At 68.6% G+C, this 57,671-nt stretch carries 46 protein-coding genes and 1 pseudogene (1 of these 47 running past the window's edge); 44 read left to right on the top strand and 3 right to left on the bottom strand.

What is annotated here, in order from left to right; all coding sequences use genetic code 11:
- From ACFY2B_RS30855 to nusB, 6 genes are all read left to right on the top strand, one after another.
- Positions 1–366: shikimate kinase (locus ACFY2B_RS30855; RefSeq protein ID WP_390766355.1), on the top strand; the 366-nt coding region annotated here is incomplete at its 5' end.
- Entirely contained in the window at positions 363–1,454 is a 1,092-nt protein-coding gene (gene aroB, locus ACFY2B_RS30860; RefSeq protein ID WP_390766356.1) for a 3-dehydroquinate synthase, read from the top strand. The genes ACFY2B_RS30855 and aroB, both read left to right, overlap by 4 nt.
- 185 nt (positions 1,455–1,639) lie before the next feature.
- The gene (locus ACFY2B_RS30865; protein WP_390766357.1) at positions 1,640–2,497 is read left to right on the top strand and encodes a Pro-rich N-terminal domain-containing protein; all 858 of its coding nucleotides are present in this window, start codon (positions 1,640–1,642) and stop codon (positions 2,495–2,497) included.
- Between the two features lie 362 nt (positions 2,498–2,859).
- Complete coding sequence (locus ACFY2B_RS30870; protein WP_390766358.1) at positions 2,860–3,966, top strand: aminopeptidase P family protein; 1,107 nt, start codon at positions 2,860–2,862, stop codon at positions 3,964–3,966.
- 90 nt (positions 3,967–4,056) lie between these two features.
- Positions 4,057–4,623 (top strand): elongation factor P, encoded by a 567-nt coding sequence (efp, locus tag ACFY2B_RS30875; protein ID WP_376525052.1) that lies wholly within the window; start codon positions 4,057–4,059, stop codon positions 4,621–4,623.
- Positions 4,624–4,625: 2 nt separating this feature from the next.
- On the top strand, positions 4,626–5,054 hold the full coding sequence (gene nusB / locus ACFY2B_RS30880) for a transcription antitermination factor NusB (protein ID WP_390766359.1): 429 nt from the start codon (positions 4,626–4,628) through the stop codon (positions 5,052–5,054).
- A 212-nt stretch (positions 5,055–5,266) separates the two neighbouring features.
- On the opposite strand, the gene bldD is transcribed toward nusB, so the two are convergent.
- Complete coding sequence (gene bldD, locus ACFY2B_RS30885) at positions 5,267–5,770, bottom strand: transcriptional regulator BldD (protein WP_376536443.1); 504 nt, start codon at positions 5,768–5,770, stop codon at positions 5,267–5,269.
- A 253-nt stretch (positions 5,771–6,023) separates the two neighbouring features.
- On the opposite strand from bldD, the gene pyrR reads away from it, so the two are divergent.
- The 14 genes from pyrR (at position 6,024) to ACFY2B_RS30955 (ending at position 22,926) form a co-directional block, all read left to right on the top strand.
- The gene (gene pyrR / locus ACFY2B_RS30890; RefSeq protein WP_376536441.1) at positions 6,024–6,593 is read left to right on the top strand and encodes a bifunctional pyr operon transcriptional regulator/uracil phosphoribosyltransferase PyrR; all 570 of its coding nucleotides are present in this window, start codon (positions 6,024–6,026) and stop codon (positions 6,591–6,593) included.
- Between the two features lie 95 nt (positions 6,594–6,688).
- Positions 6,689–7,753, top strand: coding sequence for an aspartate carbamoyltransferase catalytic subunit (locus tag ACFY2B_RS30895; RefSeq protein WP_390766360.1), 1,065 nt, complete (start codon positions 6,689–6,691; stop codon positions 7,751–7,753).
- A gap of 5 nt (positions 7,754–7,758) precedes the next feature.
- Positions 7,759–9,045, top strand: a complete 1,287-nt coding sequence (locus ACFY2B_RS30900; protein ID WP_390766361.1) for a dihydroorotase — start codon at positions 7,759–7,761, stop codon at positions 9,043–9,045.
- Positions 9,042–9,635, top strand: coding sequence for a hypothetical protein (locus tag ACFY2B_RS30905; protein ID WP_390766362.1), 594 nt, complete (start codon positions 9,042–9,044; stop codon positions 9,633–9,635). Before ACFY2B_RS30900 ends, ACFY2B_RS30905 begins: the two co-directional genes overlap by 4 nt.
- Positions 9,632–10,789 carry a glutamine-hydrolyzing carbamoyl-phosphate synthase small subunit gene (gene carA / locus ACFY2B_RS30910; protein WP_390766363.1) on the top strand — a complete coding sequence of 386 codons (1,158 nt, stop codon included), beginning with the start codon at positions 9,632–9,634 and terminating at the stop codon, positions 10,787–10,789. Before ACFY2B_RS30905 ends, carA begins: the two co-directional genes overlap by 4 nt.
- A complete protein-coding gene (gene carB, locus ACFY2B_RS30915; RefSeq protein WP_390766364.1) occupies positions 10,782–14,099 on the top strand; it encodes a carbamoyl-phosphate synthase large subunit in 3,318 nt (1,105 codons plus the stop codon). The genes carA and carB overlap by 8 nt, the downstream gene beginning before the upstream one ends.
- Positions 14,100–14,165: 66 nt before the next feature.
- Positions 14,166–15,281: a quinone-dependent dihydroorotate dehydrogenase gene (locus tag ACFY2B_RS30920; protein ID WP_390766365.1), complete on the top strand. Its 1,116-nt coding sequence runs from the start codon at positions 14,166–14,168 to the stop codon at positions 15,279–15,281.
- The gene (pyrF, locus tag ACFY2B_RS30925; protein ID WP_390766366.1) at positions 15,278–16,165 is read left to right on the top strand and encodes an orotidine-5'-phosphate decarboxylase; all 888 of its coding nucleotides are present in this window, start codon (positions 15,278–15,280) and stop codon (positions 16,163–16,165) included. Before ACFY2B_RS30920 ends, pyrF begins: the two co-directional genes overlap by 4 nt.
- A 301-nt stretch (positions 16,166–16,466) precedes the next feature.
- Entirely contained in the window at positions 16,467–16,790 is a 324-nt protein-coding gene (locus tag ACFY2B_RS30930; RefSeq protein ID WP_030810589.1) for an integration host factor, read from the top strand.
- Between the two features lie 59 nt (positions 16,791–16,849).
- Positions 16,850–17,407, top strand: a complete 558-nt coding sequence (gmk, locus tag ACFY2B_RS30935; RefSeq protein ID WP_376536424.1) for a guanylate kinase — start codon at positions 16,850–16,852, stop codon at positions 17,405–17,407.
- A 38-nt stretch (positions 17,408–17,445) separates the two neighbouring features.
- Positions 17,446–17,718, top strand: coding sequence for a DNA-directed RNA polymerase subunit omega (gene rpoZ / locus ACFY2B_RS30940; protein ID WP_005319902.1), 273 nt, complete (start codon positions 17,446–17,448; stop codon positions 17,716–17,718).
- A gap of 186 nt (positions 17,719–17,904) precedes the next feature.
- Positions 17,905–19,107 (top strand): bifunctional phosphopantothenoylcysteine decarboxylase/phosphopantothenate--cysteine ligase CoaBC, encoded by a 1,203-nt coding sequence (gene coaBC, locus ACFY2B_RS30945; RefSeq protein ID WP_390766367.1) that lies wholly within the window; start codon positions 17,905–17,907, stop codon positions 19,105–19,107.
- A gap of 240 nt (positions 19,108–19,347) precedes the next feature.
- Positions 19,348–20,571, top strand: a complete 1,224-nt coding sequence (metK, locus tag ACFY2B_RS30950; RefSeq protein ID WP_390766368.1) for a methionine adenosyltransferase — start codon at positions 19,348–19,350, stop codon at positions 20,569–20,571.
- Between the two features lie 207 nt (positions 20,572–20,778).
- Positions 20,779–22,926: a primosomal protein N' gene (locus ACFY2B_RS30955; protein WP_390766369.1), complete on the top strand. Its 2,148-nt coding sequence runs from the start codon at positions 20,779–20,781 to the stop codon at positions 22,924–22,926.
- A 319-nt stretch (positions 22,927–23,245) separates the two neighbouring features.
- On the opposite strand, the gene ACFY2B_RS30960 is transcribed toward ACFY2B_RS30955, so the two are convergent.
- Positions 23,246–23,788, bottom strand: coding sequence for a hypothetical protein (locus tag ACFY2B_RS30960; RefSeq protein WP_390766370.1), 543 nt, complete (start codon positions 23,786–23,788; stop codon positions 23,246–23,248).
- 460 nt (positions 23,789–24,248) lie between these two features.
- Here ACFY2B_RS30960 and fmt point away from each other — a divergent pair, with 460 nt between their 5' ends.
- The 6 genes and pseudogenes from fmt (at position 24,249) to ACFY2B_RS30990 (ending at position 33,417) form a co-directional block, all read left to right on the top strand.
- On the top strand, positions 24,249–25,181 hold the full coding sequence (gene fmt / locus ACFY2B_RS30965; RefSeq protein ID WP_390766371.1) for a methionyl-tRNA formyltransferase: 933 nt from the start codon (positions 24,249–24,251) through the stop codon (positions 25,179–25,181).
- 78 nt (positions 25,182–25,259) lie between these two features.
- Positions 25,260–26,678, top strand: coding sequence for an RsmB/NOP family class I SAM-dependent RNA methyltransferase (locus ACFY2B_RS30970; RefSeq protein ID WP_390766372.1), 1,419 nt, complete (start codon positions 25,260–25,262; stop codon positions 26,676–26,678).
- Between the two features lie 321 nt (positions 26,679–26,999).
- A complete protein-coding gene (locus ACFY2B_RS30975) occupies positions 27,000–29,960 on the top strand; it encodes a TnsA-like heteromeric transposase endonuclease subunit (RefSeq protein ID WP_390766373.1) in 2,961 nt (986 codons plus the stop codon).
- Entirely contained in the window at positions 29,957–31,105 is a 1,149-nt protein-coding gene (locus tag ACFY2B_RS30980) for a TniB family NTP-binding protein (protein ID WP_390766374.1), read from the top strand. Before ACFY2B_RS30975 ends, ACFY2B_RS30980 begins: the two co-directional genes overlap by 4 nt.
- 2 nt (positions 31,106–31,107) lie before the next feature.
- A pseudogene (locus ACFY2B_RS30985) lies at positions 31,108–31,530 on the top strand (TniQ family protein); the annotation flags it as partial.
- 147 nt (positions 31,531–31,677) lie between these two features.
- Complete coding sequence (locus ACFY2B_RS30990) at positions 31,678–33,417, top strand: hypothetical protein (RefSeq protein WP_390766464.1); 1,740 nt, start codon at positions 31,678–31,680, stop codon at positions 33,415–33,417.
- A gap of 7 nt (positions 33,418–33,424) precedes the next feature.
- Here ACFY2B_RS30990 and ACFY2B_RS30995 read toward each other — a convergent pair whose 3' ends face one another.
- Entirely contained in the window at positions 33,425–34,168 is a 744-nt protein-coding gene (locus tag ACFY2B_RS30995) for a hypothetical protein (protein WP_390766375.1), read from the bottom strand.
- A gap of 458 nt (positions 34,169–34,626) precedes the next feature.
- Between ACFY2B_RS30995 and ACFY2B_RS31000 the strand changes: the two genes are divergently transcribed.
- The 18 genes from ACFY2B_RS31000 to ACFY2B_RS31085 all read left to right on the top strand — a co-directional run.
- Positions 34,627–34,890: a helix-turn-helix transcriptional regulator gene (locus ACFY2B_RS31000; RefSeq protein ID WP_390766376.1), complete on the top strand. Its 264-nt coding sequence runs from the start codon at positions 34,627–34,629 to the stop codon at positions 34,888–34,890.
- Between the two features lie 160 nt (positions 34,891–35,050).
- The gene (locus ACFY2B_RS31005; RefSeq protein ID WP_390766377.1) at positions 35,051–35,938 is read left to right on the top strand and encodes a DUF6083 domain-containing protein; all 888 of its coding nucleotides are present in this window, start codon (positions 35,051–35,053) and stop codon (positions 35,936–35,938) included.
- Positions 35,939–36,487: 549 nt separating this feature from the next.
- On the top strand, positions 36,488–37,957 hold the full coding sequence (locus ACFY2B_RS31010) for a UvrD-helicase domain-containing protein (protein WP_390766460.1): 1,470 nt from the start codon (positions 36,488–36,490) through the stop codon (positions 37,955–37,957).
- Positions 37,958–38,315: 358 nt separating this feature from the next.
- Positions 38,316–39,602, top strand: a complete 1,287-nt coding sequence (locus ACFY2B_RS31015; RefSeq protein ID WP_390766378.1) for an N-6 DNA methylase — start codon at positions 38,316–38,318, stop codon at positions 39,600–39,602.
- Complete coding sequence (locus ACFY2B_RS31020; RefSeq protein WP_390766379.1) at positions 39,593–40,942, top strand: hypothetical protein; 1,350 nt, start codon at positions 39,593–39,595, stop codon at positions 40,940–40,942. Before ACFY2B_RS31015 ends, ACFY2B_RS31020 begins: the two co-directional genes overlap by 10 nt.
- A gap of 116 nt (positions 40,943–41,058) precedes the next feature.
- Positions 41,059–41,496, top strand: coding sequence for a hypothetical protein (locus ACFY2B_RS31025; RefSeq protein ID WP_390766380.1), 438 nt, complete (start codon positions 41,059–41,061; stop codon positions 41,494–41,496).
- Positions 41,493–41,870 carry a hypothetical protein gene (locus tag ACFY2B_RS31030; RefSeq protein WP_365558179.1) on the top strand — a complete coding sequence of 126 codons (378 nt, stop codon included), beginning with the start codon at positions 41,493–41,495 and terminating at the stop codon, positions 41,868–41,870. The genes ACFY2B_RS31025 and ACFY2B_RS31030 overlap by 4 nt, the downstream gene beginning before the upstream one ends.
- An 11-nt stretch (positions 41,871–41,881) precedes the next feature.
- Positions 41,882–43,870: a class I SAM-dependent DNA methyltransferase gene (locus tag ACFY2B_RS31035; RefSeq protein ID WP_390766381.1), complete on the top strand. Its 1,989-nt coding sequence runs from the start codon at positions 41,882–41,884 to the stop codon at positions 43,868–43,870.
- On the top strand, positions 43,860–45,296 hold the full coding sequence (locus ACFY2B_RS31040) for a restriction endonuclease subunit S (RefSeq protein WP_390766461.1): 1,437 nt from the start codon (positions 43,860–43,862) through the stop codon (positions 45,294–45,296). Before ACFY2B_RS31035 ends, ACFY2B_RS31040 begins: the two co-directional genes overlap by 11 nt.
- Positions 45,293–45,751, top strand: coding sequence for a hypothetical protein (locus ACFY2B_RS31045; RefSeq protein ID WP_390766382.1), 459 nt, complete (start codon positions 45,293–45,295; stop codon positions 45,749–45,751). The genes ACFY2B_RS31040 and ACFY2B_RS31045 overlap by 4 nt, the downstream gene beginning before the upstream one ends.
- Complete coding sequence (locus ACFY2B_RS31050) at positions 45,748–46,884, top strand: serine/threonine-protein kinase (RefSeq protein WP_390766383.1); 1,137 nt, start codon at positions 45,748–45,750, stop codon at positions 46,882–46,884. Before ACFY2B_RS31045 ends, ACFY2B_RS31050 begins: the two co-directional genes overlap by 4 nt.
- A complete protein-coding gene (locus ACFY2B_RS31055) occupies positions 46,881–48,104 on the top strand; it encodes a hypothetical protein (RefSeq protein WP_390766384.1) in 1,224 nt (407 codons plus the stop codon). The genes ACFY2B_RS31050 and ACFY2B_RS31055 overlap by 4 nt, the downstream gene beginning before the upstream one ends.
- Positions 48,101–50,365, top strand: coding sequence for an EVE domain-containing protein (locus ACFY2B_RS31060; RefSeq protein ID WP_390766385.1), 2,265 nt, complete (start codon positions 48,101–48,103; stop codon positions 50,363–50,365). Before ACFY2B_RS31055 ends, ACFY2B_RS31060 begins: the two co-directional genes overlap by 4 nt.
- Positions 50,362–51,537 (top strand): hypothetical protein, encoded by a 1,176-nt coding sequence (locus ACFY2B_RS31065; RefSeq protein WP_390766386.1) that lies wholly within the window; start codon positions 50,362–50,364, stop codon positions 51,535–51,537. The genes ACFY2B_RS31060 and ACFY2B_RS31065 overlap by 4 nt, the downstream gene beginning before the upstream one ends.
- Positions 51,534–55,613 (top strand): hypothetical protein, encoded by a 4,080-nt coding sequence (locus ACFY2B_RS31070; protein WP_390766387.1) that lies wholly within the window; start codon positions 51,534–51,536, stop codon positions 55,611–55,613. The genes ACFY2B_RS31065 and ACFY2B_RS31070 overlap by 4 nt, the downstream gene beginning before the upstream one ends.
- Positions 55,610–56,518 (top strand): hypothetical protein, encoded by a 909-nt coding sequence (locus ACFY2B_RS31075; RefSeq protein ID WP_390766388.1) that lies wholly within the window; start codon positions 55,610–55,612, stop codon positions 56,516–56,518. Before ACFY2B_RS31070 ends, ACFY2B_RS31075 begins: the two co-directional genes overlap by 4 nt.
- The gene (locus ACFY2B_RS31080; protein WP_390766389.1) at positions 56,515–57,654 is read left to right on the top strand and encodes a hypothetical protein; all 1,140 of its coding nucleotides are present in this window, start codon (positions 56,515–56,517) and stop codon (positions 57,652–57,654) included. Before ACFY2B_RS31075 ends, ACFY2B_RS31080 begins: the two co-directional genes overlap by 4 nt.
- A gap of 2 nt (positions 57,655–57,656) precedes the next feature.
- Positions 57,657–57,671, top strand: partial view of a helicase HerA-like domain-containing protein gene (locus tag ACFY2B_RS31085; RefSeq protein ID WP_390766390.1) — the 5' portion only. The gene runs 1,680 nt beyond the window's last position; the window shows 15 of its 1,695 coding nt (coding positions 1–15); its start codon is at positions 57,657–57,659; its stop codon lies beyond the right edge, outside the window.

Below are 57,671 nucleotides of genomic sequence, written 5' to 3' on the forward strand. Positions count from 1 at the left end.
GTCGATGAGGGGGAGGCCGCTTTCCGGGCGATGGAGAAGCGTGCGGTGCGTACCGCGCTCGCCGGGTACGAGGGTGTACTCGCGTTGGGCGGTGGTGCGGTTCTCGACGCGGACACCCGTGCCCTGCTCTCGGGCCACCGGGTGGTCTATCTGTCGATGGACGTGGAGGAGGCGGTCAGGCGGACGGGTCTGAACGTGGCCCGGCCGCTGCTGGCGGTCAATCCGCGTCGGCAGTGGCGTGAGTTGATGGAGGCGCGGCGGCACCTGTACGAGGAGGTCGCCGTGGCGGTGGTGGCGACGGACGGTCGCACACCCGAAGAAGTCACCCAAGCGGTCCTGGACGCACTGGAGTTGAAGGAAGCATGAGTGAGACCCTGACGCGGATCCAGGTCGGTGGCACGGCGGGCAGCGAGCCCTACGAAGTCCTGGTCGGCCGCCGGCTTCTGGGTGAACTGCCCGGGCTGCTGGGGCGGCGGGCCGACCGGGTGGCGGTGATCCACCCCGAGGCGCTGGACCAGACCGGTGAGGCGGTCCGCGCCGACCTGGCCGAACAGGGCTACGAGACGGTCGCCATCCAGGTGCCGAACGCCGAAGAGGCCAAGACCGCCGAGGTCGCCGCCTACTGCTGGAAGGCGCTCGGCCAGTCCGGCTTCACCCGGACCGACGCCATCGTCGGCGTGGGCGGCGGCGCGACCACGGACCTGGCCGGGTTCGTGGCCGCGACCTGGCTGCGCGGAGTGCGCTGGGTCGCCGTCCCGACGACGGTGCTGGGCATGGTGGACGCGGCCGTCGGCGGCAAGACCGGCCTCAACACGGCCGAGGGCAAGAACCTGGTCGGCGCCTTCCACCCACCCGTCGGCGTCCTGTGCGACCTCGCCGCGCTGGACTCGCTCCCGGTCAACGACTACGTCTCCGGCCTCGCCGAGGTCATCAAGGCCGGCTTCATCGCCGACCCGGTGATCCTGGACCTCATCGAGTCCGACCCCGAAGGCGCGCGCACACCGGCGGGCCCGCACACCGCGGAACTCATCGAGCGGTCGATCCGGGTGAAGGCCGAGGTGGTCTCCGCCGACCTGAGGGAGTCGGGCCTGCGGGAGATCCTGAACTACGGCCACACCCTCGGCCACGCCATCGAACAGAACGAACGCTACAAGTGGCGGCATGGCGCCGCCGTCTCGGTCGGCATGCACTTCGCCGCTGAACTCGGCCGTCTGGCAGGCCGGTTGGACGACGCGACGGCCGACCGCCATCGCACGGTGCTGGAGTCGGTGGGGCTGCCGCTGCACTACCGCCACGACCAGTGGCCCAGGCTGCTGGAGACGATGAGGGTCGACAAGAAGTCCCGCGGCGACCTGCTGCGCTTCATCGTCCTGGACGGGCTCGCCAAACCGACCGTCCTGGAAGGCCCGGACCCGGCCGTGCTGCTCGCCGCCTACGGCGAAGTGGGCCAGTAGGTCCGCCCACGCGGCATCCGTCCGATTCGCCTGGCGGGCCGGGCACTTCGGACCGTCCCCGGCCGTTTCACCAAACGACGGCCGGGGACGGTACCGTTCGGTAGCGAGCGGGGCTCGCACTCCGCTGTCGGCGCCGAAGGCCAGCGGCGGACGAGCCCGAGAAGAACGAGACGGAGTGGCACCGGATGCAGCACGCAGTGGGTTCTCCGCTGCCGCCGCCCCACCAGCCGGGGCAGGGACCGACCGCCGGAGGGCCGCCGGCCGCGAACGGACCGGGAGCCCACCAGGGTCCCGCACCCGTGCCCCCGCCGCCACCGGTGTCCGGCTTCCCCGGAGCCGGAACCCCCACCGGCCCGGTGCCGCCCGCACCCCCGCAGCACACCCCGTTCGTGCCGGACGGCACCGGCCATGTACCGCTGCCACCCGGCGGGCCCGTCGCCATGCCCAGCCCGTCGCACGCCGCCACCGCCGCGCCCGACCCGACCACCACCATCCTGGCCGTGCTGCTGATCGGCCCGGCGGGCGCGGGCAAGACGAGCGTCGCCAAGTACTGGGCGGACCACCGGCGGGTCCCCACCGCGCACATCAGCCTCGACGACGTCCGCGAATGGGTCCGCTCCGGCTTCGCCGACCCCCAGACCGGCTGGAACGAGCACTCCGAGGCGCAGTACCGCCTGGCGCGCCGCACCTGCGGCTTCGCCGCCCGGAACTTCCTGGCCAACGGCATCTCCTGCATCCTCGACGACGCCGTGTTCCCGGACCGCCCGGTGGTGGGCCTGGGCGGCTGGAAACGCCACGTCGGCCCCGGGCTGCTCCCGGTCGTCCTGCTGCCCGGCCTCGACATCGTCCTGGAGCGCAACGCCGAGCGCCGCGGCAACCGCCGGCTGACCGACGAGGAGGTCGCCCGCATCCACGGCCGCATGGCCGGGTGGTACGGCTCCGGCCTGCCGATCATCGACAATTCCCATCTGGACGTGCCGGGCACGGCCCGCGTCCTGAACGACGTCCTGACCAGGGCGATAGCGAGCCCCCCGAACTGGTGACCGCGGACGGGCCACCGCCGCCCGCGCGCCGCGGCCCGCACCGACGACCAGCACCTGCCGGACCCACCGGGAAGGCCCGGACACCCGGCATCCCGTGCGGCCGGCCTCCGCCCGGCCGCCCGTACCTGGTCCCGTCCGGTCCCTCCTGGCCTCTTCTGGCCTCATCGGGTCCCGTCAAGTCATTCGCACCTCGTGCGGCCGGGTTCCGCCCGGTCGGCCGTACCCCGTACGGCCGACGGTTCCGCCCGAACCGCCCGCACCCCGTCCGACCCGGTCCCCGCACCCCCGACCGTGCCCCGTCGGTCCCTCGAACGGCACCTCCCCGACCGGCACAATCCGGCCACCGCTTCTACGCTCGACTCATGTCAGAGGTGTACGCGACCCGCCGATCCCGGCTGAGGGAGTGCTGCAACGCGACCGGCACCGCGGCGGCGCTCATCTCCCGCCCCGCCAACGTGCGCTACCTGGCGGGTGCCGCCCCCCAGGACGCGGTCATGCTCCTCGGCAGCAGCGAGGACCTGCTGGTGTGCGCCGTCCCGCCCGACGACCGCCCCACCGAGGGACGGCCGGACGAGAACCTGCGGGTGCACGTCCTGCCCGCGTCCGGCGGCGACCCCGCCGTGGCCGCCGCCCGCCTCGCCGACGGCCAGGGCGCCGACGCCCTCGCGGTCGAGGAGCACCACCTCACCATGGCCCGCTACCGAGCCGTCGACGCCGTCGCCCCCCGGCTGCGGCTCGCCGCCCTCGGCGCCGCCGTCGAACAGCTGCGGGTCGTCAAGGACGAGGAGGAGATCTCCTGCCTGCGGATCGGCGCGGAGATCGCCGACCAGGCCCTCGGTGAGCTGCTGGAGTCCATCCTGGTGGGCCGCACCGAGCGGCACCTCGCCCTGGAACTGGAGCGGCGCCTGGTCGACCACGGGGCGGACGGCCCCGCGTTCCCGACCTCCGTCGCCACCGGACCGCACTCCGGCCACCGCGGGCACCGCCCGACGGACCGCCGGGTCGAGGAGGGTGACTTCCTCTCCGTCTGCCTGGGCGCCGCCTACCGCGGCTACCGCTGCGAGATCGGCCGCACCTTCGTCATCGGCACGTCCCCCGCCGACTGGCAGATCGAGCTGTACGACCTGGTCTTCGCCGCCCAGCGGGCCGGGCGGGAGGCCCTGGTGCCCGGCGTCGCGTTCCGCGACGTGGACCGTGCGGCCCGCCAGGTGCTGGATTCGGCGGGCTACGGCGAGAGCCTGCAGCCCCTCACCGGGCACGGCGTCGGACTCGAAATCGACGAGGACCCTCAGTTGGCCCCCGCTGTCATGGGTAAACTGGACGCTTGCGTGCCGGTCACCGTCGAACCGGGAGTCCACCTCCCGGGACGGGGCGGTGTCCGGATCGATGACACGCTCGTCGTACGCCCCGAGGCGGACGGCGGACCCGAGCTACTCACCATCACGACCAAGGAGCTGCTCGCGCTGTAGCGACCGCAGGGAAGTGCAGGCACGTCCCCGGCGCCGCTCGGTTCGTGCCCCCCCGGGGTCGTCCACGTCAGTCCAGGAGATTCCGCAACCGTGGCTTCCACGAACGACCTCAAGAACGGCCTGGTGCTCAAGCTCGACGGCGGCCAGCTGTGGTCCGTCGTCGAGTTCCAGCACGTCAAGCCTGGCAAGGGCCCGGCCTTCGTGCGCACCAAGCTCAAGAACGTGCTCTCCGGCAAGGTCGTCGACAAGACCTTCAACGCCGGCGTCAAGGTCGAGACGGCCACTGTCGACAAGCGCGACATGCAGTTCTCGTACATGGACGGCGACTACTTCGTCTTCATGGACATGGAGACCTACGACCAGCTGCACATCGACCGCAAGGCCGTCGGCGACGCCGCCAACTTCCTCATCGAGGGCTTCGAGGCGACCGTCGCCCAGCACGAGGGCGAGGTGCTCTTCGTCGAGCTGTCGGCCGCGGTCGAGCTGACCGTCGCCGAGACCGAGCCGGGTGTCCAGGGCGACCGCTCCACGGGCGGCACCAAGCCCGCCACCCTGGAGACCGGGCACCAGATCCAGGTTCCGCTGTTCATCACCACCGGCGAGAAGATCAAGGTCGACACCCGCACCAGCGACTACCTCGGCCGGGTGAACAGCTAACCGTGGCTGCCCGCAACACGGCCCGCAAGCGTGCCTTCCAGATCCTCTTCGAGGCGGACCAGCGCGGTGCCGATGTCCTGACGGTCCTCGCGGACTGGATCCGGCTCTCGCGGACCGACACCCGGCAGCCGCCGGTGAGCGAGTACACGATGCTGCTGGTCGAGGGCTACGCGGAGCACGCACGGCGGATCGACGAGCTGATCGCCCAGTACTCGGTGGGCTGGACGCTCGACCGGATGCCGGTCGTGGACCGCAACATCCTGCGGCTGGGGGCGTACGAGCTGATCTGGGCCGACGAGACCCCGGACGCCGTCGTCCTCGACGAGATGGTGCAGCTGGCGAAGGAGTTCTCCACGGACGAGTCGCCCGCGTTCGTCAACGGGCTGCTCGGCCGGCTGAAGGAGCTGAAACCGTCGCTGCGCCGTGAGTAGCTCCGCCGGCGCTGAAGGGTGCGGGGAAGCCGTGGGAAGGCGGCAGAGGGGCGTCTGCGGGCCGTCAGCGGCCCTTCGTGACGTCCCCCGCCTGCCCACAGCTCCTCCGCGCCCCTGAGAAGGCCGCACGGCAGGAAAAAACCGCCGGGGTGGCCGGAACCGTGAAGTTCCGGCCACCCCGGCGGCACGTTTCTGCTGAGACGTCGGGCGACTCAGGCTTCTTCGTGGGTGGCCACGGCACGGCGCGCGTCCGCGTCCAGGACGCCCCAGCTGATCAGCTGCTCGGTGAGGACCGAGGGCGACTGGTCGTAGATGACGGCGAGTGTGCGCAGATCGTCCTGGCGGATCGACAGCACCTTGCCGTTGTAGTCGCCGCGCTGCGACTGGATCGTCGCCGCGTAGCGCTGCAGCGGACCTGCCTTCTCGACCGGCACCGTGGCCAGTCGCTCCAGGTCCAGGACCAGCTTCGGCGGCGGCTCGGCGGCGCCGCCCGGAGTGGTGCCGGGCAGCAGTTCCTGCACCGGAACGCCGTAGAAGTCCGCCAGCTCCGCCAGGCGCTGCACGGTCACGGCACGGTCGCCGCGCTCGTACGAACCGACCACGACGGCCTTCCAGCGGCCCTGGGACTTCTCCTCGACACCGTGGAGGGAAAGGCCCTGCTGGGTGCGGATGGCCCGGAGCTTGGCCCCGAGCTGTTTGGCGTATTCGCTGGACATATAGCTCCCCGGACACTGTGTCGACGCGGCCGGCTGCGATTCCCGCCGCGCGGCTGGTAACTCACTGTGAGGTTACGCAGCGTGACACTTCTGCGTCAAGCCGAATGGTCCACACCGACTCATCCGTGGTAGACGCGACGCATTGGGCCAACCGGGTGATCGGAGGGGTCCAAACCACCTGCTACGGTAGATGGCGCAATTCCGGCGTCCTTTAAGGTCCGTCCCGTGAGGCGGAGAAGGAGGTCCGTTTCATATGGACACGCAAGCGTCCGATGCCCGGCCCGTGCTCGAAGGGCCCGACATCGCGCGGGTGTTGACCCGCATCGCCCACGAGATCGTCGAGCGCGCCAAGGGCGCCGACGACGTGGTGCTCCTCGGCATTCCGACCCGGGGCGTCTTCCTCGCCCAGCGGCTCGCCGCCAAACTCGAGCAGATCACCGACCGCCCGATGCCCACCGGGTCGCTCGACATCACGATGTACCGTGACGACCTGCGCATGCAGCCACCGCGCGCGCTGGCCCGCACGGACATCCCCGGCCAGGGTGTGGACGGGCGTCTCGTCGTCCTCGTCGACGACGTGCTGTTCTCCGGCCGCACCATCCGGGCCGCCCTCGACGCGCTGAACGACATCGGGCGCCCCCGCGCGGTCCAGCTCGCGGTCCTCGTCGACCGCGGCCACCGCGAGCTGCCCATCCGCGCCGACTACGTCGGCAAGAACCTCCCCACCTCGTTGCGGGAGACGGTCAAGGTCCAGCTCGCCGAGGAGGACGGCCGCGACACCGTCCTGCTCGGCGTCAAGCAGGCCACCCCCGGCGATCGCTAGCACGCCGGCGCGCGGCCCGTGCCGTGCGTCGCGTCGCCGTGCCCATGCCTGCCCGGATTCTCCCGATACCTGAACTGCCTTACGGAGCCTGACAGATGCAGCGTCATCTCATCTCGGCCGCCGATCTCACCCGCGACGACGCCATCCTGATCCTCGACACCGCCGAGGAGATGGCCCGGGTCGCCGACCGGCCGATCAAGAAGCTGCCGACCCTGCGCGGCCGCACGGTCGTCAACCTCTTCTTCGAGGACTCCACCCGCACCCGGATCTCCTTCGAGGCCGCCGAGAAGCGGTTGTCCGCCGATGTCATCAACTTCACCGCCAAGGGGTCGAGCGTCTCCAAGGGCGAGTCCCTGAAGGACACCGCCCAGACCCTGGAGGCGATGGGCGTCGACGCCGTCGTCATCCGGCACGGCGCCTCCGGCGCGCCCTACCGGCTCGCCAACTCCGGCTGGATCGACGCCGCCGTGATCAACGCCGGTGACGGCACCCACCAGCACCCCACCCAGGCGCTGCTCGACGCGTTCACCATGCGCCGCCGCCTGACCGGCCGGGACACCGGCCTCGGCCGCGACCTCGCCGGCCGGCACATCACCCTGGTCGGCGACGTCCTGCACAGCCGGGTCGCCCGCTCCAACGTCGACCTGCTGCACACCCTGGGTGCGGAAGTCACCCTGGTCGCCCCGCCGACCCTGCTGCCGGTCGGCGTCGGGGCATGGCCCTGCGAGGTGTCGTACGACCTCGACGCGACGCTGCCCAAGTCCGACGCCGTGATGATGCTGCGGGTGCAGCGGGAGCGAATGAACGCCGCCTTCTTCCCGACCGAGCGCGAGTACGCGCGGCGCTACGGCCTGGACGCCGACCGCATGGCGCGGATGCCCGAGCACGCCATCGTCATGCACCCCGGCCCGATGGTCCGCGGCATGGAGATCACCGCCGAGGTCGCCGACTCCGACCGCTGCACCGCCGTCGAGCAGGTCGCCAACGGGGTGTCGATCCGGATGGCCGTCCTGTACCTGCTGCTCGGCGGCAACGAGCCCGCCGGCACCCGGCACCACCCGTCCGACGAGCGCTCCGCGCACCCCCCTGCCGGATCCGCCGCCCACCACCCGTCCGACGTGCGCTCCGCACACCCGCTCACCGCGGCCGAGGAGAAGTGAGAACGATGAGCAAAATCCTGATCCGGGGTGCCGACGTGCTCGGCGGCGGACCGCAGGACGTCCTGATCGACGGCGGGACCGTCGCCGCCGTGGGCGCCGGGCTGGACGCGGACGGCGCCGAGGTCGTGGAGGCCGCCGGGAAAGTCCTGCTCCCGGGCCTGGTCGACCTGCACACCCACCTGCGGGAACCCGGCCGCGAGGACTCCGAGACCGTGCTGACCGGCACCCGCGCCGCCGCGTCCGGCGGCTACACCGCCGTGTTCGCCATGGCCAACACCTTCCCGGTCGCCGACACCGCGGGCGTCGTCGAGCAGGTCTACCGGCTCGGCCGGGAGCACGGCTACTGCGACGTGCAGCCGATCGGCGCCGTCACCGTCGGCCTGGAGGGCAAGCAGCTCGCCGAGCTGGGCGCCATGCACGAGTCCGCCGCGGGCGTCACCGTCTTCTCCGACGACGGCAAGTGCGTCGACGACGCCGTGATCATGCGGCGTGCGCTGGAGTACGTGAAGGCGTTCGGCGGGGTCGTTGCGCAGCACGCGCAGGAGCCGCGGCTGACCGAGGGCGCCCAGATGAACGAAGGCGTCGTCTCCGCCGAGCTGGGCCTGGGCGGCTGGCCCGCGGTCGCCGAGGAGTCGGTCATCGCCCGGGACGTCCTGCTCGCCGAGCACGTCGGCTCCCGCGTCCACATCTGCCACCTGTCGACCGCCGGATCCGTGGAGATCGTCCGCTGGGCCAAGTCCCGCGGCATCGCCGTCACCGCCGAGGTCACCCCGCACCACCTGCTGCTCACCGACGAACTGGTGCGTTCGTACAACCCGGTCTACAAGGTGAACCCGCCGCTGCGCACCGAGCGCGACGTGCTGGCCCTGCGCCAGGCGCTCGCCGACGGGACGATCGACATCGTCGCCACCGACCACGCCCCGCACCCGCACGAGGACAAGGACTGCGAGTGGGCCGCGGCCGCCATGGGCATGGTCGGCCTGGAGACCGCGTTGTCCGTGGTCCAGGAGACGATGGTGGAGACCGGCCTGCTGGACTGGGCGGGCGTCGCCGAGCGCATGTCGTTCGCCCCGGCCCGGATCGGCCGGTCCGACGGCCACGGCCGTCCTGTCTCGGCAGGCGAGCCCGCCAACCTCACCCTCGTCGACACGGCATACCGTGGCCGGGTGGACCCCGCGGGCTTCGCCTCGCGCAGCCGCAACACCCCGTACGAGGGGCGCGAGCTGCCGGGCCGTGTCACCCACACGTGGCTGCGGGGCAAGGCCACGCTCGTCGACGGGAAGCTCACGTGACACCTGCAACACTGCTCGCAGCCACCATCGCGCCCGCGCTCGCCACCGAGAAGAAGTCGGCCCAGGTCACCGACTGGGCCGGCCGGATCGGCTGGCTCGTCGGACTCGCCCTCTTCGTGGCGCTCGTGTACTGGCTGATGCGCGAGGGCTGGAAGTGGCGCGGCACGCTCCAGAGCGACCTGCCGGAGCTGCCGACCGCGCCGGAGAACCCCGGCCCGGCCGCACTGGCGCTGACCGGCCGCTACCACGGCTCCACCACCGCCGGGCAGTGGCTGGACCGCATCGTGGCCCGCGGCCTCGGCACCCGCAGCCGGGCCGAGCTGACCCTGACGGAGGCGGGCCTGGACGTCGTACGTCCCGGAGCCGCCGACTTCTTCGTCCCCACCGCGGCGCTGCGTGCGGCGCGGCTCGACAAGGGCATCGCGGGCAAGGTCCTCACCGAGGGCGGCCTGCTCGTCGTGACCTGGGCACACGGCGACCGGTTGATCGACTCCGGTTTCCGCTCCGACCACGCCGCCGAACACGGTGAGTGGGTCGACGCCATCAATTCCATGATCAAGACACCCAGCACGGAAGGCGCCGAACGATGACGACCTCCACACAGGGGAACACCTCGCAGAGGAAAAAGGTGCTTCCCGCGGTTCTCGTCCTGGAGGACGGCCGGATCTTCCGCGGCCGCGCCTACGGGGCCGTGGGGGAGAGCTTCGGCGAGGCCGTGTTCTCCACCGGCATGACCGGCTACCAGGAGACCCTCACCGACCCGTCGTACGACCGCCAGATCGTCGTCGCGACCGCCCCGCAGATCGGCAACACCGGCTGGAACGACGAGGACGACGAGTCCGGCCGCATCTGGGTCGCCGGCTACGTCGTGCGCGACCCCGCGCGCGTGCCGTCCAACTGGCGTGCCACGCGCTCCCTGGACGACGAACTCGTCCGCCAGGGCGTCGTCGGCATCTCCGGCGTCGACACCCGCGCCCTCACCCGCCATCTGCGCGAACGCGGCTCCATGCGGGCCGGAGTCTTCTCCGGCGACTCGATCGCCCCCGAGGCGGACCTCCTCGCGCGCGTGCAGGCCCAGCCGCACATGAAGGGCGCGAGCCTCTACGAGGAGGTCGCGACCCGGGAGGCGTACGTCGTCCCGGCGATCGGCGAGAAACGGTTCACCGTCGCCGCCGTCGACCTCGGGATCAAGGGCATGACGCCGCAGCGGATGGCCGAACGGGGCATCGAGGTGCACGTCCTGCCCGCGACCGCGACCCCCGAGGACGTGTACGCCGTCGCGCCGGACGGCGTCTTCTTCTCCAACGGCCCCGGTGACCCGGCGACGGCCGACGGCCCGGTCGCCCTCATGACCGCCGTCCTTGAGCGGCGCACACCGCTGTTCGGCATCTGCTTCGGCAACCAGATCCTGGGCCGCGCCCTCGGCTTCGGCACCTACAAGCTCAAGTACGGCCACCGCGGCATCAACCAGCCGGTGCAGGACCGTACGACCGGGAAGGTCGAGGTCACCGCGCACAACCACGGGTTCGCCGTGGACGCGCCGCTCGACCGGGTCAGCGACACGCCGTTCGGCCGCGCCGAGGTCTCGCACGTCTGCCTCAACGACGATGTCGTGGAGGGGCTGCACCTGCTCGACCAGCCGGGCTTCTCCGTCCAGTACCACCCCGAGGCGGCAGCGGGCCCGCACGATGCCGCCTACCTGTTCGACCGCTTCGTCTCCCTGATGGAGGGCCAGCGTGCCTAAGCGCACCGATATCCAGTCCGTCCTGGTCATCGGCTCCGGCCCGATCGTCATCGGCCAGGCCGCGGAGTTCGACTACTCCGGTACCCAGGCGTGCCGCGTCCTCAAGGCCGAGGGGCTGCGCGTCGTCCTCGTCAACTCCAACCCGGCGACGATCATGACCGACCCGGAGATCGCCGACGCCACCTACGTCGAGCCGATCACCCCGGAGTTCGTCGAGAAGATCATCGCCAAGGAGCGGCCGGACGCCCTGCTGCCCACCCTGGGCGGCCAGACGGCCCTCAACACGGCGATCTCGCTGGACGAGAGCGGAGTCCTGGAGAAGTACGGCGTCGAGCTGATCGGCGCCAACGTGGCGGCCATCCACAAGGGCGAGGACCGCGACCTGTTCAAGGCGGTCGTGGCGGAGGTCCGGCGCAAGACCGGGCACGGCGAGTCCGCCCGCTCCGTGATCTGCCACTCCATGGACGAGGTGCTCGCGGGCGTCGAGACGCTCGGCGGCTACCCGGTCGTCGTCCGTCCGTCCTTCACCATGGGCGGCGCGGGCTCCGGCTTCGCCCACGACGAGGACGAACTGCGCCGCATCGCCGGCCAGGGCCTGACGCTCTCCCCGACCACCGAGGTGCTCCTGGAGGAGTCGATCCTCGGCTGGAAGGAGTACGAGCTGGAGCTGATGCGCGACAAGCACGACAACGTCGTGGTCGTCTGCTCCATCGAGAACTTCGACCCCATGGGCGTGCACACCGGCGACTCGATCACCGTCGCCCCGGCGATGACGCTGACCGACCGCGAGTACCAGATCCTGCGGGACATCGGCATCGCCGTGATCCGCGAGGTCGGCGTGGACACCGGCGGCTGCAACATCCAGTTCGCGGTGAACCCCGAGGACGGCCGGGTGATCGTCATCGAGATGAACCCGCGCGTGTCCCGGTCCTCGGCCCTCGCGTCCAAGGCCACCGGATTCCCGATCGCGAAGATTGCCGCGAAGCTCGCCGTCGGCTACACCCTCGACGAGATTCCCAACGACATCACGCGTGAGACCCCGGCATCCTTCGAGCCGACCCTCGACTATGTCGTCGTCAAGGCCCCTCGATTCGCGTTCGAGAAGTTCCCGAGCGCCGACTCCACGCTGACCACGACCATGAAGTCGGTCGGCGAGGCCATGGCCATCGGGCGCAACTTCACCGAGGCGTTCCAGAAGGCGCTGCGCTCGCTGGAGAAGAAGGACAGCCAGTTCACCTTCGTCGGCGAGCCGGGCTCCGACGGCGACAAGGACGCGCTGCTGCGCGAGTCGGCCCGGCCCACCGACGGCCGGATCAACACCGTGATGCAGGCCATCCGCGCGGGCGCCACGCCCGAGGAGGTCTTCGAGCACACCAGGATCGACCCGTGGTTCGTCGACCAGCTGTTCCTGATCAAGGAGATCGCGGACGAGCTGGCCGCCGCCCCCGAGCTGACCGGTGACCTGCTGGCCGAGGCCAAGCGGCACGGCTTCTCCGACCAGCAGATCGCCGGGATCCGCGGGCTGCGCGAGGACGTCGTGCGCGAGGTGCGGCACGCCCTCGGCATCCGCCCGGTGTACAAGACCGTCGACACCTGCGCCGCCGAGTTCGCCGCGCGGACGCCGTACTTCTACTCCTCCTACGACGAGGAGACCGAGGTCGCTCCGCGCGAGAAGGCCGCGGTGATCATCCTGGGCTCCGGCCCCAACCGGATCGGCCAGGGCATCGAGTTCGACTACTCCTGCGTGCACGCGTCCTTCGCGCTGTCCGACGCCGGGTACGAGACCGTGATGGTCAACTGCAACCCGGAGACCGTCTCCACCGACTACGACACCTCCGACCGCCTCTACTTCGAGCCGCTGACCCTGGAGGACGTGCTGGAGATCGTCCACGCGGAGCAGCAGGCAGGACCGGTCGCGGGCGTCATCGTGCAGCTCGGCGGCCAGACCCCGCTGGGCCTCGCCCAGGCCCTGAAGGACAACGGCGTGCCGATCGTCGGCACCCCGCCCGAGGCGATCCACGCCGCGGAGGACCGCGGCGCCTTCGGCCGCGTCCTCGCCGAGGCCGGCCTGCCGGCCCCGAAGCACGGCACGGCGACCACCTTCGCCGGGGCCAAGGCCATCGCCGACGAGATCGGCTACCCGGTCCTGGTGCGGCCCTCCTACGTCCTCGGCGGACGCGGCATGGAGATCGTCTACGACGAGGTGCGCCTCGCCTCCTACATCGCCGAGTCCACCGAGATCAGCCCCTCCCGGCCGGTGCTCGTCGACCGGTTCCTCGACGACGCCATCGAGATCGACGTGGACGCGCTCTACGACGGCGAGGAGCTGTACCTCGGCGGCGTCATGGAGCACATCGAGGAGGCCGGCATCCACTCCGGCGACTCGGCGTGCGCGCTGCCCCCGATCACCCTCGGCGGCTTCGACATCAAGCGCCTGCGCGCCTCGACCGAGGCCATCGCGCGGGGCGTCGGCGTGCGCGGCCTGATCAACATCCAGTTCGCGCTGGCGGGCGACATCCTGTACGTCCTTGAGGCCAACCCGCGCGCCTCCCGCACGGTCCCCTTCACCTCGAAGGCGACCGCCGTGCCGCTGGCCAAGGCCGCCGCCCGGATCTCCCTCGGCGCGAGGGTCGCCGACCTGCGCGCCGAGGGGCTGCTCCCGGCCCACGGTGACGGCGGCGAGATGCCGCTGGACGCGCCGATCTCCGTCAAGGAGGCCGTCATGCCCTGGTCGCGCTTCAGGGACGTCCGCGGCCGGGGCGTGGACACCGTGCTCGGCCCGGAGATGCGCTCGACCGGCGAGGTCATGGGCATCGACTCCGTCTTCGGCACGGCGTACGCCAAGTCCCAGGCGGGCGCGTACGGGCCGCTGCCGACGAAGGGCCGCGCCTTCATCTCGGTCGCCAACCGCGACAAGCGCTCCATGATCTTCCCGGCGCGGGAACTGGTCGCCCACGGCTTCGAACTGCTCGCCACCTCCGGCACCGCCGAGGTCCTCAGGCGCAACGGCATCAACGCCACGGTCGTGCGCAAGCAGTCCGAGGGCACCGGCCCGAACGGCGAGAAGACCATCGTCCAGCTCGTGCACGACGGTGAGGTCGACCTCATCGTCAACACCCCGTACGGCACCGGCGGCCGTCTCGACGGCTACGAGATCCGTACGGCCGCGGTGGCCCGCTCGGTGCCCTGCCTGACCACGGTCCAGGCGCTCGCCGCGGCGGTCCAGGGCATCGACGCGCTCACCCACGGCGACGTGGGCGTCCGCTCGCTCCAGGAACACGCGCGGCACCTGACCGCGGCCCGCGACTAGCGGCCCCCAGGGGGACACCGGAAACGGTGTCCCCCTCTTCGTGGGGCTCACCCAGAGGACAATGACATGTACAAGCTTTTCTTCCGCCTGGTCTTCTCGCGGATGGACCCGGAACAGGCGCACCGGCTCGCCTTCCGCTGGATCCGCCGCGCCGCCCGCATTCCGGTGCTGCGCACCTTCCTCGCCGCCGCCCTCGCGCCCCGCCACAGGGAACTGCGGACGGAGGCGTTCGGGCTGCGCATGCACGGCCCCTTCGGGCTCGCCGCCGGCTTCGACAAGAACGCCGTCGGCGTCGACGGCATGGCGATGCTGGGCTTCGACCACGTCGAGATCGGCACGGTGACCGGCGAGGCGCAGCCCGGCAACCCGAAGAAGCGGCTGTTCCGGCTGGTCCCCGACCGGGCGCTGATCAACCGCATGGGCTTCAACAACGAGGGCTCGCTCGCCGTCGCCGCCCGGCTCGCCGCACGTGAGCCCGTCTTCCGCACCGTGGTGGGCGTCAACATCGGCAAGACCAAGACCGTTTCCGAGGCGGACGCGGTCGCCGACTACGTGAAGTCGGCCGAACGACTCGCCCCGTACGCCGACTACCTGGTCGTGAACGTGTCGTCGCCCAACACCCCGGGGCTGCGCGACCTTCAGGCCACCGCGGCGTTGCGCCCCCTGCTGACCGCGGTCCGCGCCGCCGCCGACGGCGCGCTGCCCGGCCGCCGCGTGCCGCTCCTGGTGAAGATCGCGCCCGACCTCGCCGACGAGGACGTCGACGCCGTCGCCGACCTCGCCGTGGAGCTGGGCCTGGACGGCATCATCGCCACCAACACCACCATCGCGCGCGACGGCCTCGGCCTGGTCTCCGCCCCCGCGGTCGTCGGGGAGAGGGGCGGACTCTCCGGCGCGCCCCTGAAAACGCGCTCCCTGGAGGTGCTGCGGCGCCTGTACGCGCGCGTGGGCGACCGGATCACCCTGGTGGGCGTCGGCGGCATCGAGAACGCCGAGGACGCCTGGCAGCGCATCCTGGCGGGCGCCACCCTGGTCCAGGGCTACAGCGCCTTCATCTACGAGGGCCCCTTCTGGGCCCGCGCGATCCACAAGGGCCTCGCCGCCCGCCTGGGCACCAGCCCGTACGCCACCCTCGCCGACGCGGTCGGCGCCGACGTGAAGAAGGCAGGCAGGACCGTATGAGCGCCTCCCGCACTTCGTCCGGGCCCGCCGGGCCCGAGCGTTCCTCAGCAGAACCCTTCGGCGCCCGCCTGCGCCGCGCCATGGACGAGCGGGGCCCGCTGTGCGTGGGCATCGACCCGCACGCCTCCCTGCTCGCCGAGTGGGGCCTGAACGACGACGTCGCCGGCCTCGAGCGGTTCAGCCGCACGGTCGTCGAGGCGGTGGCCGGCCGGGTGGCCGTCCTCAAGCCGCAGAGCGCGTTCTTCGAGCGCTTCGGCTCGCGCGGGATCGCCGTCCTGGAGAAGTCGGTCCAGGAGGCGCGCGCGGCCGGTGCCCTGGTCGTCATGGACGCCAAGCGCGGCGACATCGGCTCGACCATGGCCGGCTACGCCGAGGCGTTCCTGCACCCGGACGCCCCGCTGTTCTCGGACGCCCTGACCGTCTCGCCGTACCTCGGCTACGGCTCGCTGGGCCCCGCCCTGGCCCTGGCGCGGGAGAGCGGCGCGGGCGTCTTCGTGCTGGCGCTGACCTCCAATCCGGAGGGCGGCGAGGTGCAGCACGCGGTGCGTCCCGACGGCCGGACCGTCGGCGCGACGATGCTGGCGCACCTGGCGGCGGAGAACGCCGGCCGGACGCCCCTGGGCTCGTTCGGCGCGGTCGTGGGCGCCACGCTCGGCGACCTGTCGGCGTACGACCTCGACATCAACGGTCCGCTCCTCGCGCCCGGCATCGGAGCCCAGGGGGCGACCCCGGCCGACCTTCCCGGACTTTTCGGGAAAGCCGTGCGCAATGTGGTCCCGCACGTCAGCCGGAGTGTTCTGCGTCACGGTCCCGAGCCCAGGGCGCTGCGGGCCGCCGCGGAACGTTTCGCGGAGGAGATCCGGGCCTGCGTGACGGCCGGCTGAGTCCTCCGACGGGTGTCCGGACGGCGGCGCGGCGACGCCTTGAGTCTGGATACATTCTCAAATCCGGGGCAGTATGTCTGAAATGTCCGACCTGATGGAGGCTGACCAGGACTTTTCCGCTGTTCTCGCTGACTCTGGCGGACTTGCCCGCTAGTCTCCGAGCAGTGGGGGCACCTCCCACGCCCTTCAAGGCAGTGGGGGAGAACGGGCCAGCGTGTTGCTCGTGGCTCCCCAGGTGTGGGGCGACTAGGTTCCTCACCGGTCCGTATCCGAATAGTTCGACATCCGAGGTGACGTAGGCGTGGCTCTTCCGCCCCTTACCCCTGAACAGCGCGCAGCCGCGCTCGAAAAGGCCGCCGCGGCTCGCCGGGAGCGGGCCGAGGTCAAGAATCGACTCAAGCACTCCGGCGCCTCGCTTCACGAGGTCATCAAGCAGGGCCAGGAGAACGAGGTCATCGGCAAGATGAAGGTCTCCGCCCTGCTTGAGTCCCTGCCGGGCGTGGGCAAGGTCCGCGCCAAGCAGATCATGGAGCGTCTCGGCATCTCCGAGAGCCGCCGTGTACGTGGCCTCGGCTCCAACCAGATCGCTTCCTTGGAGCGCGAGTTCGGCAGCACCGGTTCCTGAGCCCGGGTACTCCGGGAAGGGAGTCCCGGGCACTCCGGGATTGCTGGAATAATTGCTGCATGAGTGAACGTCCGCGGCTGACCGTGCTCTCCGGCCCCTCCGGGGTCGGCAAGAGCACGGTCGTCGCCCATATGCGCAAGGAACACCCCGAGGTCTGGCTCTCGGTGTCGGCGACCACCCGCAGGCCCCGCCCCGGCGAGCGGCATGGCGTCCACTACTTCTTCGTCACCGACGAGGAGATGGACAAGCTGATCGCCAACGGCGAGCTGCTGGAGTGGGCCGAATTCGCCGGCAACCGCTACGGCACGCCGCGTACGGCCGTGCTGGACCGCCTGGAGGCGGGCGAGCCCGTCCTCCTGGAGATCGACCTCCAGGGCGCCCGGCAGGTCCGTGAGTCCATGCCGGAGGCCCAGCTGGTGTTCCTGGCTCCGCCCACCTGGGAGGAGCTGGTGCGCAGGCTCACCGGCCGTGGCACCGAGCCTCCCGAGGTGATCGAGTGCCGTCTGGAGGCGGCCAGGACCGAGCTGGCCGCCGAGCCGGAGTTCGACCTGACCTTGGTCAACACCTCCGTCGAGGATGTGTCGGGCGAGCTGCTAGCCTTGATGGACGTTGTGTGATTGTGTCTGATCTTTTCCCATCTTTCGGAAGGTAGAGCGTGTCCTCTTCCATCACCGCGCCCGAGGGCATCATCAACCCGCCGATCGACGAGCTGCTTGAGGCCACCGACTCGAAGTACAGTCTCGTGATCTACGCGGCCAAGCGTGCCCGTCAGATCAACGCGTACTACTCGCAGCTCGGCGAGGGCCTGCTTGAGTACGTCGGTCCGCTCGTCGACACCCATGTCCACGAGAAGCCGCTCTCGATCGCCCTGCGTGAGATCAACGCGGGTCTGCTGACCTCCGAGGCCATCGAAGGCCCGGCGCAGTAACGACGCGCGGCAGCACTCGATCCGCGCGGTAGTACATCGCGGTCATACATTCGGACCGCGGTTGACTTGTCCACAGGCCCGCCAGCACGAGCTGTCGGGCCTGTGGTGTGCTCGGGGGAGCGGGGCGGGCGCCCCGCCGTGGTGCAGCATGGGCATGGAGTACGGTTCCGAGTCCGGGGAGAGACGGTGGACAAGCCGAAGGTCGTTCTGGGGGTCAGCGGAGGCATCGCCGCCTACAAGGCATGTGAGCTGCTGCGCAGATTCACCGAGTCGGGGCACGACGTGCGTGTCGTCCCCACCGCCGCCGCGCTGCACTTCGTCGGCGCCGCCACCTGGTCCGCGCTGTCCGGCAACCCCGTCTCCACCGAGGTCTGGGACGACGCCGACGAGGTCCCGCACGTCCGGATCGGCCAGCACGCCGACCTCGTCGTCGTGGCCCCCGCCACCGCCGACACGCTCGCCAGGGCCGCCCACGGCCTCGCCGACGACCTGCTGACCAACACGCTCCTGACGGCGCGCTGCCCGGTCGTCTTCGCCCCGGCCATGCACACCGAGATGTGGGAGCACCCGGCCACCCAGGAGAACGTGGCGACGCTGCGCCGCCGGGGCGCCGTCGTCATCGAGCCCGCGGTCGGGCGGCTGACCGGTGTCGACACCGGCAAGGGCCGGCTGCCCGACCCCGCCGAGATCTTCGAGGTCTGCCGGCGCGTGCTGGCCCGCGGGGTCACCGAGCCCGACCTGAAGGGGCGGCACGTCGTCGTCTCCGCAGGCGGCACCCGCGAGCCCCTCGACCCGGTCCGCTTCCTCGGCAACCGCTCCTCGGGCAAGCAGGGCTACGCCCTCGCGCGCACGGCCGCCGCGCGGGGGGCCCGGGTGACCCTGGTCGCGGCCAACACCGGCCTGCCCGACCCGGCCGGCGTGGACGTCGTCCCGGTCGGCACGGCGGTCCAGCTGCGCGAGGCGGTGCTCAAGGCCGCCGCCGACGCCGACGCGGTGGTGATGGCCGCCGCCGTGGCCGACTTCCGTCCGGCCGCCTACGCGACCGGGAAGATCAAGAAGAAGGACGGCCAGGACCCCGAGCCCGTCGTGCTGGTGCGGAATCCGGACATTCTCGCGGAGATCTCGGCCGACCGGGCGCGGCCCGGACAGGTGATCGTCGGCTTCGCCGCCGAGACCGACGACGTCCTCGCCAATGGCCGGGCGAAGCTGGCACGCAAGGGGTGCGACTTCCTCGTGGTGAACGAGGTGGGGGAGGGGAAGACGTTCGGTTCCGAGGACAACGAGGCCGTGGTATTGGGCGCCGACGGCAGCGAGACCCCGGTGCCGCACGGCCCCAAGGAGGCTCTCGCCGAGATCGTCTGGGATCTGGTACGGGACCGTTTGGACTGATTTGTTTCAGCCGTTCGACAGCTTCCCTCAGCGCGACATTCTCCCGGAGGGCCTCTGGTCAATGCGGTACGGCATTGGGCAGAATGCCCGTGCCGCAGGTCACAGCGTTCCCAACCGGCGAGACTGCTGGGCCCGCGGCGAAGTGCGACCGATAAACTGTTTTGCGGATGTCGCCGGGCGCAGCTCCCCGCGCCGTCCGCCAATGATCAGCCAGCAGCCGCTGCAACCCCAGGGAGCGTTGTGTCCCGTCGCCTGTTCACCTCGGAGTCCGTGACCGAGGGTCACCCCGACAAGATCGCTGATCAGATCAGCGACACCATTCTCGACGCGCTTCTGCGTGAGGACCCGACCTCCCGGGTCGCCGTGGAGACGCTGATCACGACCGGCCTGGTGCATGTGGCCGGCGAGGTCACGACCAAGGCGTACGCGGACATCGCGACCCTGGTCCGGGGCACCATCCTCGGAATCGGTTACGACTCCTCGAAAAAGGGCTTCGACGGCGCGTCCTGCGGTGTGTCGGTGTCGATCGGCGCCCAGTCCCCGGACATCGCCCAGGGCGTGGACACGGCGTACGAGTCCCGGGTCGACGGCGGCGTGGCGGCCGGCGCCAAGGACGATCTGGACAAGCAGGGCGCGGGCGACCAGGGCCTGATGTTCGGGTACGCGACGGACGAGACGCCGACGCTGATGCCGCTGCCGATCTTCCTGGCCCACCGGCTGTCCAACCGGCTGTCCGAGGTCCGCAAGAACGGCACCATCCCCTACCTCCGCCCGGACGGCAAGACGCAGGTCACCATCGAGTACGACGGCGACAAGGCGGTCCGTCTCGACACCGTGGTCGTCTCCAGCCAGCACGCGTCGGACATCGACCTGGAGTCCCTGCTGGCGCCCGACATCCGGGAATTCGTCGTCGAGCCGGAGCTGAAGGCGCTGCTCGACGAGGGCATCAAGCTGGAGACCGAGGGCTACCGCCTGCTGGTCAACCCCACCGGCCGGTTCGAGATCGGCGGCCCGATGGGTGACGCCGGCCTCACCGGCCGCAAGATCATCATTGACACCTACGGCGGCATGGCCCGCCATGGCGGCGGCGCCTTCTCCGGCAAGGACCCGTCCAAGGTGGACCGCTCGGCCGCCTACGCGATGCGCTGGGTCGCCAAGAACGTGGTCGCGGCGGGCCTCGCCTCGCGCTGCGAGGTCCAGGTCGCTTACGCCATCGGCAAGGCCGAGCCGGTCGGCCTGTTCGTGGAGACCTTCGGCACCCACAAGGTCGAGCCCGAGCGGATCGAGAAGGCGATCGACGAGGTCTTCGACCTCCGCCCGGCCGCCATCATCCGCGACCTCGACCTGCTCCGTCCGATCTACGCCCAGACCGCGGCCTACGGCCACTTCGGCCGCGAACTGCCGGACTTCACCTGGGAGCGCACGGACCGCGTGGACGCCCTGCGTGCGGCCGTGGGCCTGTAGCTTCGGCGTACAACCGCCGCCGGGGCCCGGTTTCCTTCGGGGGAGCCGGGCCCCGGCATGTCTTCGGTCAGCCGACCGGCCCGAACCGGATGCGGCGGCGGGCGCGGCCGGCGCGTTCGTGGCCGTCAACTCCTGCTCCTGTCGGACCGGATCAGGGTGAGGGCCGGGCGGCGGCGGTTGTCGGTGGCGTTTGGTAAGAATGCAAGCGTGAGCAGCGAGAACGAGGGTCGTGACGGTGGTGCCGAGGGTGCGCCGCCGGAGCAGCTCGCGCTCATTCGGGAGAGTGTGCGCGGTGCCAGGGTGCCGCGGGCCAAGCCGCGGACCTGGCGGGGGGCCGCGCTGGCGAAGGAGCTGCCCGTCGCCCGGGTGCTGGTCGACAAGGGCGTGCTCCATCTCGACCGGTACTTCGACTACGCCGTGCCCGAGGAGCTGGACGAGCAGGCTCAGCCGGGCGTGCGGGTGCGGGTGCGATTCGGGGCCGGGCGGCACCGGGTGCGGGAAGGACGCCGGGAGGGCGGTGGGCTCATCGGCGGGTTCCTCGTCGAGCGGCTGGCCGAGTCCGACTACTCCGGGCCGCTGGCCGCGCTGGCCCAGGTGGTGTCCCCGGAACCGGTGCTGAGCGAGGAGTTGCTGGGGCTCGCGCGAGCCGTCGCCGACCGGTACGCGGGGAGCCTCGCCGATGTGCTGCAACTGGCCGTGCCGCCGCGCAGCGCGCGCGCCGAGCGGCGCCCGTCGCCCGCGCCGTCGCCACCGCCGGCGCCTCCCGAGCCGGAGACCTGGGCGCGGTACGAACGCGGGGCGGCCTTCATCGAATCGCTGGCCTCGGGAGGCGTGCCGCGCGCGGTGTGGAACGCGCTGCCCGGCCCCCGGTGGGGCGAGGAGCTGGCCCGGGCCGTGGCCGCCGCGCTCGCCTCGGGGCGCGGTGCGCTCGTCGTCGTACCGGACGGCCGCGCCGCCGCCCGGGTCGACGCCGCGCTCACCGAGCTGCTCGGCCCGGGGCGGCATGCCCTGCTCACCGCCGACGCCGGGCCGGAGAAGCGCTACGGGCAGTGGCTGGCCGTGCGCCGGGGCGTCGTACGGGCCGTCGTCGGGACGCGGGCCGCCATGTTCGCACCCGTGCGGAATCTGGGACTCGTCGCCATCTGGGACGACGGGGACGACAACCACAGCGAGCAGCACGCCCCCCAGCCGCACGCCCGGGATGTGCTGCTGCTGCGTGCCACCCTGGACAGGTGCGCCTTCCTGCTGGGCAGCCGGAGCTGCACCGTGGAGGCCGCGCAGCTGGTGGAGACCGGCTGGGCGCGGCCCCTGGTCGCGAGCCGGGAGCAGGTGCGGCGGGCCGCACCGCTGGTGCGGACGGTGGGCGACGGCGACCTGGCACGGGACGAGGCCGCCCACGCCGCCAGGCTGCCGACGCTGGCCTGGCAGGTGGTCCGGGACGGGCTGCGGCACGGGCCGGTGCTCGTGCAGGTGCCCCGCCGGGGGTACGTGCCGCGCCTGGCCTGTGCGACCTGCCGGGCGCCGGCCCGCTGCCGGCTCTGTTCCGGGCCGTTGGAGGCGCAGGACGCGGGAGCGTTGCGCTGCGGCTGGTGCGGTCGTGAGGAGAGCGCGTGGCACTGCCCGGAGTGCGGGTCGCTGCGGCTGCGCGCGCAGGTCGTGGGGGCGCGGCGGACCGCCGAGGAACTGGGGCGGGCCTTCCCCGCGGTACCGGTGCGGACCTCGGGGCGTGAACAGGTGCTGGACACGGTGCCGGGGACGCCCGCGCTGGTCGTGAGCACCCCGGGGGCCGAGCCGGTCGCCGAGGGCGGTTACGCGGCGGCGCTGCTCCTCGACGGCTGGGCCATGCTGGGCCGCCCCGACCTGCGGGCCGGTGAGGACGCGCTGCGCCGATGGCTCGGGGCCGCCGCGCTGGTCCGTTCGCAGGGCGAGGGCGGGACGGTGGTGGTCGTCGCCGAGCCGACGCTGCGGCCCGTGCAGGCACTGGTGCGGTGGGACCCGGTCGGGCACGCGGTGCGTGAGCTGGCCGAGCGGGCGGAGCTGGGGTTCCCCCCGGTGTCCCGGATGGCGGCCGTGTCGGGGTCGGTACAGGCCGTCGCCGGTTTTCTCGCGGAGGTCGAACTTCCGCCGGATGCCGAGGTGTTGGGGCCGGTGCCACTGCCGGTCACGCCGCCCGGGAGGCCGCGGCGGGCCGGGGGGCCGCCGCCGGGCGAGCAGTGGGAGCGTGTGCTGGTGCGGGTGCCGCCGGGCAGCGGGGCCGCACTCGCGACCGCGTTGAAGGCGGCGCAGGCCGCACGGATGGTGCGGGGCGGCGAGGAGGGGGTGCGTGTCCGGATCGATCCGCCGGACATCGGGTGACATCGGGTGACGGGGCCTCGGCCGCTGCCCCGCCCCCCTGCCCGTGCTCCTGCCGCTGTTCCTCCTCCTTGTGCCCCTGCCTTTGCCTGTCCGGCGCTGTCCGGCTGGGCGCGCCGGGAACCGGGTGACCGGGCCTGCGGCTGCTGGTCCGCGGCGGGCGGAGCGGTGATCGGGCCGTCGGCGTGGCCCCACGCGTTCGTCAGGGGTCAACGCCCGAGGTTTCGTACGGTCGTTGACGGGGCCGAGGCGCGGGGGCGCGCCATGGCCCGGAGGGGCAGCCGCCCTCCCGGACGTGCCGGGAGGGCGGGGCGGGAGCGGGTCAGCCGTTGCGAGGGGCCGGGAAGGCCGTCGGACGGACTTCGTCCCGGAGCGTGGGGCTGCCCGCCGTCGGCTGGGTCGGCATCGAACGGGCCGCGGGGACCGTCGGAACCGTGGGAAGTGCGGTGTTCACGTTCATCGTGCGGGTGCCCGACGGTTCAGGCGTGCGCTCGGCCTCCGCGGCGGCCTGGGCCGCGGCGCGGCGGGCGCCGTAACGACGGTGCACCGCCTGCTTGGTGACGCCGAGGGCCGAGCCCACCGCGTCCCACGAGAAGCCGAGCGAGCGGTCGAAGTCCACGGCGGCCGTGACCAGGGTCTCGACACTGTCCCGGAGTTCCTGGGCGAGACGGACGGTCGGGGCGGGGGCGCGTCCGTAGACTACGAAGCCCGTGGAGGGGCCGGAGCGGCGCGGGCGGTAGACGTTGCCCAGCTGGGCGGTGAGCGTACGCAGTGCGTCCACCTGCCGGCGGACCCGCTCGATGTCCCGCACCAGCAAGTGCAGGCTGGCCCGGGCCTGGGCGTCGTGGGTTGCGTGGTCGGCCATGAACAAGCCTCTCGAACCGGCGTTGAAAGGAATCGGGCCGCGTCGGCGGCCCGTTGTGGTCAACTCTTTCTTGACCAACGCGTGTGCGCTCCGCTGGTCACGCGGTGGGGGCGTACGGGCATATGCGTACGCCCATCTCCTGCTCGCGCACCACCCGTGTCCGGTCGGGTGGCCCGGTCGCCGGCGGGTAGCGGCCGGCGGCTCGCGGATAGCGACTGGCAGGTGGCAGGTGGCAGGTGGCAGGTGGCAGGTGGCTGACGGGTGGCGGGTGGCGGAGCCGGACGAGCCTTCGGAGGGCGGGCGCACAGCGGAGGGGGACGAGGAGCGGGACGCATCGTGGGGTGACCGCCCTCCGCAACTCCTCCCTTCCCTCCCCCGAGTGGGCAGGCCCTCGTCGTACACGTCGTCATAGACTGGTGCGCTGCCCGTCCGACCCCGCCCGAGAGGCCCCCACCCGCCCATGAAGCTCGTCTTCGCCGGTACCCCCGAAGTCGCCGTTCCCGCCCTGGACGCCCTCATCGCCTCCGGGCGGCACGAGGTGGCCGCCGTCGTCACGCGGCCCGACGCGCCGGCCGGTCGCGGGCGCCGGCTGGTCGCGTCTCCCGTGGCCGAGCGGGCGGAGGAGGCCGGGATCGAGGTGCTGAAGCCGTTGAAGCCGCGGGACCCCGAGTTCCTCGAGCGGCTCGGGGAGATCGCACCCGACTGTTGTCCCGTCGTCGCCTACGGGGCGCTGCTGCCGCGCATGGCCCTGGACGTCCCTGCCCACGGCTGGGTCAACCTGCACTTCTCGCTGCTGCCCGCGTGGCGCGGCGCCGCGCCCGTGCAGCACGCCCTCATGGCGGGGGACGAGATCACGGGCGCCTCGACCTTCCTGATCGAGGAGGGGCTGGACTCGGGCCCCGTGTACGGGACGGTCACCGAGGAGGTCCGGCCCACCGACACCAGCGGCGACCTGCTCACCCGGCTCGCCCTCGCCGGTGCCGGGCTGCTCGTCGCGACCATGGACGGCATCGCGGACGGCACGCTGAAGGCCGTACCGCAGCCGGTGGACGGCGTCACCGTCGCGCCGAAGATCACCGTCGAGGACGCCCGTCTGGACTGGGCCGCCCCTGCGCTGCGGGTCGACCGGGTGGTGCGCGGCTGCACCCCGGCCCCGGGTGCCTGGACCACCTTCCGCGGGGAGCGGCTCAAGGTCATCCAGGTCACCCCCGCGCCCGAACGCACCGACCTCGCCCCGGGGCAGCCGTCGGTCGGGAAGAACAGCGTGCACGTGGGCACCGGCTCGCACGCCGTCGAACTGCTCTGGGTGCAGGCCCAGGGCAAGAAGCCGATGCGGGCGGCGGACTGGGCGCGCGGTGTGCGGGTCGCGGACGGTGAGACCCTGGGCGGCTGAGTCCCGCCCGGCGCCGGGGACGGCGGCATTCCGACGTAGGCTGGGAAGGCAGCCCTTCCAGCACCGGAGCACCTTTTCGTGAGCGAGCAGTCCCGTCGTCCCCGCAAGCCCGCCAAGCCCTACCGCCGCCCCCACCGGGATCCCGTGCGCATCCTCGCCTTCGACGCCCTGCGGGCCGTGGACGAGCGGGACGCGTACGCGAACCTCGTACTGCCGCCGCTGTTGCGCAAGGCGCGGGAGAAGGGCGACTTCGACGGCCGGGACGCCGCCCTCGCCACCGAGCTGGTCTACGGGACGCTTCGCCGCCAGGGCACCTACGACGCGATCATCGCCTCCTGTGTCGACCGGCCGCTGCGCGAGGTCGACCCGCCGGTGCTGGACGTGCTCAGCCTCGGTGTGCACCAGCTGCTCGGTACGCGGATCCCGACGCACGCCGCGGTGTCCGCCTCCGTCGAGCTGGCCCGGGCGGTGCTCGGCGACGGCCGGGCCAAGTTCGTCAACGCGGTGCTGCGGAAGGTGGCGCAGGACGATCTCGACGGCTGGCTGGCCAAGGTCGCGCCGTCCTACGACGAGGACCCCGAGGACCATCTCGCCGTCGTGCATGCGCACCCCCGCTGGGTCGTCTCCGCGCTGTGGGACTCGCTCGGCGGCGGCCGGGCCGGGATCGAGGACCTGCTGGCGGCGGACAACGAGCGCCCGGAGGTGACCCTCGTCGCCCGGCCGGGCCGGTCCGGCCCCGAGGAACTGCTCCGCGAGGACGCCGCCGTGCCGGGCCGCTGGTCGCCGTATGCGGTACGGCTCACCGAGGGCGGGGAACCGGGCGCCATCGACGCCGTGCGGGAGGGCCGGGCCGGCGTGCAGGACGAGGGCAGCCAGCTGGTCGCCCTCGCCCTCGCGAGCGCGCCGCTGGACGGGCCGGACGAGAAGTGGCTCGACGGGTGTGCGGGACCCGGCGGCAAGGCCGCGCTGCTCGGGGCGCTGGCCGCCGAGCGCGGAGCCGTCCTGCTGGCCGCCGAGAAGCAGCCGCACCGCGCCGGTCTGGTGGCCAGGGCACTGGACGGCAACCCGGGGCCCTGGCAGGTCGTCACCGCGGACGGGACCCGGCCGCCGTGGCGGCCAGGCACCTTCGACCGGGTGCTGGTGGACGTGCCGTGCACCGGGCTCGGCGCGCTGCGCAGACGGCCCGAGGCCCGCTGGCGGCGACGGCCGGAGGACCTGGAGAACTTCGCACCGCTGCAACGCGCCCTGCTGCGCACCGCGCTCGATTCGGTACGGGTGGGCGGCGTCGTCGGCTACGCGACCTGCTCGCCGCACCTCGCCGAGACCCGGGCGGTCGTCGACGACGTACTCAAACAGCGCCCGCACGCCGAACTCGTCGACGCCCGTCCGCTGCTGTCCCAGGTTCCCGCGCTCGGCGACGGCCCCGACATCCAGCTGTGGCCGCATCTGCACGGCACCGACGCCATGTACCTGGCGCTGATCCGCCGGACCGGCTGACCGGGCCGCCGGTTGTAGGTTCTCAAAGTGAGTGACCAATTCTCATTCCAGTTGGCCACTGTCTGGCCAACTGGCCAACGAGATGAGACGGACAGTCGTTCGAGGCATCGCTCATGAGTATGAACCCTGCGGCCCCCTCTGTGTGTCTACGTGCTCCCGTGTAACCGTCAGAGGGACGGCCTGACGGCACCATGCTATGAGGCCAGCACATGAGTTGCTGGGGGACGTGTGAGCATTGCGGTCGACTCTGTCTCGTTGACGGTACGTCGGAGTGACGGTGAGCTTGCGGCGGCGCCATGGCCGTATACGGACATTGAAAGAATGGAATCGTTGGTTCCGTGGCGCACGTTCCGCTGGTATTACGGCCAGAAGCATTACTCGGGTTTCTACTGGTCCTCGACCATGCGTGCTCACGTGATTTATGAATCACGGCTGGAGCTGACACGACTGATCTATGCAGATTTTTCGCCAGACGTTAGGTCGATTTACGCTCAACCATTTTTGATTGCGGCTGAGATCGATAAGGTCCAGCGACGGCACGTGCCTGATTTCTTGCTGCTGCGCGATGACTCGGTGCCTATGGTGGTTGATGTCAAGCCGCGTGAGCTACTGACCCGACCGAAAGTTTCCTTTTCGCTTGGGTGGGCTCGGGAGGTGGTCGAGTCCTGGGGTTGGGAGTATCAAGTATGGTGTGAACCGCCGCATGATGAGCGGGCGAATCTGCGATTTTTGGCCGGATATAGGCATGCCTGGCTGTTCCGTGCGGAACTGCTGCAAGAAATACGCGCTGCAGATCTTGATGGAGCAACCCTGGGTGACGCATTTCGATCATTCCCAAATTGGCCTAAAGAGCTTGTGCGTGCGAGTATCTTTCACCTCCTTTGGTCGCAAGATCTCTCCACCGACCTCGATGGGATCCTGTCCGAACGGAATGTACTGGGCAAGGAAGCAGCAACTGTTGTAGGCGCAGGGGTGAGTGTGATGCCTGACCCAATCGACGAGCATGAAAAGGATGACCGGGAAGCTGCCGTGTCCAACCACATCGATGGCTCGGGTGGCAAACGGAGAAGTGGACAGGGCGCAGCACGTGTAGGAGTGGGGACACGGTTTCACTACGACGGTGAAGTCGTCACGGTGGTGGAGATGTTTGGCTCTTCCCGTGGCAACGAGATCCTGGTCAAGGACGGACGCGGTCGCAGGTTCCGGCTCTCCCTAAGGGAGGTGCTGTCCTCGGGCCGTGCCCGTGTCATTGCGGAAAACCCAGGGCCCTCCTCAGAGGATCCGGGCGAAACAGCCTCGGTAACTCTTGCCCTGCTCGAGGATTCCGAGCTGGGGACGATTCGCGAGCGGGCCGCGCACCTCAACGAGGTGCTCTACGGCTACCGTTCCGGAACGCCGGAGTTGGCGGGCCCGGGGGAACCACGGCCCGAGTACACGCCGGGCACGCCCAAGATGGATCGTTACAGGGCCAAGGCGGAGGAACTCGGCGTTGGCGTGCGGACGCTCAGACGCTGGATTGCCGCGTTCGAGGCGGAACGTGAAGCGGCATTGGCGCGTGACTTGCCTGAGCGGTCCGCAGACTCGGCAGGAGTGGGGCGAGCTGACCCCCGGTTGGTGGAAATGGCCTTGGAGATCATGGCGGAGCACGAAGATGACGCGACGCCAACCCGATCGAAGGTGATCCGAAGCATCGGCCCCCGCCTCGAAGCCCGCTACGGGAAGGGTGAGGTACCGCTTCCTCGCAGAGCAACGGCGTATCGATGGATTTCGGAGCTCGAGAAACGTCGGCCGACTTTCCGCCTCAGTGCACAGAGGAACCGTGACGTTGCTTCCCGACCAGCCGGCGTATACGGAAAGCTGCGGCCGACGCGACCGGGCGAGTTCCTGTTGCTGGACACGAATCGGCTGGATGTCTTCGCGCTTGACCCGTTAACACTGAAGTGGGTGCAGCCGGAGTTGACCGCAGCCATGGACTGGTACGACCGCTGTGTCACTGGGCTGCGGCTGACTCCTGCGTCTACCAAGTCCGTTGACGTAGCCGCGACACTCTTTGAAACCTACCGCCCCCGTCCGGCGTGCAAGGATTGGCCGCGTGACGCGGTTTGGCCCGACCACGGCATTCCCCGGACAGTCCTGCTGGATCGGGATGCCATCGAGGGCCCCATGGCGGATGCCGCAGCCCGTGTCACAGGGCAGGGTTCTCAGGGGCCAGGCCTGGTCCCTGAGACGATCGTCGTGGACCACGGCAAGCCCTACGTGTCTGAACACATCACCAGTGTCTGCCAGCGGCTGGGCATCTCCATCCAGCCGGCCCGTCTGCGTACAGGACGGGACAAGGGACCTCTTGAGCGATTCTTCCGAACACTTCGTGAGGGGCTGCTTGAGAACCTTCCCGGATACAAGGGACCAGACATCCACGGGCGGGGGGTGAATCCGGAAGGCGAGGCCTTCTTCTTCCTCAACGAACTGGAGGCGATTATCCGGGAATGGGTGGCCTTGGTCTACCACCACAGTCCCCACGAAGGCCTCGTTGATCCTCGGATCCCAGGACTGGAGTTTTCTCCGGCCTCAATGTTCGATCACGGGATCGCTCGTGCTGGCTACATCGAGGTCCCGCGCGATCCCGACCTCGGATTCGAGTTTCTCAAGACGGACTGGAGGTCAATCCAGCACTACGGCGTCGAAATCCGCGGCTGTCGCTACAACGGGACGGGACTGAACGGCCTCCGCAACCAGACGAGCCCTTATACCTCCCCTCGTGCCAAAGGACGCTGGCCTATTCACGTCGACCCTGACGACATCACCCGCGTCTACTTCCGCCGCCCTGATACCCGTAAGTGGCACACGCTGGACTGGGAGCACGCTCCGGCCATGAAGTTTCCGGTAAGTGAGGACGCCTTGGAGCTCGCCCGGAAGATGGCGCGGCACAAATATCGCTATCCGGACGACGAGAACGCGCTGACGCAGCTGCTGGAGCGCTGGAATCTCGGGCTGGGCCTGACCAGGTCTGAGCGACGCGTGGCATTGCGTATGGCACGTGAGCAGTCGGCTATCGACTTGCCCACTACTGACAGCGAGGTCGCCATGCTGCCCTCCGTGGCCAAGGTAATGGCCGCGAACGTGGAAACGGTGCAGGACGAAGAGGAGCCAGAGCCCGAACCGTACGAAGGCGCCCACCCTGGCGATGACGACGAGGATGACGAGCTGGATGTTCTTGTCTGCCCGTCGGACGGCCCTGATGGCGAGGACGACTACTACGCGGATGCTCTGGAGGACGCATGACCGATAGAACACTGATTGATGCGCGCCTGCCGCTGGATAATTTGACGCTGTCCCGGAAGGAAGGATTTCGCCAACTGGCTGAGGCGCCGAAACGTATCCAGCCCGACCTGATGACCGTTGGGCAGCTTGCTCTGCTCGACGAGCCGGCACGCGCCGCTTACAACCGACTTCGGCGAGATTGGCACGCCAATCTCGGGCCGATCAAGACCCCGCAGCTCGTTGCATTGCAGGACGATTTGTGGGACATCATCGACAGTAACGTACAGGATGGTGACAAGCCCAAGGGGGCAGTCGCGGTCGACGCGTTCCCAGGTCTTGGGAAGACCACCGCTGTCTTGCATTTTGCTCAGAAGTTCCATCGTCGGGAAATCGCGGAAGTGGGGCGGTTGACCCAGGATGGCAATGAGCGGTGGCCAGTGTGTCGGGTAGGTCTGACCAGCAACATCGGCATGAAGGACTTCAATCGTTCCATCCTGGAGTTCTTTGCCCACCCGGCTCGCTTCCGGGGCACCTCCGCTCAGTTCCTGCAGCGGGCCCTTGACTGTGTCCTGGACTGCGAGACGCGAATCTTGATCATTGACGACCTTCATTTCCTGAAGTGGTCGGATCGGAACGGTCGAGAGATCAGTAATCACTTCAAATACATCGCCAACGAGTTTCCCGTAACCTTGATTTTCGTGGGTGTTGAACTGGAGGCGCGGGGTCTGTACTCGGAGATGGATATGGGCGGGGACGTGACCCTAGCTCAGACCGCTCGTCGTACCACGCCCCTGACGATGGCGCCGTTCTCGGTGAACGACGATCAATCTCGGCGGCAATGGCGGGGCCTGTTGCTCTGGCTGGAGAAACGCCTGATTCTAGCGAACAAGTTTCCGGGCATGCTGGCCGATGAGCTGGCGGACTATATCTATGCCCGCACGACCGGGCACATCGGCTCGCTCATGACGCTGATCAACCGCGGATGCCAGCGGGCAATCCGGACCGGGGCGGAGCGGCTGGACGCCGACCTGCTCAACAGCGTCAAGATTGATGCCGCGTCAGAGCAGGCACGAAAGCAGCTTGAGGCAGGACTACGAGCCCGCAGCTGGACCTCAAAGGTCAACATGGCACCGTCCGCCACTGCCAAGAAGCAGGCAAGCCGTTGAATTTGGCGCGTACGCTGCCGCTCCGGGTTCAGCCCGTGGATGGTGAGGCACTCGACAGTTGGCTCGAGGCGATCGCCCGCCGCAGCAGAGCACCCCTGACGCACGTTACCGAGGCCCTGGGCCTAAGCGGACCGGCAAGTCGGCCCTCCCCAGTGAGGCCGCCGTGGACCATTGCATTGGCCGATGGGGAGGCGGAGCACCTCGTGATGGTCTCCGAAATCGACCGGGACATGCTGTTGGGCATGACACTGGCTCGATGGCACGGGAGGGCACTCTTCATCGACTGGGATCGCCGCCGCGTCGACAAGAGACGGCTCTGGGGCCGCGCATGCGGTTCCCGCTACTGCCCGGAGTGCCTGAGGGAATCTGGTGGACGCTGGCAGTTGTCGTGGCGCCTGGGCTTCACTTTCGCCTGCACGCGCCATCATCTGCTGCTCGTGGATGCCTGCCCCTCCTGCGGAGAGATTCCGCGCAGCCGAAACATCTACTCCGGGAGTGCGCCCGTACCAGGAGTCTGTCCGAGTAAATCCAGGAACGCCCCATCAGTGCGATGCGGATACAACCTATTTGAGGTGGCTACCTCTCAACTGGAGGCTGATGGGCCGATTCTTCTGGCGCAGCAGCAGCTCACGGGACTCGTCGAGGGAGAAGCACCAAATACGACGGAGTTCGCAGGCGTCTACGGCAGCAAACCTGTCCCAATCGCGCGTGTGTTGGCAGATTTGAGGACGCTTGCCTTCCGTGTGCTGGCGTTTGCGCAGGATGATGATCTGGCTCGTTGGGGCGCCAGCGACCTTGTGCGCCGCTGCAATTCCTATCGTGAAGCCCCGCTGACTACCTACCGCGGCCGCCGGGAAGCGCACACTCGCGGATCGTGGGTTGCGCCCACTGATGCCGCGGCAACCGGCCTGGCGCTGACGGCAGCGCTCGACAGTCTGAATGGTGCTGAGCCAGGCACTGTCATCGATCGGATCACATGGCTCACTAATCGACTGCAGGAGCGGGGGGAGAACGCTGCGCACTCTGACATTGATAAATGGAGTGCGGAAATCTCCCCGGATCTTGTCACCATTGTTCTGGGCGCCGTGCACCGTAGTCAGGGGCGCAGGGCGGTACGACTGCACTACCGGACGACGACAGGCCGGCCGCAGCGACCAGTGAAGGGACTCGCCGTGCCGCGCGCACGTGCACAGAAGATGCCCGCCAGCCTGTGGGACAACTGGACGTTGCAGATGATGCCCCTCAATGCTGGCGGAAACCTCCGTTGGGCGACCGTTCAGCAAGCCCTCGCGGTCAGTGTTCTCCAGGTCGGGGCGTGGATTAACCTGCCGCAGGCGCAGCAGTTACTCGGTACCGATCTCAGCCGCAAGACTCTGTCCCGCACGCTGGAAACCCTTCATGCCCACGAGGCCAGCGTGGAAATCCTGCGGGCCGTGACCATGCTGGCTGACGTCCTTGATCAATCGGACTCCCCGATCGACTACACACGTCGACGCGAAGTCTTCGGACGGCGGAGGGAGTTCATCGATCCTGAAGAATGGGCTGAGATCCGGAGACAGGCCGGACCCGTGCACGATACGCGGGCCTATGTTCAGCAGGCGAATCGTTGGATTTATCAACGCCTCACCGGAAATCCCGTCAGTCAGTTTCCTGCGCCACCCCGCCCCGATCCACTTGACACAGCAAAGAAATACCCACAATTCATATTCGAACTGGATCCAGTCGAGATCGAGGGGCTGGCCAGGATTGGCCGACGACTGTTGTCCGCCGAGGGGATTGTAGAGCCTTTGACCTGGGAGCCGGACATTCCGCATGCTGTGGTGGTTGACGTCAGGCTACCCGGCGTCGTCCGTGAAAGCATCCATCATTCTAAGGTTCACGATGCGATACTTGAAGGAGCCTTGAGTGCATCGGCAGTAGCCAGAAAGCTCAAGACGAGTCCAGCCCATGTGCGTTGCATCCTGGACAGGCAACCGCTCAACAGGAGAAGCCCATTCTCGCAGCGCAATGAGAAATGGCGTCAATTGTATCTCGACGGGCTCTCCGCGGCTCAAATAAGTCAGGTGGCGGGCGGAAGTAGTACGAGTATCCTCAAGGAACTAAGGCGTATGGGGGTTGAGATCCGTTCGAGGGCTCCGGAGCGTGTGTATGGGCACCTGATTCAGGAGGTAATCCATCGGTACAGCCACCTCGGCGAGTCCCTTCAAGATATCGCCGATACGACGGGAATGTGTCGTGCCACAGTCCGCAACATCCTGATGCGTGAAGGCGTGCCACGTCGGCCGTGTGGCCGACGCCCTGAGGCGACTTGATCCATATTCACGAAATCTCGCCACCAGAGCGGTGATGGCAGCCGTTTGGTCCGATGCTCCACCTCAACTCTCCAGCTTCCTGCACCGCCTGCCAGGTGGTGAGAACTCCGGCCGTTACCAGCTGATTCAGCAGAGGTCGAAGCGAGGCGATGGGAGACCCGCACTCCCGCGCCATCTGGTCCATCTCCGTTGTTCCCTGTCCGGTTCCTCGGTCGGTCCAGGCGATGGTGAAAAGGGCGGCGAGCTGAAGCGGCGGGGTGGATCCGGTGCGAGCAGGGCAGAGGCCGCGCATTGCCCAGTCAGCGGCACGGAGCCGGTCGGGGCGTGCGGGGTGCTGTGTGAGTAGTCCTGCGTCGAGGATCTGAACCACGACCGCGCGCTCATCGGACGGCAGTGTGCGGAGAAGCCCCGCGTCGTGCAGTTCGCACCATGCGTCCGCAGCCGTTTCGAGGCGCAGGCTGCGCAGCACCCCGAAGCTGAGCTTGGCTTGAGCCGAGATATTCATGCGCAGGGCGCACTGGAGGGCGAGCATTCGTGCACCGGCACTTGTCTCCGCAGGCAGCGCAGCGGCGAAGTAGTTGAGCATCTCGCGGACCCGGGTCTGGCTGTCGGGTCCCTTCGGGTGCCGCCTGCGCCGGGCGTTCAGGCGCTCAGGGGGCGTCGCGGCGGTGCCCAGGACGGTATCGGGAACGACGGCGGACTGGGAAGTGGCCGCCGCGCAGGCCGTGCAAGCGTCGGTCAGGCGCCACAAGCGTCCGCCCTGCTCCCGGACCAGGAGGAGCCGGATCGGGCCGTGGCAACCGCGGTGGCGGGGATGCCAGCCGCAACCCCGCTCGTAACATTGGCAGGTCCGCAGATGGGTAGGGAGCGGGTCTCGGCGAGCGTGCAGGGCCAGATGGGCCACGAGCTCTGTTCGAGCCGCGGAGCCGGCGAGTCGTCTCCCGCTGTGCGTGCACTGGTGGCACACGAGGACCGGTCCGCCGGGCTCCGGGCGCAGTTCAACCGTCCAGGTCCGCCGGACTCCGGAGCGTGCAAGACAGAGCCTCATGGCGGGCGTCTACCTCCCGTTATTCGCTGTGCCGCCCTCTGCCGGGCTGGAGTCGCGCACACCGTAGTGCAGAGCTCTGCCCTTCGGTGCGGGTCGCCTGAGACGAAATAGGGCAGAGGTCTGCACTGACAGGGCAGGTGTCTGCACCGTCGGATGGTCGGGTGACGATCTTCCCGCCCGACCCCGACTTCGAGGCCTTGCGCCTGGAACTCGCGCGGCTGCGGGCGGAGCACGGGTGGACCTATGACGAGCTGGCGGACCGCAGCGGCCTGGCCAGACGGACACTGATCGAGATCGAGCAAGGGCGCACAATCGGCACCCTCAAGACGTGGCACGCCCTCGCTCACGCGCTGAGCACCCCGCTCGACCGGCTCTTCGGCACCCTGTGCAGCGACCACGAGCCTCCCGGGCGGAACGAAGCCTGAGAGCCCACCCAGGCCCTACGGGACGATCACTCAAACCGGCGACGGCATACGAAGGCATGAGCGGCCGATCGAATGTGCGTCGTAGCGATTGCGGCCATTCGTGGGACCAAGCCCGCCCGGCCACGGGCCGTGCGGCGTGTCGTCTGGCACCTTCGCGCGCATGCGCTCCTCACCGCCACCCCGTCGCCACTGGGACGGCAGCCCTCCCAGCAGCCATCGCCCGCGACCCCTGCGAGTCGCTCCCGACAGCCCGACCCGACTCCTCCGCTGCGCCCAGCGAAACCGCTGCCGTGAATGCGGCAACCCCGTCGAGTGGTACCACCGAGTTCGTGACCGTCCCGTCCGCCTGCATCCAAACGAGCTGCCAGCGGCCGACGTGCCCGCCGACTACCACTGGCAGGTCAGCTCTGGCTTGGCGTATCCCGCCGGGGATGGCAGCGCATGGTGCCGGCTGGCCCACGCCGTCGTCTGCCCCGCTCGTGAGGCCGACACCACCAACATCCCCGAGCTGACCAGGCTGCGTCGGGTGCTGGCTGTGAACACGCGCTGCCTGACCGACGCTGGTGTGTTCACGTCGACCGCACCGACAGACCGTTCGACGCAACAGTCGTACGATGCGTGCCGGCCCGCCAGACCCGTCGTCCAACTCCTGTACGTCCGCTACCTCGCCGCACGACCCGTGGACGAGATCCAGTGCGTGGCCCAGACACGGCACCGTGACCGGTGCGCCCACACGGTGCTCGCATCGAACGGCCTGGCGGGGGTCTGGAAGCTAGTTCCCGCAACGGCCGCCCGTGGCCAGCTGGCTCTGCCCGCGCATGTGATGGCGTTGTACGACCTGTCCTCTCTCCCGTACGCCGAGCAGTTGCGCTGGCGCACGCAGCGCTGCCCTCAGCACGCGGCCGCCCCGACCGCAGCGGACCTGGCCCTGGCCGATTGGGAACCCTTCGATCCGCTCATCCACCATGCGCACGTGCACCCTCGTCTTCCCACTCACGTTCGTCGGCCACGCGATGGCGGCGATCTGCGGAAGGCGTCACAGCGGTGAGAAGGCAACATGCTGTAGAGATCATCCTGGTCAGGCCGGCCACGAGGGCAGAGCTTCACCGAGCCTGCCGAGCCGTTCCCCTCGCGGCCAACGCCGATCGCACCTGCCTCATGACCGTGCGGCGGGCCAAGTCACCTAGACATGCGCTGCGGTCACTTCGCCGGGAACTCGATCGGCTGCTTCCCATCGACGTCCTGACGACCCACTACCCAGCGTCGGACCACGTCCTGCCTCAACTTTGCCCTCACTCCGGCCGTGCGCTCGGCAATCGGCCAGGCCGCAGCAGCTCAGGGGCAGGAGCCCCACGACTTCCTGGCCCGGACTGTCGTAGCCGCCGTTGGACGGGACGAACAGTTCCGGGCTCGGCATTTGACCGAGCAACTCCAAGGTCTCCTTGCCGACAACGCGCCTGAAGAGGTACTTGCCTGCGCAGCCCGTCTCTTGCTCAACCACCGGCGCTCCGCTTCACCTGCTTCGCACAACGCGGATCGTCACGGTCCAAATCGAGGCGACGAGACCCCCTGACCCCTCTCTACCTCGGAGCCTTTGTTGCACACACCCACAGACGAACAGGCCCACGCCATCGACACCTTCCGTGACGGCCACCATTTGGTGTTGCAGGCCGGCGCAGGGACTGGCAAGACGAGCACACTGGGCATGCTTGCCGCGAGTACTGCACGCCGTGGCCGCTACCTCGCGTTCAACAAGGACATCGCCAACGACGCCGCCAGCCGATTCCCACGCTCCGTCCTGTGCAAGACCGCGCATGCCACGGCCTACGCGGCAATCGGCCACCGCTTCGCTCGCCGTCTCAACAGTCCTCGGCGGCCTGCCTGGCGTATCGGGCAGGCTCTCGGCATCACATCCCCCGTCCGTATCGGTGATCACGAGATCAGTCCCAGGGTCCAGTCCCAGACCGTGTTGAGCACGGTCGCCCGTTTCTGCCAGTCCGCCGACAGGTTCCCGGCACCGCACCATGTACCGATGCTGCGGAGGCTCGGAACACCGGGCGAACGAGTTCAACTTGCTGAGACTGTCATGCCGTTCGTCGAGAAGGCATGGAAAGACCTGCAGAATCCCGAGGACGGCGCGGTCCGTTTCGATCACGACCACTACCTGAAGCTGTGGGCCCTGACCGAACCGAAGATTGAGGCCGACTTCCTTCTCCTCGACGAGGCCCAGGACACCAACCCCGTCCTTGAACGGGTGTTCGCCGCTCAACGCGGCCATGCTCAGCTGGTGATGGTCGGTGACTCCGCCCAGGCCATCTACGGGTGGCGCGGTGCCCGGGACGTGATGACGGGTTTCGACGCCACCCACCTCACTCTGACGCGTTCCTTCCGATTCGGCCCCCTCCTCGCCGAACAGGCCAACCAGTGGCTTGCGCTGACCGACGCGCCGATCCGGCTGACTGGTACCGACACGATCCCTACGAAAGTCGGTCTGATCACTTCTCCGGATGCGGTGCTGTGCCGGACCAACATCGGCGCCATGACTGAAGTCATGCGGCAGCTGAGTGCCGGACGTCGGGTGGCTCTGACCCGAGGCGGGCAGACGCTGAGCACACTGGCGCTCGCAGCCCGCGACCTTAAGGAGGGCCGACGTACGGGCCACCCTGAACTCGTGCTTTTCGCTTCCTGGGGTGAGCTGCAGGACTATGCGGAGCAGGATCCCGCAGGACGAGACCTCCAGCCGTTCGTAGAGCTTGTCGACACTCACGGACCCGAAGCCATCATTTCCGCCGTCGACGCACTGATCGACGAAACCAAGGCCGAGGTCACCGTTTCCACCGCCCACAAGGCAAAAGGCAGGGAGTGGCCCAAGGTCAGAATCGCCGACGACTTCCCCCCACCGCCGGACAGCGACCAGCAGGACGACAGCGGTCGCCCGATTCCGGAACTCGTGAGCGATACGGACGCCCGGCTCGCCTATGTGGCCGTCACTCGCGCCCGGCGCCACTTGGACCTCGGCGGACTCGAATGGATCGAGACTTATCCGACTGCTGCCAATGGCGTGTGACCAGGCCGATCACCTCGAGGCACGCGCGACCGACGATTTGATAATCGCTCTGCGGGATCATGCCGCGTAGCCGGCCTCGGCAGGGCCGCTCGGCCTGCGTTGTGGAGGTCGTCGGCGGCGCAGACCATGCCGTGCCGTCGCGACGAGTTCCAGGGGCTCACCGATGTCTGGTCTGAGTGTCTCGGTGCCGGTCGTGTGCAGCCGCGGACTGGAAGTATTGATGCGCTCCCCCCGGCTACGGCGAGGCGGGGCCGCCTCTGGAGCCATTGGGAATGTGAGCGCGTGATGACTCTTGACTGCACTTCTCGTCCTGGCTACTCTTCGAGACTCAATGGGCGCGTGAGCGCGTGATGGAGAGATGATCTTGGACGCGAGAACCTACCTCAGCAGCCTCGGGATCGACGTAACCGACGCCGCGCAGCCGGTCATCGGACGGCTGGCGCTCGCTGGGGAGTTCATGCTTGGCGGCGAGCGCGGTGTGCTGCTTCGCCCCAAGCGCGGTGATGTGTCCGACCGCTACCTCGAGCTCCTCGCGGGCGAGGGCTACGCATTCGTGATCGTCGACGGCGGCAGCTACCCATCGTTCTACGCGCGCGAGCAGGGGGGGCTCGTCCCCGTGCGGGCACTGCCCGTCGCCGACCGCAGCCACTTTCCGTCGGCAGGAGTCCTCGGCGCCTGGGGGCAGTTGATTCACGCGGCCGCCGGTCACGGTGATGCGACGAAGCTGGGCGTCGCCCAGATGGTCGCTCGCCTGGATGGCGATGAGGTGTTCGAGCCGGACCTCGTCCGCCCCACGGGCGGCGTGCCCGTCTCGCGTCTCGGTGGTGACGAGTCGGTCGCAGTAGAACCGCTCCGCACGGCGGCTGCGCTCCTGGCCGGCTTTCGACTCCGCCCGAACGCGCCCGATGAGTTGGTCCGTCTCGTCGTCGCGCTGTCCTCACTGCTTCCCGACAAGGGTCAGTTCTCCGGGCTGACCGAGAGCGTGGCGCCCCTGGTGCGCGGACATCAGCTCGGCGCTCGTCGTCTCCTGGTCTCAGGCGGAGCGGGGGCGGAGATCGCCGCACTGCTCGGCGCGGAGGGCGCGATCTTTCTTCCGGCCGAGCTTCGCCTGCTCGAGCCGCTGCTGGAGCGCCTGCTTCCGAGCGTCGAGCGTGTGTTCGCTGACTTCCTGCAGTCGAACCTCGATGGGTCCTACGACAGCGTGATCGTCGTCCCGCCGTTCGGCCTCCAACTGAGCGGAGCCCAGCTGGCCAGGTTTGAGCTGTCGAAGCGCGGGGGCAAGGTGCGCAGCCGCGTGCCTGCAGAGCTGCTGTTCACCGAGCACGCGCTCGCGGCGATGGCCGATGGCGCTCTCCTCGTCACCGTCTTGCCCGAAGGCCTGCTCTCGAGCGCCGGGCATGCGGACTTCCGCGAGTGGCTGCTCAAACACGCACGTCTGCTGGCGGTCGTCAGTCTGCCTGCCGGAACCTGCTTCCGTGGCACGGGGGTGAAGTGCTCCGTCGTGATACTCCGCAAGCCGGCGCCGGTCGACGACTACCCGATCCTCATGGTCGACGTGGAGGCGCACGACCTCCGCGGCGACATCGGCGCGGCGCGGTCGAAGCTCGACGACTTCCTCGAACGGGAGGTAGCCGCATGCGCGTAGCCACGCTCTCCCGCGCCGACCTCGGCAAGCGGCACGTTCGCCTCGACCCGGCCTTCTACCTCGGGCGCGAGTTGGTGCGGTCGACGATGAGCTCGGAGGGCAGTCGACACGTTAGCCTCGAGGATATCGTCGAGGCCATCCACGACGGGGCTCGCCTGCCTTCGGCTGCATCGGGGATCCCGATGCTCCGCTTGAACAACGTGCGGCCCTGCGAGCTGGACTTGAGCGGCATGGCCCACGTCGACGGCACCGCCGCCAAGTGGATCAACGTCCAGGAGAACGACGTCCTGTTCACGCGGGCAGCCCAGCCGTTTCGTGCGGCCGCGGTCCAGTCCTGGATGCCTGCAGAGCTCGCCGTGTCGTCGGAGCTAACCATCATCCGGCCCCGGCCGGCGGTCTTGCCCGAGTACCTGGCCGCCGTGTTCTGCACGCCGACGCTGAACCGGATCCTGCGTGACCTCGCGTACCGCGGTGGCTCGTCGGCGCTGCCGCGCCTTCGCCTCTCGGACATCGCGCGCCTCCCGATCCCGCTGCCCCCGCGCAGCCTGCAGGAGTCGCTCGGGCTGCAGTACCAGCAGGCCGTCGACCTGACCGCGAGCGCCCGCGCCGAGTTCAACGCGGTGGTGACGGCGATCCACACCGAGATAGACCACCGTGTCTCCGGGGTCAAGCCCCCCAGCAGCGTCATCGAGGTTCTCCGATCGCAGCTGGCAGACCGGTGGGACGTCCCGTTCAACCGCGGGCGCGTGTTCCGCCATTCTTCGGCAGCATCGTCGGCCATGCGACCGTTGCTCCAGCTTGCGAAGCCCGCCGGCACGAGCCTTCGTGGTCTCGCCGATGACGAGGAGGTCTTCGCCGTTCAGGCCGACGACGTGAACGAGAGCACCTTCCTTGTCGAGGGCGGCGAGGTTCGGCCCCTGTCCGACCTGTCCTCGCGTATGCGGCAGCGGCTCGAGGTGGGCGATGTCCTGCTGTGCACGACAGGCTCGGGCGACCAGGTCGCTTACCTCGACGGGGAGCTCGGACCCGAGGAGCAGCCGCTCCTCGGGAGCGCCACCTTCACCGCCCTTCGCTTCCACGAGACGCCCCGCGTCTTCGCCGTCGCGCTCGCCCATCCCCTCGTCCGCACGCAGCTCCGGCTGCTCTCCTCCGGGTCCGTGCAGCGATTTGTCAACAAGCGCGACCTCGACGAGTTGCTCGTCCCGGTGCTGGGTCAAGTCTGGCGAGAGGACTTCGAGACCCGGCTCACCCGAGCGATGCAGCGTCGCCGCGAGGCACTGCTGGCGCGGACCGCGCTCATCGAAGCTGCCGACGACTACCTCCGGAAGGCGACGCTGTGAACGCCGTGACGACGAGCATGAGCTCTCCTGGGAGCTGGAGTCGCCTTGTGCGGCGTGATGTCCTCACGCGGGCACTCGGGACGGCGACCCGCTTTGCCGTCGTGCCGAGGAACAACATGTCGTCACACGATCGGGTTGTACGGCAAGCCGCGCAACTGGCCCCGCTGAACCGCATAGTCGAGATGGTCGTGCTCAGCGAGGACGACCCGACGTGGCTCCAGCACAAAATCGCATTCAAGAACCTCCGCAACGTCCACTACTACCTGGCGGCCGCGCGCTGGGCCCGGCTGTTCAAGGAGGATGCGATCCGCCTGACCAGTCTCGGGCGCCGCTACGTCAGCTCTCGCTTCGAGCCTCACGTGATCCTCGAGGGGGTTCGCGGGCGCGCGCTCGTCGAGGAGGTCATGCGCGTGACTGGCGGCGACGTGCCGACCCCGAACGTCGTCGCGAGCGTCCTGCGGCGTTGGAGCTTCCGCTACAGCCAGGGCACGGTCACTTCGCGGGACGAGGCGACCGACGCCCAGCTGCGCCTCCCGCTCAAGGAGGAAGCATGACCGGACCAATCACCTCGAAGATCCGCGACTTCCTGATCGGCCGCGGTCCCGCGACGCCCGAGCGCGTTGCGGAGGCCGTCCGCGAGCTCACGGAGGTGGGAGGTGCCGAGCGGGCCCTCTTGCTGATGAGACTCGATCCGACGCTCGAGCGGACAGGTAACGAGATGTGGGCGGCGCGGGGAACGGCGATCACCGACGACAGCCGCGTGCGAAAGGCCGTCGAGAAGTTCTTCGACGGCCGCCCCGGTGCTCCGCTGGCAAGCGCGGTGCGGGCGGTAGCGAACGAGACCAGCCTGCCAGAGCACCAGGTGCGCGGGCTCCTCACCGAGCAGTTCGTCGTGGCGGGCACCAACATTTTCAACCGGCGACGGTAGCGAGAGGACCCATGGCCAAGAGGAAGAACACCACAGACGCGCTCCGCGATGGGGCGCGGGAGAAGCTCTCGCAGCTCGGCTACCAGCAGATCAAGGACGACTTCGCGCTCTTCGATCCGCTCGGCGACGGATCCATGTCGGCGACCGCCGAGCTCGTCGCGCTCGACGACGGCGACCCCGTCATCCTCTTCGCTAGCGGCGAGCCCGGCGACGCCTCGCGGCCTCCCATGCAGGACGACGCGAAGTTCAAGGCCGGCCTCGGCGCCGCCGCCGGTAAGCCGTTTCGCTTCGTCTGGGTGTGGGACGGCGAGAACGACTTCATCTTCGACGTCGAGAAGGACGCGCAGGTCTCGGCGCTGCCAGCCCGGGACGAGTGGAAGACCGTCGCCCGGCCGATCTCCGAGTCCCGCACCCGGCTCGTGCAGGAGGTCTCGGCCGAGTACCACCGTGGCGACTTCCGGGCGATCCAACGCAAGTTCGATCAGCTGCACGAGGCTATCTACTCGCGCGGCGGCGTCAAGCCCACCAATGCCGCCATCGACGAGCTCGGCAAGCTGCTCTTCCTCAAGGTCCACCTCGAGAAGGCGCCCGGCTACGTACTCACGAGCGGCGCCGCGAAGGGCAAGCGCTTCGCCGACATCTACTCGGCCGGCCACGTGCGAGAGCACAAGAAGGACGCGGTCATCCAGCTCAAGGACGCCTTCCGCGAGATTAACAACCTCCCGCAGTACAAGGCGACCGACATCACTGGCGAGGTGCACACGATCTTCTCGTACGACGAGCCGCTGCGTCTCGAGAACCCTGAGGTTCTCGCCCTCGCCCTCGAGGCCCTCGAGATTCGCGATCGTGAGGGCAAGCCCATCCGACTCTCTGTGCCCGACCGCGAGCTCCTCGGCAACGGCGAGAAGGCCCGCGAGATGCGGGCGCACCTCATCCACGAGGACCTGCTCGGCTGGGCCTTCGACGTGTTCCTTCGCGGCAGGTACGCGAGCGACGAAGGGCTCGCAACCTACCTGACGCCCAGCCAGGTCGTGGAATGCATGGCCCGCATGGTCTTCCACGATATCCCCGACGCGGACCTCTGGGCCCGACGGGGTGACGACGGGCAGCGCGAGCGCTGGAACCCCCAAACCGACGAGGAAGCCGCGCTCCCCGCCTTCCTCGTCGGTGATATCTGTTGCGGTACCGGGCGTTTTCCCATCGGCGCGCTGCGCGAGGTGAAGCGGCGTGTGCTCGACGACCGGCACGTCGGTCATTCCGACGACGACAAGCTGCGCTGGCTCTCGCAGATGAAGCGGCACAGCTTCTTCGGCGCCGACCAGGCCGCGGGATCGATCCAGAAGGCTCGCATCAACATGCTGCTGTACGGCGAGGACCACAGCCAGCTGCTGAAGGTCGACGACTCGCTGGTCGACGCGCATCTCGATCGGCTCATCGGGAAGTTCGACGTCATCCTGACCAATCCACCGTTCGGCTCCGGCAAGTACGACGATCCTCGCGGGCTGGCGCGCATGCGCGACGAGGAGCGCGGCCTCGAGCTCGGTTGGTCATGGACTTCTGGGAACCGGGCGAAGCGGAGGGAGCTCGCCAAGGCCGACCCGGCCTCGCTGTTCATCGACCGCAACCTGCAGCTCCTGAAGCCCGGCGGGCGGCTCCTGATTGTCTTGCCCGACGGCATCCTCAGCAACTCGGGGGACGCCTACATCCGCGAGTACTTGATGGGGACGAAGGACGAGGAGACGGGTGAGTTTCTCGGCGGAAAGGCGATCGTGCGCGCCGTCGTGAGCCTGCCCACCGAGACCTTCTCCATTGCGGGCACGGGCGCCAAGACCAGCTTCCTTTACTTGCAGAAGAAGCGGCATCCGGCTGAGAAGCAGGGGCCGGTCTTCATGGCTGTCGCTGAGCATGTCGGCTACCTGAAGAAGGGCAAGACTGAAGTACCCGATCCGCAGGGAAACGACCTCGTCGCCGTTGCTGGAGCGTACGCTGATGGGCGCTAACCATGCATGGGTAGCGCCTGGTCAGCTCATCGGAGACTGGCTGAGTGCGCAGGCCCACCTGCCTCAGTACCTCGAGGCGCGTGCCCGCGTAGCGGGTGCTGCTCGCCGTGTAGCCTCGCTGAGTGAGCTCTGTTCGCGGATCACTCAGGGGCCGAACCCGCAGTACACGAGCAACGACTACCCCTGCGTAATCACGCGGAACGTTACCAGCGATCAGCTACAGATGAGCGGTTCGAACTGGGTGTCGGCCGAGGAATTCAGCCGCCTGCAGCGATTCAAGCTGCAACGTGGGGACATCCTTGTGACTCTCAAGGGGGCCGGTTCGACCGGCAAGGCGTGCGTGTTCGACACTGATGTCGAGGCAATCCACAGCCGAGAAGTAGGCGTGGTTCGGGTGTCCGACAGCATGTTGAATCCACGGTTCCTGTGCGCGTACTTTCAGGGGCGGTTCGGTAGGCTTCTGTTCGATCAGGGCACCACGGGAAGTACCGGACAGCTGACGCTCTCCACGACTTATCTCAAGAGCTTTCCCGTCCCGCTTCCCGACCGTCGCATCCAGGACTACATCGGCGCGAAGGTCGAGTTGGCGGAGCGCTGTCGAGCAGCTGCCGAAGATCACTGGCAGAAGGCCGTCGGGTTGTTTCAGAGCCTGTTCGCTTGGTCGGCGCCGCCCCAGTTCTCTCTGACCTCGGTCCCGGCCGTTGCAGAGCTCTCGGGACGCCTGGATCCCAAGTACTACCGCCGCGAGTACCTCGACGCAGTTCGCGAGATCATGGCGTGTGAGCATGGCTGGGAGCCCATCGGCGACCTCGTCGCAGAGGTCAGCAATGGGGTCGAGTATCGGCAGTTCTGTTCTGATGGAGTCCCCTACCTGACGGTGACCAACGTTGGGGACGGCGACCTCGATACAGACGGTGCCCCTCGGATTCCGGTGGACGCGCCCATCTCTGACCGCGGCCGGATTGCTGAAAGCGATGTCTTGGTGGTCAGGACGGGGTCCATCGGCCAGGCCGCAGTCGTTCAACGTGATGCGGCCAACGCGATCATCAGCTCGCACTTCATTCGGCTCCGATTGCACAAGGGCGATCTGGGGCAAGGCGCGTGGCTGGCATTCTTCCTCAATACCGAGCTGGGGAAGGCTCTTCAGTTTCGAATCGCCTATGGCGCGGTTCAGCCTCAGATCGGACAAGACGAGCTACTCCGACTGCCTGTGCCGCGGCTCAAGGCGGAGGTTCGTCGGGCGCTCGTTCGCGGGTTCCTCTCGCGGAGCGCGCTGCGGGCCCACGCTCGCCAACTCGTCAACGAGGCCAAGGCCGACGTCGAAGCGTTGATCGAGGGCACCCTCGACGTGCAAGCGATCCTCTCGGGGACAGTCAAGGCGCCGACCGCAGACGACATCCCGGAGCTGGTGGAGGATGGTGCATGAAGGTCCTTGGCATCGCTCCGAGCTCGACCGATTTCAAGTGGGCGCTCCTGGAAGGCACCCGGGTTCTACCCCGGATTCTGCCGCTTCCGTCTACGTCACAGAAGCTGCCCGCCGACGCATGCGAGGGGCACGCCCTGCTGAGCCTTCGTCGGCTTCTCTCGACTTTCCTGGCTGAGCAGGGAGTCGAGCGCATCTGCGTGCTGCAGGCCGGCTCCTCGCAGTTTCGAGGGCCGTCGGCTTCGCGCGTCAAAGCAGAGGGGATCGTCCAGCTGGTGGGCGCTGAGCTCGAGCTGACCGTTGACCTTGTCGCACCGCAAGCTCTCCGCGCGCAGGAGAAGCGCTTCGCGTCCATCGCGTCTGCTTCTCCCGAGAACGTTTTGAACGGCGGCGCGGACTTCAAGCCGAAGACTTGGCGAGACGCGGTGCTCGTCGCGTGGTGGGGGCTCAACGAATGAGCACGACCCTTCAGGACGTCCAGCAGCTCATTGCTGCGACCGGGAAGTACAGGCTCGAAGCGGAGAACACCGAGGGCGCGAACGCGTACGCCTTCCGTGCGCATCACGTACCGCTCGACCTGCCGGTGTTCCTCAAGGTCCTCTACCCCGATCCGAGCGGCGACCTCTTCGCGGAGCCGCGCCTGCTCGTGGAGGCGACGAGGACCGAGGGCAACGAGAGCAACCTCGTGCGCGTCCACGACGCGCAGCGCCTCGGCGACGACTTCGTCCTCGTCGCTATGGAGTACGTCGACGGCGGCAGCATCCTGTCGCGGTTGAGCTGCGGGCCGCTCCCGATGATGGAGGCCGTCTGCGCGGCGATCGGCATACTCCACGGGCTCGCGCAGCTTCACCAGGCACTCCTTGTTCACCGGGACATCAAGCCCGCGAACGTGCTGATCTCGCAGCGTCACGGGCGCATCTGGCCGAAGATCACCGACTTCGGCTCGGTCGCACGACTCGCTCATGCGAGTGCGAGTGTGACCGCCTCGCGCCACAGCGCGCTCTACGTGCCGGCTGAGGGATGGGCGACGCCGAACCGCTACGACGTGCGGTCGGACCTCCACCAGGTGGGCCTGGTGCTCTTCGAGATGGTGCACGGCGCTCTGCCGTACAACGACGACGCCTACCTGGACCGCGAGGCGAGGAAGGAGCTTCGCGAGTTGGCAGAGGCATCGGGCGGTGGCGTCGACGGTTTCGACAGGCAGAAGGTCGTCGACCGTGCGCTGGCCCGGGCCGGGTCCGGCAAAGGCGTGATCTCCTTCGGGCGGATGCAGCCGTACGTGCCCAAGAGCCTGGCGCCCATCATCAACAAGGCGGTCGTGCCCGACCCCGCCGCCCGATACCAGACGCCGTCCGAGATGATCGGCGATCTTGAGGCGCTCCGGCTGCCCGACTGGAGGCTGGCTCCCTGCGGTGAGCAGTACGCCGCCAACGGATGGTCGGGCTGGGACTGGAGCATCGGGAAGGATCCGAAGAAGCCGGAGCAGTGGGTCGTCCTGCGTTCCCGTCAAGCGGCGACGAACTTCCGCCGGTGGGCCGCGGCCGACAGTGCGCGAGCGGCCTGTCAACTCGTCCTGGAGGCTGCGGCATGAGTCTCCCCGCCCGCCCGAGCGACGCGGTCCCGCTCTTCGAGCATCTGGCCCACTGGGGCGAGGTGTCGGCCTACGAGGCCGAGCACCTCGGCGCTGGGCCGTGGGTCTCGGTGTTCGAGAACGCAGGCGCCCTCAAGGCGGTTGACGACGAGCACGATCGTCCGGTGGCCTGGCACCTGACGCCACCCTTCGTGCACCTTCTCGAGTGCGACGCGCAACAGGTCGGGCGTCGTCTGTGCTTCGCGGTCTCCGAGTACCGCGCCTACCTGCTCAGCATCCTCGTCGAGGGGCTGGTCGATGCTGGCCGCGCGGGCATGACCGTGGAGCTCGAGGAGTGGACGAAAGGCGAGCTCGCGCCGCTGCTGGCCGAGCTCAACGCCGTCCTCGCGCAGCTGGAGGGCGGCAAGCGTCTGGTCGATCTCGCGTTGGCGGAGCTCGAGTCCCGCATGGCCGACCTCCCCGAGCGCTCGCGGCCGTTCGCCGCCTGGGACAGCTACGCACTCGGACACTCCGCACGTCCGAAGGGGCTCTTCGAGTTCGCGCTGCGGCGCTTCGGTCCCGCCTGCGTGGCGCTGCCCGTCGCTGTCGAGAGCGCTGCGGTGCTGCGCCCGCTGCCGCTCAATCGAGAGGACGGGTTCGGCCTTGGCAGCGCCTTTATTCCCCAGCCGTGGAACATGCAGCGCTTCGGCGTGCTGAGTGGCGCCCCGATCGTCGATGCGCGTGGCCAGCGCACGTTCGACGAGGACGCGCTCAACGAAGTGCTCCTCGAACATCTCCGTGATGCCGTAGTGGAGCACCCGTTCTACGCCGCGGTGATTCACCTGGGCATCTGCGCCTGGCGCTCGCCAGCGTCGACGATGCCCACCGTGGAACTCTACGTGCCCGCGTCCGGCGGCCTGCACGACGTCTCGGTGCTTGTGGGCTCCCGCGGGGTCGGCCGCGTGGCCGAGCTGCTCGGCGACCTCGTTCGCGCGCAGGGCTACGCACCCTTCGGCCTCGTCGACGGCCGAGTCTCCGACGAGCTCATGGGCAACCTGCTCCGGAACCTCCTCGAGCTTCGAATCCTGCGTCACCAGGACGAGCTCCTCGTGCTCGACGACGACTACCAGTCGTCACTGATGGCGGCGCGCCTGCGCACCGTGTTCCGGCCCGGCAAGGAGCTGCAGAAGCGCATGGTCGAGGAGCTCGCGCTGCGGGCGTCGGAGGGAGGTGCCGCATGAGGCCTCGCAAGGTCGACCTGGCATTCGACTGGATGCGCAGCCAGCCGCGGCGGGCCTTCCACTACCGGGACGAGGTATGGGCGGCACTGGCGGAGCTCCATTCGGACGAGTTCGCCGTGAGCGACGATCGCAAGACGCCGTGGTTTTCCCTTCATCGAGACATGACGGAGGACGCCCGTTTCCTTCGAGGTGACAAGGGGATGTTCGAGCTCGTCGAAGGCGCCATCGCTGAGGTCACCTCGGCCGAGGCCGCTGCCGTGCCCGACGCGAAGGAACCAAGGGTCTGGATCTTCCAGGCCAATCCCAAGTTCTACCGGATCCTCGAGGCCCTCCAGCACCTCGACCGGATGCAGTTCCTGACCAACCGATACAAGGACCGCATCCACATCGGCGACATCGTCCTGCTCTGGATGTCGGGCAATTACGCGGGCATCTACGCCCAGGCTCATGTCGTGGAGGGCATCGCGGATCGGAAGTCCGATGGCGACGATGCAGCATTCTGGGCGGACCCGAGCAACGGAGCCACGACCAAGCCCCGCGTCGTGCTCGCGATCGAGAAGCGGTTCCTCGGCAACCCACTCCTCAAGACCACCATCGCGGCCAGGAAAGGGCTGGCCAACCTGATGATCCTCCGGCAGCCGAACGGTACCAACTTCCCCGTCGACGCTGACGCGTGGGAGCTGTTGCGACCGCTCCTGCCCATAGAGGAGACCCACGAGCCGGCGCGTGAGGTCCTCACATGGGCGATGAAGCGGGCCAGGGCCGGCAAGATCTACGACGAGAGCTGCAACGAGCTGCTCGAGCGCTTCGTCGCCGAGACGTTCGCCGATGGAGACGAGTACTCCCGGGACGAGATCACAAGCTGGTTCGCAGCGAACTACCCGCTCTTCAAACCGATCACCGTTCAATGCCACATCGAGAAGTACACGACTAACTTCCGCAGTCGCGTCCACTACAACGCGACGCCAGAGCACGACCTCCTCTTCCGCGTCGACGACGACTGGGCTCGCCTTCGCCTCTACCGACCGGGCGACGATCCCCCGCCGATCCACGACAAGCCTGACGCGCCGAAGCGCTCGAAGGCCAAGACGTCGACGAAGGCGAAGCAGGTCTCACCCCTCGACCGCAATCGCCGGCTGCTCGCGCATCTCGCCACCCTCGGCGAGCTCACGCTGGGTGATCTTGAAGACCTTGGGCTGCATGAGGCGCAATTGAGCGACTGGCTCGACTCGCTGCTGGCGCGTCGTCCCGAGGCACACGTGGTCTCCCCGCTCTTCCTTCACCTCATCGACGGAGACGCGGGCCCGTCCGCGTTCACCACCCGGCTTGCGGCGCACTTCATGGGCGAGCACCTCCGGCGACACGCCCCGGAGCCGATTCCGGAGCTCGAGGAGCACGTCTGGGCACGGTTCGGACGTTGGCACCTGACGCAGCCCCACGGCGGCGATCAGAAGACGCACGCCTACCTGAGCGTGCCCATCCGCGAGCCGCGCGACGTGGCGGCCTCAGAGCGACTCGACCTGTTCGCTCAGCTTCCGCCGAAGGTGATCGGGGACCTGATTCGAGAGCCCGAGTTTCTCTCGGAGCAGCAGTCCTGGAGCGCCGACGCGGCGTCGAAGTTGGAGGGGCCGCTCAGCACGCAGCTCCGTCGAAGCTGGAAGCGCCCGTTGCTTCTCAGCACCGTGGAACTGCTCGTGGCCGACGACGGCCAGGTGCTGATCGGCGAGATGGAGCGCACCGACGTGATGGCCCGGAACTACGTCGTCGCCGGCCTACCGCTCTGTCGCCACGGCGAGTGGGAGCCTGCCGCCACGCTCGGTCGCGAGGCCGCCGCAGAGCGACTCTTCCAACACCCCGTCGCGGCGGCGCTCCTTCAGTTCGAGGTTCACCGCCTGTTCGCCGGCCTGGCGGGCGATGTGGCGGCGCTGATCCACGTCGGTGGGGGTGTGGCGCATCTCGAGCTCGACGGCACCGGGCGGGGCCCTCTGTGGCGCCACGTCCGCTCGATGCTCGAGCAGGTCGGCTACTGGCCGGTGGGGGCCAGCACCGAGGATTCGCTCTGGGCGGGCGCCGTCCACGTGATGCTGAAGAACCTGGAGCTGCTCGATGTATTCGAGCGCGACGGCGACGTGCTGCGTCTGACCGACGACTACCAATCCAAGATCAAGGCTCATCCGGGACACCTGCAGAACCGGGGCGAAAAGCCCTACCGCGTTCGCCTGTCGCAGTTCCTGGCGACTTTCCACGGAGGACAGGCATGAACACGCCGTTGGTGCATATCGCGCTCCCCAAATTGTTTCTATGGAGCGAGGCGGCTCGCATCCAGGAGTACCCGGAGGCGGCGGCCCGTGCCGAGCCAGGCCGCGTCTATTCACGGGCCGATCTCGAGCGCGTGGTCTTCGACATCGCTCCCACGATGCAGTTCAGGGGCGGGGCGCCGCGCGGCAAGGGGACCGACGGCGTCATCAACACGTACGGGATGGAGCGCAGCGGCGCCCGCTACCGCATCAACGGGATCAGCCTCTTCGAGCGGGTCGACAAGGGCCTCCGGGCCACCGCGGAAGGCGTCGCGCTGGGGAAGGCATTTCGCGAGGCGGACGCTGGCGTCGACTGGGCTCGCGCCCTCGCGAAGCAGCTGCTTCGACGTGAGCCTCGCACGCGCTTGGTGATCGGGCTTTGCCTTGCGGGCTGGCAGCTGGGAGTCGAGGCGCCGGGCGGTATCCCCACGGGCGCGTTGTCGCTCACGTCGCCCGAGGGCAATGTCCTCGAGATCGCACAGCGCAACTGCGACGGCTTCAACGCGCTGCTGCGCGACAACGCCGAGCTCGCCCTCGGGCCGCGTTGGCGCGCTGACCTTTCGGCTCTGGGCGAAACCGCGGCGGTCGTGTGGGAGGGCGTCCAGGGTGGAACACCCTCGACGAACGACCTCCCGACCGCGCTCAAGAAGGCCCTGGCCGTGTTCTTCCACATCCGAGCCTTCGATGGTGGTCCCTCGACCTGGGGCCTGGACGCCGGTGGACTCGCTGGTGCGCTGGCGGTGGAGAACCTCGTCGAGCTCGGATTCGAAGACGCAGCGCCTGCGCGGCTGACCGACGACGAGGCGTTCGCCCGGGCGCTTCGCGATTGCGTGGACGCCGAGGGCTTTCTCATTGTGAGTCAGCTCGGCGAGCGCTTCGGCGAGCTCCTTCAGGTGCCGGACGAGGATCGAGCCGTCGTCCTCGACAGCTACATCCGGACGGCGATGTACCACGAGCAGCTGCGATTGCTCGACCGCCACCCAGGACAACCCCGCATGGGACGAGGGCTGTTCGGCGAGCCCGGCGCACGTCGCGTCCGCATCGACTTCACGCCCCTCTACAAGACCATGAACGTCGAGACTGCGGAGCAGACCCCCACGGGTTCCTCCAGGGAGATGCAGGGAGAAGACCGATGACCATCACCAAACCGTGGGCCGCCAAGGGGGTCGCACTCTATCCGCCTTCCTTCTCCATGGTGGGCCAGAACCAGGTGTTCAATGCACTCCACCAATTCCGCCGATCCTTCTGGGACGGTGCCGCGAACGACATCGCCGGCTTCTTCATCGCGTTCGGCGACTGGGGTCTGGGTAAGACACGGCTTGGCTACGAGCTCATCGCAGAAGCGACGGGCCGCGTAGACCGGTGGCTACTCAACAAGAACGAGTACGTCATCCCGCCCTTCCATCAGCCAGACAAGAGGCCGCGTGTGCTCGAGCCGGCGCTGCAGGATGGCATCCTGCCGCTCTACATCCGCTACAGCACCGTGTGCGACGACGCGCTCGACGCTGCGACGTGGGTGGCTCGCCTGGCGGTCGAAGCCCTGCGGCACACGTTGCGCGCCGACCCTGCCGCTGGCGGGCCGCGGGACCTCTACGAGGACCTCAACGCGGCGATGCAGGCCAAGGGCGTGAACCTGAAGGCGCTCTCGCTCGTCGACGACGACACGCGATCGTTCGAGGACCGGCTTCGCGATGCGAAGAAGGTCTTGGGTGATGCTGGCCTGAACCACCTCTGGATCATCGTCGACGAGGTCGAGACGCCCGGTGACCTGAAACGGGGCCTCCGCGAGGACACGCAGACCAAGGTCGACGACGAGTACCTCCTGATGGTCTCGGAGGTCATCAAGCACGAGAACTGGCGAAACCAGCATCCGGACGTGAACTTCCTGCTGCTGTGCAGCGTGGGCATGCGCGACCAGATCCATATCGGTCCAAACCTGCGCCGAGCGAGCTCGGTCACGATCGAGCCGAACCAACTGACCGACGTGCAGAGCTACGTCGACCACATCAAGGGCGGCCTGGTCGACCCGCACGCCGTCGAATACCCGGTGGGGACGCTCGAGGGCGCGTTCCTCTCGGCCAACCGGAACTTCGGCTGGCTGAACGTGGTCATGTCGTCCATCCACGAGACGTACGCCCGGCACATGGAGCGCGGCTACCGCTCGAGCGCCTGGGAGCTCCTGAAGGACTTCGCCAAGACCGATGCCCGGGCCAAGCATATCTTCAACGACGACGCCGTCCTGCCCCTGCTCGGCAAGGTAACCGGGGTCCCCAAGCAGGAGCTGGAGCGGCTCGTGTACGGCCAGCTGCCGGCTCCGGTCGGCGGGGCGGCGAAGGCGGCGTTGACCGAGGAGATGGCCGATGCGCTGCTCGCCCACGAGGTCGCGGGCCGCGGACATGCCTTCGCGGAGCTCTTTCAGGTTCACATCGACGAGCGCGCGCTCGCGAACGAGCTGACCCGTCCTGAGTTCGGTTTCAAGGCAAAGGAAGGGATGACGGACACGTACTTCACCCCGACCTGCGAGGTGTCCGTCGTCGGACTGCTCGAGGCATTGCGCGCGTTCTCCGTTGCGGTCGGGGGAGCCCCGGGCGCGGCTGGTGACTTCGTCGTATACGCCGACCTGGAGCAATGGGGCGAGCAGCTGGCGGCGCTCTACCCGCGAGAGGGCATCGAGTTCGCGGCCGAGTCGCTCCACCGCATCTTCTCGAAACCGGAGTACCGGGTCGACGGGACCCGGTTCATCGGGATGTCGTTCCGGCTCTGGCGCGAGTTCAACAAGCTCCTGGTCTCGGCGGCTGAGAGTGTTCGCTTCTTCAGGGACGGCAAGTACGAGGCTTCGCTCGACGAGTACGTCCGCGGCGTCAGTCAGACGAAGGCGAAGCGCGGGACGGCGATCTGCCTTGGCCTCGCGAAGCTCCTCGACGACCACCTCAAGGATGAGGCTACCAAGCACATCTCGGGGCTCAAGGACGTTCCGCACAAGGCGCTCACCTCCGCGTTCGGCTCGCCGTCGCTCGACGGGCTTCGGGTCACGCCGGATGGTCGGTGCACGGTCGTGTACTGCCTGGACGCGCAGCAGACCCTCGACAAGCTACGCGCCTACATCGGCCTCGAGCGGGTCCACCCGATCCTCGTCCTGTTCCCGGCAGGCGCGGACGTGGCCTCGTTCGAGCAGCAGCTCGATGCGTCGCCGGCCCTTCGCCGCTGCGTACTGACGCGGCGCCTCGTGTCGCAGGAGGAGGAGTTCCTTCTCAAGTACTCGGGCCGGGGATCCGCCTACAGCGCCCACGAGGCACGCCTGAGCAAAGTCGCGAAGGGGCTCGAGGGTTCCTACCGCGACGAGTGGCAAGCGAAGAGCCGGGAGTGGGCGAACGGCCTCCGCAAGACCGGCTATCTCCTCGCGCCCATCTGGAGCCGCAAGACCGGCAACAACACGTCCGATTTCGCGAAGGGCTACCGCTACATGTTGGCGAACGACTGCTCGCTCGATGCAGCCGTCGACACGTCCGGCGGACCTCTGAACAACGTGGAGTTTGAAAACTGCCGACAGGCGGCGAAGAAGAACATCGATGCACCTGCCGCGTGGAAGTACGGCGACCTCCTGGGCGTGCTGACGACCGACGGCAGCCTGCTTCCGAAGGTGCCCCGGTGCTTCTTCGCGCTCCTCCAAGAGCTCAAGACGCAGTCGGCGGTGAGCAAGCTCGCCAACAGCTTCTTTTTCACGGTGCCCGACAACGAGATGAAGGCACCGCAACAGCTCGAGCAGATCCTCGAGGTGCTCATCGGCATCGGGCTCGTCCGCAAGAAGAACGACCTCTACAAGGCCGTCGACCGGACGATGCTCGAGAGTCGCCGCCAGTCGGCGTCGACCTGGCTCGAGGGGGAGTGCAAGGACTCGGTCAAGACGCTCACAGACCTGTTCCCCACGCAGGCCAGCATTCTGCTGAGCAACAACTACCCCACGGCCAAGCAGCAACTGGTGACGGCAGAAGAGCGGATCCAGCAGGTGAGCTCGGACCACCTGACCGCCGACATCGACAGCCTGGCCGAGAGATCGCTCAAGACGGTCGTCGCTCAGGTCCTCGACATCGAGGAGCGCATCCTCGGTGTGTGCCCGCTTGAGATAGGCGAGACGGCGCTCCACTTCGACTGCTCGCCGGCGCGAATCCTGTCCTACGAGACCCGGTATTCGACGCTCTCGCTGTGGGAGCGCGTCGCCTTCCTGGCGTGGCTGAAGAAGGCGTTCCTGGAAGCTCGGGACGAGATGATTGAGGAGATCGACCATCTGCTAGGCGAGGCGGCCACGCTCGATGAGGCCGAGGGCCACCCCTTCCCCATCGCCCCGGTCACGCTGCCGCTCAAGGCCATCAAGTCCGAGCTCGAGAACGCGGTGAAAGGGACCGCCGCGGCAGGCACGCAGACGCGGATGGCGACGATCCCGGTCGCGTCGTACACGCTGATGATTGACCAGTACCTGGTCAGCTCGCAGTACGAGCCCGCGTATAAGCGCATGGACGCGCTGAAGGACCTGATCAGCAAGGAGCGGCCCGGTAGCTTCTTCGCGCAGTTCAAGAAGCTCCATGAGCAGTGGGCGAAGGCGGTCAAGGACTACAAGGCCGCCGCCTCCGCGTGGCAGTCGCTGGGCGACTTCACGACCGACGCTCCGCAACCGGTGCAGGCCTCGCTCAACCCGCTCAAGCTCGAGGTCCAGAAGTTCCGCGGCCTCGTGGAGGGAGGCCTGAAGCAGCAGGTGCAATCGCTGATCGATCAAGTGGCGGAGACCGAGCTCTTGAAGAGCTTGGAGATCGAGGTCGTCGCGACCGCGCAAGCGGTCCAGGGGCTCCCGCAGCGGGTCACAGAGAAGCTCGAAGAGCTCAAGACGGAACTCCGGCAGGTGATCCGGCAGAAGGAGCTGCGCGCGCTCAACCGGGTTTTGAAGTCGAACGGGAAGCCGACCAAGGCGGAGCCGACGCCGGCTGCGACCTTCGGGACCACGAAGGCGCGCTACGAGGCGTTCAACAGCGAGGTCTCCCAGGAGGGCGCAGGCTTCTTTGAGGGCGCTGGCAAGGACGTCCACTTCGGTCTGTGGATCGATATCTCCGGCGACCTGGAGGCCGGCTCCTACGACGAAGACCAGCACCCGGACCACGCCGACGCGATTCGCGAGCTCAAGGAGATGAAGCTCATCCGCTCGAAGCTGGAGCTCCGATGAAAGCGCGCATCGTCGAAGCACAGGCTGACCTGTTCGAGGTCGGCGTCCTCTCGCAGACGGCAGAGGTCGAGAGCGTTCCCATGGATCGGCTCCTGGCTGATCCGTCGGGGCCTCCGCTCGTCGTCGTCGGTGGGTTGCTGGATGCCGAGCGCCTCGTCGACATGCGCAAGCTATCGTCCGCGCTCGCGCGGTCGCGGGTCGCCGTCATCGTCGTGCCGCCGTTCACGGATCTGGACCTCGGCCGCTACTTCGAGACGCCGGTCCAGCTGGGAGCCCGACGCCGCGCTGCGGATTTGGTTGCTCGCATCACCGACGGTGCGCTCGGGGAGGTCCTCGGCGGAGGGGTGAAGGTCCGGTCGGACCACTTCTTCGACACAGCGCTCGGCGCAGGCGTGCTCGCCGTGGATGCCCAGAACAAGCCCGTGCTCCTCCGGTACCAGGCGACCAACACCGCGGGTCCGGTGTTCTTCTCCGCGCTCCAGCTGCTTACCTACACGGCGCTGACCGACGAGGCGCATCGCCAGAGCCTGCTTGGGCACCTCTTGTCGTGGACTCCGTCGGTCTCTGCGGAGGCCAGGGAGATCGCACGGCAGCCGTCCAACCCGCCGAAGGCCGAGACAGTCGGCGAAGGGGTGCTCGTCCCCGTTGCGCTGCTCCTTGCGGCCGGCGGCCCACAGACAGCGGAGCTCCTGCGATCTCGAGCCGGGACGCTCCTTGGCGTGGACCTGAGCGCCAATGACGTCGGTCGAGCCCTCGAGGAGCTCACGCGTCAGGGGCTCGCGGCCTCCGGCGCGTCGGCACCGAGCGATCGCGAGGCTCTCGTCCGGTTTCTCGAGCAGCGCGGGATGCACCCGTACCTGCGTGAGCTTGGGGCCCTGCTCGCCTCAGAGGAGACGACGACATGAAAAGCATCGAGCTGGCTCGCGCACTCGCCGCGACAATGAGCCTGCGGCTTCCCGGCACCGCCGGGAAGATCGCCAACAAGATGCGGTACATCGACTCGAAGGCCCCGCTCTTCGTGCGTGGCGGCATCATCCGCAGCGTCGAGTCGCGCCGGTTCGATCGCGTCTACGCAGTCGGAGTTTCCTCCAAGAGCCGGAGCATGCCCGCCCTGGGCGGCATTCTTTATGGAGCCGCGGCGCTCCGCCACGACATCGTCGTGTCTGGCAACCAGGTGACGGAGGGCTTCCAGGACAGCCGCGTCGACATCAATGACATGAACTTCCTGGACGCGTCCGAGCGACTTGCATGGAAGGAGTACATCCTCGTCTACCAGCTCCTGACGGACCTGCTGGATTCGGATACGAAACCGGATGTCATCTTCGTCGACATCCCGCTCCTTGTCCCGCGTGCCGAGCAGAGTCTCAGCCTCGCCGAGCCCGACGTCGAGGAGGAGTGGCGCGAGCTGATCGAGGTGATGGAGGCGTTCTGGCAGCGGTTCCTGCCGTCCATCTACCCGAACGACCCGAACGGTCCGTTCCTCGTCTCGCTTCAGTCGCGCCGCGACCTCAACGCCGCCGTCTTGAACGCGCTCCGTGAGAAGGGACCGGCGGGTTCCCCCGAGGCGATCGGCAGCGAAGCGCTGGACCTCGTGCAAGGCGAGTGGGTGCAGCTGCGGCGGGTCGGTGTTCTCCGCTTCCTCCGTGGTGCCCTGCGCGCAGGGCATCGGACGGCCGCCTACTACTACGAAGCGCTGGGACGCCAGATGAAGCGCTTCGAGCCTCGGACGGTCGCGAACCACGGGCTCATCGGCTTCCACATCCAGGTCGGCCTCAGAACGCCGATCTGGAAGATCGAGACCGTCGGTGCTCCGGGGCAGTGGGACTCCGAGGCCCTCGACAGGCTGGCCAGCATCACCGCCTTCCTGACGCTGAACGATAACCCGCGGATGAAGCCGCTGCCGCTCTGGTACGCCGAACAGCTCGTGATGATGCCGCGCGAGGTCCTGTCCAACTACCTTCGTTCGACCCTGGGCATGCTCAAGGACCGTGCCGTTGATCGAGCCTGGCTCGAGGGCGTCGACACCATGGATGAGGAGTGAGCATGTTCCGAGACGAC

This window comes from Streptomyces sp. NPDC001270 (assembly GCF_042896695.1).
Taxonomy (GTDB): domain Bacteria; phylum Actinomycetota; class Actinomycetes; order Streptomycetales; family Streptomycetaceae; genus Streptomyces.

Bases quoted from the DNA above. Each gene is read 5' to 3' on its own strand.
- aroB (WP_390766356.1), top strand. From the start codon at position 363: ATGAGTGAGACCCTGACGCGGATCCAGGTCGGTGGCACGGCGGGCAGC.
- ACFY2B_RS30865 (WP_390766357.1), top strand. From the start codon at position 1,640: ATGCAGCACGCAGTGGGTTCTCCGCTGCCGCCGCCCCACCAGCCGGGG.
- ACFY2B_RS30870 (WP_390766358.1), top strand. From the start codon at position 2,860: ATGTCAGAGGTGTACGCGACCCGCCGATCCCGGCTGAGGGAGTGCTGC.
- bldD (WP_376536443.1), bottom strand. From the start codon at position 5,770: ATGTCCAGCGAATACGCCAAACAGCTCGGGGCCAAGCTCCGGGCCATC.
- pyrR (WP_376536441.1), top strand. From the start codon at position 6,024: ATGGACACGCAAGCGTCCGATGCCCGGCCCGTGCTCGAAGGGCCCGAC.
- ACFY2B_RS30895 (WP_390766360.1), top strand. From the start codon at position 6,689: ATGCAGCGTCATCTCATCTCGGCCGCCGATCTCACCCGCGACGACGCC.
- ACFY2B_RS30900 (WP_390766361.1), top strand. From the start codon at position 7,759: ATGAGCAAAATCCTGATCCGGGGTGCCGACGTGCTCGGCGGCGGACCG.
- carA (WP_390766363.1), top strand. From the start codon at position 9,632: ATGACGACCTCCACACAGGGGAACACCTCGCAGAGGAAAAAGGTGCTT.
- ACFY2B_RS30920 (WP_390766365.1), top strand. From the start codon at position 14,166: ATGTACAAGCTTTTCTTCCGCCTGGTCTTCTCGCGGATGGACCCGGAA.
- pyrF (WP_390766366.1), top strand. From the start codon at position 15,278: ATGAGCGCCTCCCGCACTTCGTCCGGGCCCGCCGGGCCCGAGCGTTCC.
- gmk (WP_376536424.1), top strand. From the start codon at position 16,850: ATGAGTGAACGTCCGCGGCTGACCGTGCTCTCCGGCCCCTCCGGGGTC.
- ACFY2B_RS30960 (WP_390766370.1), bottom strand. From the start codon at position 23,788: ATGGCCGACCACGCAACCCACGACGCCCAGGCCCGGGCCAGCCTGCAC.
- fmt (WP_390766371.1), top strand. From the start codon at position 24,249: ATGAAGCTCGTCTTCGCCGGTACCCCCGAAGTCGCCGTTCCCGCCCTG.
- ACFY2B_RS30975 (WP_390766373.1), top strand. From the start codon at position 27,000: ATGGAATCGTTGGTTCCGTGGCGCACGTTCCGCTGGTATTACGGCCAG.
- ACFY2B_RS30980 (WP_390766374.1), top strand. From the start codon at position 29,957: ATGACCGATAGAACACTGATTGATGCGCGCCTGCCGCTGGATAATTTG.
- ACFY2B_RS31005 (WP_390766377.1), top strand. From the start codon at position 35,051: ATGCGCTCCTCACCGCCACCCCGTCGCCACTGGGACGGCAGCCCTCCC.
- ACFY2B_RS31015 (WP_390766378.1), top strand. From the start codon at position 38,316: ATGATCTTGGACGCGAGAACCTACCTCAGCAGCCTCGGGATCGACGTA.
- ACFY2B_RS31020 (WP_390766379.1), top strand. From the start codon at position 39,593: ATGCGCGTAGCCACGCTCTCCCGCGCCGACCTCGGCAAGCGGCACGTT.
- ACFY2B_RS31025 (WP_390766380.1), top strand. From the start codon at position 41,059: ATGTCGTCACACGATCGGGTTGTACGGCAAGCCGCGCAACTGGCCCCG.
- ACFY2B_RS31030 (WP_365558179.1), top strand. From the start codon at position 41,493: ATGACCGGACCAATCACCTCGAAGATCCGCGACTTCCTGATCGGCCGC.
- ACFY2B_RS31035 (WP_390766381.1), top strand. From the start codon at position 41,882: ATGGCCAAGAGGAAGAACACCACAGACGCGCTCCGCGATGGGGCGCGG.
- ACFY2B_RS31040 (WP_390766461.1), top strand. From the start codon at position 43,860: ATGGGCGCTAACCATGCATGGGTAGCGCCTGGTCAGCTCATCGGAGAC.
- ACFY2B_RS31045 (WP_390766382.1), top strand. From the start codon at position 45,293: ATGAAGGTCCTTGGCATCGCTCCGAGCTCGACCGATTTCAAGTGGGCG.
- ACFY2B_RS31050 (WP_390766383.1), top strand. From the start codon at position 45,748: ATGAGCACGACCCTTCAGGACGTCCAGCAGCTCATTGCTGCGACCGGG.
- ACFY2B_RS31055 (WP_390766384.1), top strand. From the start codon at position 46,881: ATGAGTCTCCCCGCCCGCCCGAGCGACGCGGTCCCGCTCTTCGAGCAT.
- ACFY2B_RS31060 (WP_390766385.1), top strand. From the start codon at position 48,101: ATGAGGCCTCGCAAGGTCGACCTGGCATTCGACTGGATGCGCAGCCAG.
- ACFY2B_RS31065 (WP_390766386.1), top strand. From the start codon at position 50,362: ATGAACACGCCGTTGGTGCATATCGCGCTCCCCAAATTGTTTCTATGG.
- ACFY2B_RS31070 (WP_390766387.1), top strand. From the start codon at position 51,534: ATGACCATCACCAAACCGTGGGCCGCCAAGGGGGTCGCACTCTATCCG.
- ACFY2B_RS31075 (WP_390766388.1), top strand. From the start codon at position 55,610: ATGAAAGCGCGCATCGTCGAAGCACAGGCTGACCTGTTCGAGGTCGGC.
- ACFY2B_RS31080 (WP_390766389.1), top strand. From the start codon at position 56,515: ATGAAAAGCATCGAGCTGGCTCGCGCACTCGCCGCGACAATGAGCCTG.